The organism is Thiothrix sp. UBA5583, from assembly GCA_002425225.1.
Lineage (GTDB): Bacteria > Pseudomonadota > Gammaproteobacteria > Thiotrichales > Thiotrichaceae > Thiothrix > Thiothrix moscowensis.
Window position 1 is genome coordinate 1 of record DILV01000013.1, and the last position, 57,111, is coordinate 57,111.

General features: G+C 50.0%; 57 protein-coding genes (1 of these 57 only partly in view). 28 read left to right on the top strand and 29 right to left on the bottom strand.

The genetic code is table 11. The features are described 5' to 3' along the window. Positions 1-108: 108 nt before the first annotated feature. The 6 genes from B2U47_RS04125 (at position 109) to B2U47_RS04150 (ending at position 3,262) form a co-directional block, all read left to right on the top strand. Positions 109-342: a DUF433 domain-containing protein gene (locus B2U47_RS04125; protein ID WP_296674772.1), complete on the top strand. Its 234-nt coding sequence runs from the start codon at positions 109-111 to the stop codon at positions 340-342. Continuing rightward, positions 342-671, top strand: coding sequence for a DUF5615 family PIN-like protein (locus tag B2U47_RS04130; protein WP_296674773.1), 330 nt, complete (start codon positions 342-344; stop codon positions 669-671). Before B2U47_RS04125 ends, B2U47_RS04130 begins: the two co-directional genes overlap by 1 nt. Positions 672-850: 179 nt before the next feature. Next, complete coding sequence (locus B2U47_RS04135) at positions 851-1,006, top strand: BrnT family toxin (protein ID WP_296674776.1); 156 nt, start codon at positions 851-853, stop codon at positions 1,004-1,006. Continuing rightward, the gene (locus B2U47_RS04140; protein WP_296674779.1) at positions 999-1,274 is read left to right on the top strand and encodes a BrnA antitoxin family protein; all 276 of its coding nucleotides are present in this window, start codon (positions 999-1,001) and stop codon (positions 1,272-1,274) included. Before B2U47_RS04135 ends, B2U47_RS04140 begins: the two co-directional genes overlap by 8 nt. 129 nt (positions 1,275-1,403) lie before the next feature. After that, on the top strand, positions 1,404-2,618 hold the full coding sequence (gene ubiH, locus B2U47_RS04145) for a 2-octaprenyl-6-methoxyphenyl hydroxylase (protein WP_296674782.1): 1,215 nt from the start codon (positions 1,404-1,406) through the stop codon (positions 2,616-2,618). Next, entirely contained in the window at positions 2,615-3,262 is a 648-nt protein-coding gene (locus B2U47_RS04150; RefSeq protein WP_296674784.1) for a 2OG-Fe(II) oxygenase, read from the top strand. Before ubiH ends, B2U47_RS04150 begins: the two co-directional genes overlap by 4 nt. Here the strand turns inward: B2U47_RS04150 and B2U47_RS04155 are convergent. Next, positions 3,259-4,773: an FMN-binding glutamate synthase family protein gene (locus B2U47_RS04155; protein ID WP_296674786.1), complete on the bottom strand. Its 1,515-nt coding sequence runs from the start codon at positions 4,771-4,773 to the stop codon at positions 3,259-3,261. The two genes, B2U47_RS04150 and B2U47_RS04155, sit on opposite strands and share 4 nt — an antisense overlap. Beyond that, positions 4,773-5,417, bottom strand: a complete 645-nt coding sequence (locus tag B2U47_RS04160; protein WP_296674789.1) for a lytic transglycosylase domain-containing protein — start codon at positions 5,415-5,417, stop codon at positions 4,773-4,775. The genes B2U47_RS04155 and B2U47_RS04160 overlap by 1 nt, the downstream gene beginning before the upstream one ends. 94 nt (positions 5,418-5,511) lie before the next feature. Between B2U47_RS04160 and bioA the strand changes: the two genes are divergently transcribed. From bioA to B2U47_RS04215, 11 genes are all read left to right on the top strand, one after another. Next, positions 5,512-6,816, top strand: coding sequence for an adenosylmethionine--8-amino-7-oxononanoate transaminase (bioA, locus tag B2U47_RS04165; RefSeq protein WP_296674793.1), 1,305 nt, complete (start codon positions 5,512-5,514; stop codon positions 6,814-6,816). Between the two features lie 108 nt (positions 6,817-6,924). Then, the gene (locus B2U47_RS04170) at positions 6,925-7,395 is read left to right on the top strand and encodes a sulfur globule family protein (protein ID WP_296674795.1); all 471 of its coding nucleotides are present in this window, start codon (positions 6,925-6,927) and stop codon (positions 7,393-7,395) included. Positions 7,396-7,550: 155 nt separating this feature from the next. Next, complete coding sequence (trpB, locus tag B2U47_RS04175) at positions 7,551-8,735, top strand: tryptophan synthase subunit beta (protein WP_296674834.1); 1,185 nt, start codon at positions 7,551-7,553, stop codon at positions 8,733-8,735. Then, positions 8,732-9,538, top strand: a complete 807-nt coding sequence (gene trpA, locus B2U47_RS04180) for a tryptophan synthase subunit alpha (RefSeq protein ID WP_296674797.1) — start codon at positions 8,732-8,734, stop codon at positions 9,536-9,538. Before trpB ends, trpA begins: the two co-directional genes overlap by 4 nt. A 15-nt stretch (positions 9,539-9,553) precedes the next feature. After that, positions 9,554-10,447, top strand: a complete 894-nt coding sequence (accD, locus tag B2U47_RS04185) for an acetyl-CoA carboxylase, carboxyltransferase subunit beta (RefSeq protein ID WP_296674800.1) — start codon at positions 9,554-9,556, stop codon at positions 10,445-10,447. Further along, positions 10,444-11,664: a bifunctional tetrahydrofolate synthase/dihydrofolate synthase gene (folC, locus tag B2U47_RS04190; protein ID WP_296674803.1), complete on the top strand. Its 1,221-nt coding sequence runs from the start codon at positions 10,444-10,446 to the stop codon at positions 11,662-11,664. The genes accD and folC overlap by 4 nt, the downstream gene beginning before the upstream one ends. 79 nt (positions 11,665-11,743) lie before the next feature. Continuing rightward, on the top strand, positions 11,744-12,844 hold the full coding sequence (locus B2U47_RS04195) for an SPOR domain-containing protein (protein WP_296674806.1): 1,101 nt from the start codon (positions 11,744-11,746) through the stop codon (positions 12,842-12,844). Positions 12,845-12,847: 3 nt separating this feature from the next. Then, the gene (locus B2U47_RS04200) at positions 12,848-13,363 is read left to right on the top strand and encodes a CvpA family protein (RefSeq protein ID WP_296674808.1); all 516 of its coding nucleotides are present in this window, start codon (positions 12,848-12,850) and stop codon (positions 13,361-13,363) included. 113 nt (positions 13,364-13,476) lie between these two features. Next, positions 13,477-14,982: an amidophosphoribosyltransferase gene (purF, locus tag B2U47_RS04205; RefSeq protein WP_296674810.1), complete on the top strand. Its 1,506-nt coding sequence runs from the start codon at positions 13,477-13,479 to the stop codon at positions 14,980-14,982. Then, positions 14,918-15,625 (top strand): L,D-transpeptidase, encoded by a 708-nt coding sequence (locus B2U47_RS04210; RefSeq protein ID WP_296674814.1) that lies wholly within the window; start codon positions 14,918-14,920, stop codon positions 15,623-15,625. Before purF ends, B2U47_RS04210 begins: the two co-directional genes overlap by 65 nt. Before the next feature lie 6 nt (positions 15,626-15,631). Further along, positions 15,632-16,834 carry an O-succinylhomoserine sulfhydrylase gene (locus B2U47_RS04215; RefSeq protein WP_296674815.1) on the top strand — a complete coding sequence of 401 codons (1,203 nt, stop codon included), beginning with the start codon at positions 15,632-15,634 and terminating at the stop codon, positions 16,832-16,834. Here B2U47_RS04215 and B2U47_RS04220 read toward each other — a convergent pair. After that, entirely contained in the window at positions 16,805-16,984 is a 180-nt protein-coding gene (locus B2U47_RS04220; RefSeq protein ID WP_296674819.1) for a hypothetical protein, read from the bottom strand. The two genes, B2U47_RS04215 and B2U47_RS04220, sit on opposite strands and share 30 nt — an antisense overlap. Positions 16,985-17,149: 165 nt before the next feature. On the opposite strand from B2U47_RS04220, the gene B2U47_RS04225 reads away from it, so the two are divergent. From B2U47_RS04225 to B2U47_RS04235, 3 genes are all read left to right on the top strand, one after another. Next, complete coding sequence (locus B2U47_RS04225; RefSeq protein WP_296674822.1) at positions 17,150-18,268, top strand: glycerate kinase type-2 family protein; 1,119 nt, start codon at positions 17,150-17,152, stop codon at positions 18,266-18,268. After that, positions 18,268-19,107, top strand: coding sequence for a ferritin-like domain-containing protein (locus tag B2U47_RS04230; protein ID WP_296674825.1), 840 nt, complete (start codon positions 18,268-18,270; stop codon positions 19,105-19,107). Before B2U47_RS04225 ends, B2U47_RS04230 begins: the two co-directional genes overlap by 1 nt. 82 nt (positions 19,108-19,189) lie before the next feature. Then, positions 19,190-20,035, top strand: a complete 846-nt coding sequence (locus B2U47_RS04235; RefSeq protein WP_296674827.1) for a lytic transglycosylase domain-containing protein — start codon at positions 19,190-19,192, stop codon at positions 20,033-20,035. On the opposite strand, the gene ettA is transcribed toward B2U47_RS04235, so the two are convergent. From ettA to B2U47_RS04345, 22 genes are all read right to left on the bottom strand, one after another. Further along, complete coding sequence (gene ettA, locus B2U47_RS04240) at positions 20,036-21,700, bottom strand: energy-dependent translational throttle protein EttA (protein WP_296682901.1); 1,665 nt, start codon at positions 21,698-21,700, stop codon at positions 20,036-20,038. Between the two features lie 71 nt (positions 21,701-21,771). Continuing rightward, entirely contained in the window at positions 21,772-24,732 is a 2,961-nt protein-coding gene (locus B2U47_RS04245; RefSeq protein WP_296678900.1) for a polysaccharide biosynthesis protein, read from the bottom strand. Beyond that, the gene (locus B2U47_RS04250; RefSeq protein WP_296678897.1) at positions 24,725-25,648 is read right to left on the bottom strand and encodes a UDP-glucose 4-epimerase family protein; all 924 of its coding nucleotides are present in this window, start codon (positions 25,646-25,648) and stop codon (positions 24,725-24,727) included. Before B2U47_RS04250 ends, B2U47_RS04245 begins: the two co-directional genes overlap by 8 nt. Further along, positions 25,645-26,742: a glycosyltransferase gene (locus B2U47_RS04255; RefSeq protein WP_349675724.1), complete on the bottom strand. Its 1,098-nt coding sequence runs from the start codon at positions 26,740-26,742 to the stop codon at positions 25,645-25,647. Before B2U47_RS04255 ends, B2U47_RS04250 begins: the two co-directional genes overlap by 4 nt. Positions 26,743-26,785: 43 nt before the next feature. Beyond that, the gene (locus B2U47_RS04260; protein WP_296678893.1) at positions 26,786-27,670 is read right to left on the bottom strand and encodes a glycosyltransferase family 2 protein; all 885 of its coding nucleotides are present in this window, start codon (positions 27,668-27,670) and stop codon (positions 26,786-26,788) included. Positions 27,671-27,695: 25 nt separating this feature from the next. Beyond that, positions 27,696-28,373 (bottom strand): class I SAM-dependent methyltransferase, encoded by a 678-nt coding sequence (locus tag B2U47_RS04265; RefSeq protein WP_296678891.1) that lies wholly within the window; start codon positions 28,371-28,373, stop codon positions 27,696-27,698. Positions 28,374-28,403: 30 nt separating this feature from the next. Then, entirely contained in the window at positions 28,404-29,294 is an 891-nt protein-coding gene (locus B2U47_RS04270) for an alpha-1,2-fucosyltransferase (protein ID WP_296678889.1), read from the bottom strand. After that, positions 29,291-30,607, bottom strand: coding sequence for a glycosyltransferase family 4 protein (locus B2U47_RS04275; RefSeq protein WP_296678888.1), 1,317 nt, complete (start codon positions 30,605-30,607; stop codon positions 29,291-29,293). The genes B2U47_RS04270 and B2U47_RS04275 overlap by 4 nt, the downstream gene beginning before the upstream one ends. Beyond that, positions 30,604-31,539, bottom strand: a complete 936-nt coding sequence (locus B2U47_RS04280) for an NAD-dependent epimerase/dehydratase family protein (RefSeq protein WP_296678887.1) — start codon at positions 31,537-31,539, stop codon at positions 30,604-30,606. The genes B2U47_RS04275 and B2U47_RS04280 overlap by 4 nt, the downstream gene beginning before the upstream one ends. Before the next feature lie 6 nt (positions 31,540-31,545). After that, positions 31,546-32,514, bottom strand: coding sequence for a glycosyltransferase family 2 protein (locus tag B2U47_RS04285; protein WP_296678885.1), 969 nt, complete (start codon positions 32,512-32,514; stop codon positions 31,546-31,548). Beyond that, the gene (locus B2U47_RS04290) at positions 32,511-33,266 is read right to left on the bottom strand and encodes a DUF268 domain-containing protein (RefSeq protein WP_296678883.1); all 756 of its coding nucleotides are present in this window, start codon (positions 33,264-33,266) and stop codon (positions 32,511-32,513) included. The genes B2U47_RS04285 and B2U47_RS04290 overlap by 4 nt, the downstream gene beginning before the upstream one ends. A gap of 25 nt (positions 33,267-33,291) precedes the next feature. Then, on the bottom strand, positions 33,292-33,990 hold the full coding sequence (locus tag B2U47_RS04295; protein WP_296678881.1) for an FkbM family methyltransferase: 699 nt from the start codon (positions 33,988-33,990) through the stop codon (positions 33,292-33,294). Further along, the gene (locus B2U47_RS04300; RefSeq protein ID WP_296678879.1) at positions 33,987-34,862 is read right to left on the bottom strand and encodes a glycosyltransferase family 2 protein; all 876 of its coding nucleotides are present in this window, start codon (positions 34,860-34,862) and stop codon (positions 33,987-33,989) included. The genes B2U47_RS04295 and B2U47_RS04300 overlap by 4 nt, the downstream gene beginning before the upstream one ends. Further along, a complete protein-coding gene (locus B2U47_RS04305; RefSeq protein ID WP_296678876.1) occupies positions 34,862-35,689 on the bottom strand; it encodes a class I SAM-dependent methyltransferase in 828 nt (275 codons plus the stop codon). Before B2U47_RS04305 ends, B2U47_RS04300 begins: the two co-directional genes overlap by 1 nt. A 59-nt stretch (positions 35,690-35,748) precedes the next feature. Continuing rightward, the gene (locus tag B2U47_RS04310) at positions 35,749-36,567 is read right to left on the bottom strand and encodes a TylF/MycF family methyltransferase (protein ID WP_296678874.1); all 819 of its coding nucleotides are present in this window, start codon (positions 36,565-36,567) and stop codon (positions 35,749-35,751) included. Next, complete coding sequence (locus tag B2U47_RS04315) at positions 36,557-37,819, bottom strand: ABC transporter ATP-binding protein (RefSeq protein WP_296678872.1); 1,263 nt, start codon at positions 37,817-37,819, stop codon at positions 36,557-36,559. The genes B2U47_RS04310 and B2U47_RS04315 overlap by 11 nt, the downstream gene beginning before the upstream one ends. A 2-nt stretch (positions 37,820-37,821) precedes the next feature. Further along, positions 37,822-38,646, bottom strand: a complete 825-nt coding sequence (locus tag B2U47_RS04320; RefSeq protein ID WP_296678870.1) for an ABC transporter permease — start codon at positions 38,644-38,646, stop codon at positions 37,822-37,824. After that, positions 38,643-39,572 carry a GDP-L-fucose synthase family protein gene (locus B2U47_RS04325; protein WP_296678868.1) on the bottom strand — a complete coding sequence of 310 codons (930 nt, stop codon included), beginning with the start codon at positions 39,570-39,572 and terminating at the stop codon, positions 38,643-38,645. Before B2U47_RS04325 ends, B2U47_RS04320 begins: the two co-directional genes overlap by 4 nt. Beyond that, complete coding sequence (gene gmd / locus B2U47_RS04330; RefSeq protein WP_296678866.1) at positions 39,565-40,662, bottom strand: GDP-mannose 4,6-dehydratase; 1,098 nt, start codon at positions 40,660-40,662, stop codon at positions 39,565-39,567. Before gmd ends, B2U47_RS04325 begins: the two co-directional genes overlap by 8 nt. Positions 40,663-40,688: 26 nt before the next feature. After that, positions 40,689-42,116: a mannose-1-phosphate guanylyltransferase/mannose-6-phosphate isomerase gene (locus tag B2U47_RS04335; RefSeq protein ID WP_296678864.1), complete on the bottom strand. Its 1,428-nt coding sequence runs from the start codon at positions 42,114-42,116 to the stop codon at positions 40,689-40,691. Continuing rightward, complete coding sequence (locus tag B2U47_RS04340; protein WP_296678863.1) at positions 42,113-43,498, bottom strand: phosphomannomutase CpsG; 1,386 nt, start codon at positions 43,496-43,498, stop codon at positions 42,113-42,115. Before B2U47_RS04340 ends, B2U47_RS04335 begins: the two co-directional genes overlap by 4 nt. Next, the gene (locus tag B2U47_RS04345) at positions 43,498-44,664 is read right to left on the bottom strand and encodes a nucleotide sugar dehydrogenase (RefSeq protein WP_296678862.1); all 1,167 of its coding nucleotides are present in this window, start codon (positions 44,662-44,664) and stop codon (positions 43,498-43,500) included. The genes B2U47_RS04340 and B2U47_RS04345 overlap by 1 nt, the downstream gene beginning before the upstream one ends. A gap of 214 nt (positions 44,665-44,878) precedes the next feature. Between B2U47_RS04345 and recC the strand changes: the two genes are divergently transcribed. Continuing rightward, entirely contained in the window at positions 44,879-48,058 is a 3,180-nt protein-coding gene (recC, locus tag B2U47_RS04350) for an exodeoxyribonuclease V subunit gamma (protein WP_296678860.1), read from the top strand. Here recC and B2U47_RS04355 read toward each other — a convergent pair. Then, positions 48,015-48,668: an HAD family hydrolase gene (locus B2U47_RS04355; RefSeq protein WP_296678858.1), complete on the bottom strand. Its 654-nt coding sequence runs from the start codon at positions 48,666-48,668 to the stop codon at positions 48,015-48,017. The two genes, recC and B2U47_RS04355, sit on opposite strands and share 44 nt — an antisense overlap. 120 nt (positions 48,669-48,788) lie before the next feature. Between B2U47_RS04355 and B2U47_RS04360 the strand changes: the two genes are divergently transcribed. Further along, positions 48,789-49,277, top strand: a complete 489-nt coding sequence (locus B2U47_RS04360) for an RNA pyrophosphohydrolase (protein WP_296678855.1) — start codon at positions 48,789-48,791, stop codon at positions 49,275-49,277. On the opposite strand, the gene B2U47_RS04365 is transcribed toward B2U47_RS04360, so the two are convergent. Then, complete coding sequence (locus tag B2U47_RS04365) at positions 49,274-49,699, bottom strand: CopD family protein (RefSeq protein ID WP_296678853.1); 426 nt, start codon at positions 49,697-49,699, stop codon at positions 49,274-49,276. The genes B2U47_RS04360 and B2U47_RS04365 overlap by 4 nt on opposite strands. Before the next feature lie 4 nt (positions 49,700-49,703). Next, positions 49,704-50,207 (bottom strand): TlpA disulfide reductase family protein, encoded by a 504-nt coding sequence (locus tag B2U47_RS04370; RefSeq protein WP_296678851.1) that lies wholly within the window; start codon positions 50,205-50,207, stop codon positions 49,704-49,706. 74 nt (positions 50,208-50,281) lie between these two features. Here B2U47_RS04370 and argC point away from each other — a divergent pair, with 74 nt between their 5' ends. From argC to erpA, 4 genes are all read left to right on the top strand, one after another. Beyond that, a complete protein-coding gene (gene argC / locus B2U47_RS04375) occupies positions 50,282-51,313 on the top strand; it encodes an N-acetyl-gamma-glutamyl-phosphate reductase (protein WP_296678849.1) in 1,032 nt (343 codons plus the stop codon). Between the two features lie 34 nt (positions 51,314-51,347). Beyond that, complete coding sequence (locus B2U47_RS04380; protein WP_296678846.1) at positions 51,348-52,175, top strand: DUF6776 family protein; 828 nt, start codon at positions 51,348-51,350, stop codon at positions 52,173-52,175. A 6-nt stretch (positions 52,176-52,181) separates the two neighbouring features. Beyond that, on the top strand, positions 52,182-52,631 hold the full coding sequence (locus B2U47_RS04385) for a bactofilin family protein (RefSeq protein WP_296678844.1): 450 nt from the start codon (positions 52,182-52,184) through the stop codon (positions 52,629-52,631). A gap of 70 nt (positions 52,632-52,701) precedes the next feature. Continuing rightward, positions 52,702-53,052: an iron-sulfur cluster insertion protein ErpA gene (gene erpA / locus B2U47_RS04390; RefSeq protein WP_296678842.1), complete on the top strand. Its 351-nt coding sequence runs from the start codon at positions 52,702-52,704 to the stop codon at positions 53,050-53,052. 60 nt (positions 53,053-53,112) lie between these two features. Here erpA and ppc read toward each other — a convergent pair whose 3' ends face one another. Further along, positions 53,113-55,929 carry a phosphoenolpyruvate carboxylase gene (gene ppc / locus B2U47_RS04395; RefSeq protein WP_296678840.1) on the bottom strand — a complete coding sequence of 939 codons (2,817 nt, stop codon included), beginning with the start codon at positions 55,927-55,929 and terminating at the stop codon, positions 53,113-53,115. Positions 55,930-56,162: 233 nt separating this feature from the next. Between ppc and B2U47_RS04400 the strand changes: the two genes are divergently transcribed. Beyond that, the gene (locus B2U47_RS04400; RefSeq protein WP_296678838.1) at positions 56,163-56,666 is read left to right on the top strand and encodes a phasin family protein; all 504 of its coding nucleotides are present in this window, start codon (positions 56,163-56,165) and stop codon (positions 56,664-56,666) included. A 291-nt stretch (positions 56,667-56,957) separates the two neighbouring features. After that, a protein-coding gene (locus tag B2U47_RS04405; RefSeq protein ID WP_296678836.1) for a phasin family protein crosses the window boundary here: on the top strand, positions 56,958-57,111 show its beginning. It continues 350 nt past the right edge of the window; 154 of the gene's 504 nt are visible here — the first part of the coding sequence; its start codon is at positions 56,958-56,960; its stop codon lies beyond the right edge, outside the window.

Consider the following 57,111-nt stretch of genomic DNA (forward strand, 5'->3'; position numbering starts at 1 on the left):
CAGGTTAACTGACTGGCATTAGGGCGTATTCCGGCTTTTCCCTTTTCTTGTATACTACACCCAGGAAGCTGGGCAGTATTGCCTTCGATTAATCAAGCAGGTGGATACATGGCAGTGGAGAATTTGTTGAGCCGTATCACAGTAGACGCTGACAAGTGTGGCGGTCGTCCTTGTGTCAGAGGGATGCGTATCCGTGTGCAAGATATATTAGGGATGTTGGCGGAAGGGATGGAAACGACCGAAATCCTCGAAGACTACCCCTATCTGGAACGTGCCGACATCCGCGCCGTATTGATGTATGCTGCCCGTCAGTTTGACCACCCCGTGTTGTTGGCAGCCTAATGCGCTTCATTGTTGATGCCCAGTTGCCACCCGCGCTGGCGCGGTTTTTGGCAAGTTTGGGCGAAGACGCTATTCATGTGCTGGATGCTGGCTTGTTGGAAGCGGTTGATAGTGAGATTTGGTCTTTCGCACTCGAAAATGATTGGGTCATTATCACCAAAGATGACGACTTCCAGTTTCGCGCCTCTGTCAGTAAGCATTACCCCAAAATCGTCTGGGTACGTGTTGGTAATTGCTCCAAACAAAAACTGCTGGAAATTTTCAAGAAACACTGGACTGCCATCAAGCGCGAACTGGAAGCGGGAGCATTTTTAGTAGAGGTCGTTTGATCTTATCTTGCAGCGGTCGGATAACACATTTGAACACATTGGGGCATCGCGTGTAGTGAATGTAACAGGCGGTGAAGTGATTCACTTCCTGATGCATGATGTGCCGGGGGCGTATTCCGGCTTTTTCTTTGGTGTGCGAAGCTGTTCTAATGTCTGCATATTGTATGTATGATTAACCGATGAGAATCGAATACGACCCACGCAAAGCCGCTTCCAACCTGAAAAAGCACAAAGTCAGTTTTGAGGAAGCGGTTGAAAGCCTGCATGACCCGTTGGCGAGGGTAATTCCCGACCCTGATAAAGCCACCGCACGCGAGGCAGCACTTTATGCGTAACGAATACGACTTCAGCCAGTCCAAACCGGCAAGTGAAGTTCCCCACTTGGCAAAGTTACAGGCACAAGGCGGCAAAACCCGCATCACCATGTACGTGGATGATGATGTCTTGGCGGCTTTCCGCTCACAGGCAGAAGAGCAAGGCATTGGTTATCAGACCGCCATCAATCAGGTTTTGCGCCATTACTTACATCAAGGTGAATCGGCGTTGGAAAGCCTGCTACGCAAAGTCATCCGTGAAGAGATGCAAATACGGGACGGACTCTGAGCGGACAAGTGGTCGGCGCACTGTCGGGAAGCTGGTCGTGCCAGTCATAAAACTTATCGACAGAAGTTATCTGTCGATAGCCACCAAAATATGATAAATATATTCAACGCCCTAAGCAGGGGAAATCCCATGTTTGATGTCCTGATCGTCGGTGGCGGCATGGTAGGCGCAAGCCTCGCCGTAGCCCTCAAACCCTTGAAACTGAAAGTCGGCCTGATCGAAGCCTACAACTTCGGCGTGGCGGAACAGCCCAGTTACGATGACCGTTCCATTGCGTTGTCGTATGGTTCCAGCCGTATCTATCAAGGCATGGGCATCTGGGGCAAATTGCGTTCCGGGGTGGAAAGCATCCAGCATATCCACGTTTCCGACCGGGGGCATTTCGGTGCTGCCCGCATGGAGGCCACGGAAGAAAATGTGCCTGCACTGGGTTATGTGGTGGAAAGCCGGGTACTGGGCAAGCTGCTATACGATGAATTGGCTACCGGCGAGATTGCCTTGCTTGTTCCGGCAAAGGTGTACGGGGTGGAACAGTCTGCTGATAGTGTGCAGGTTCAAATCGAGCGCAATGGTGTGGTGGATACCCTGCAAACCCGCTTGCTGGTGGTATCCGACGGGCGCGATTCCAGTGTGCGTGAAGCGCTCGGCATTGACAGCATCCGCAGCGAATACCACCAGACTGCCCTGATTGCCAATGTCACCACCTCGGAACCGCACCGCAATACGGCTTACGAACGTTTCACTGCCAACGGCCCGTTGGCTTTGTTGCCACTGACTGAAGGGCGCTATTCACTGGTGTGGACACATCGGGATGACGAGGTAGCCAATACCTTGCAACTTGATGATGCCGACTTTCTGCGCAAATTGCAGTTGGAATTCGGTTATCGGCAAGGTGCTTTCACCAAAGTGGGGCAACGTGCTGCCTATCCGCTGGTGTTGCAGAAAGCCGTCAAGGAAGTGGCAGGGCGTGCGGTGGTGATTGGTAATGCTTCCCACGCATTGCATCCGGTGACAGGGCAGGGGTTGAACCTGGGGCTGCGGGATGTGGCGCAACTGGCTGATTTGTTAGCAGAAACGGTATTGGCGAACAGTGACCCCGGTGCGGCAGACTTGCTGGCACGTTATCAGCGTTTGCGCGAACCGGATCACCAGTCCGTAGTGCGCTACACCGATACGCTGGTGCGGGTATTTTCCAATGATTTTGCGCCGCTGGCACATGCGCGGGCGGCAGGTTTGATGGCAGTTGACCGGATTGCGCTCTTGCGTCACTGGAATGCACGGCAAGGTATGGGCGTGCGGCAACGGCAAACGCGACTGGCACGTGGACTGGGGCTAAAACAATGAACATGACAACAGGGGTGGAAACGTTACTGGATCGGGTTGATGTGGAGGCTGTTGCCGATGCATTGGCTGATCAGGGCTGGGTAGTGTTGCCAGCGTTGTTGCCGCTGGATCAGGTGCGTGAATTGCGGAAGCAGGCACAGGCACAATGGGATGCAGGTGAATTCCATGCTGCTGGTATCGGGCGTGGGCAGGAACTGAATGTCAACGAATCCATCCGCACGGATCAGGTGCAATGGCTGGAGCGGGCAGCATCCGGTGCATTGGCGGATTACCAGCATTTCATCGAAGACCTGCGCCAAAATCTCAACCGTTTGCTGTATCTGGGCTTATTTGAGTTTGAAGCGCATTTTGCGGTGTACCCGCCAGGTGCTTTCTACAAACGTCATTTGGACAATTTTCGGGGAACCAGCGCCCGCCTAGTCACAGCAGTGCTGTACCTGAATGAGGATTGGCGCGAAAGTGATTGCGGGCAATTGCGCTTTTACACCGATGGCTCAGATGGCGGCGAATACATCGACATTTTTCCTCATGCAGGCACGCTGGTGCTGTTCCGCAGTGCACGCTTTTGGCACGAAGTCATGCCTGCACGGCGTGAGCGCTTTAGCATGACTGGCTGGTTGCGTGAACGGGGCAACACGTTTTAGCCTGTTTCTTCCGCTGGTTTTTCGCTGCGTTTGGGGTAGGGGTAAAGCTGATCCAGCGGCAGTATTTTGCCGTCCGGCTGCACGATGCGGCAGTGCTGGCGGCGCAATTCACGAGGCTCGTGTACCCCACAAGAATGCGCAATGGTTTCCACTTCATGCACCAGATTCTGGTGGTAACTGGCAACGCGGGTGGCCTTGTCTTCTACCACCAAACCTTTTTGCAGGCGTGGATTATGGGTGGTAATGCCGGTTGGGCAGGTATTCTTGTTGCACTGCATGGCCTGAATGCAACCCAGCGCAAACATGAAACCACGCCCGCTGTTGACGAAATCAGCCCCGGCGCACAGTGCCCACGCCACTTGTGAGGGATTTAGCAATTTGCCAGCGGCAATAATGCGAATACGTTCACGCAGGCCAAACTTGTAGAGCATGTCGACCACGTTCGGCAGGGATTCCTGGATCGGCAACCCCACATAATCCAGCAGACTCATTGGGGCAGCACCTGTGCCACCATCGCCACTGTCGAGGGTGATGAAATCGGGGGCGCTTTCCATGCCGCGCCGGTTGATTTCATGGCACAGTTTTTCCAGCCAGCGGTAGCCGCCAACCACGGCCTTGAAGCCCACAGGCTTGCCTGTCACCTCGCGGATACGGTTCAGCATGTCCAGCAAATCTTGTTCGTCACTGATTTCCGGGTGACGGTTGGGGCTGATGGAGGCTTGATGTGCTGGAATGCCGCGAATCAGGGCGATTTCTTCCGTGACTTTTTCCGCAGGCAGGATGCCACCCTTGCCGGGTTTTGCACCCTGACTGAGTTTCAGCTCAAACATTTTCACTTGCGGAATGGCAGCCACTTCACGCAGTTTGGCATCGCTAAGGTTGCCTTCCAGATCGCGTACCCCGTATTTCGCTGTACCGATCTGGAAAACGACATCACAACCGCCCTCCAGATGGGCAGGGGCAAGACCGCCTTCGCCGGTATTCAACCAGCAGCCCGCCTGTTTGGCACCACGCGACAGGGCGCGGATGGCAGGATTGGATAGCGCACCGTAACTCATCGCAGAAATGTTGAAAAACGCGGGGGCATCATACGGTTCGCGGCAATAGGGGCCGACACGGCGCGGCTGGGTGGGGGCGGTATCGCTATCCAGCACCGGGTAAGCGCAGTTGACGAAAATGGTCGTCCCCGGTGCGTTGAGGTTGATGGTTGAGCCGAACGCAACCGTAGTATCAATGTTTTTCGCCGCTCGGTAGACCCACGAGCGTTGGGCACGGTTGAAGGGCATTTCCTCCCGATCCATCGCAAAGAAGTACTGGCGCAGAAACTCGCCCAGATGTTCCAGCCAGTAGCGAAAATGCCCAATGACCGGATAATTGCGCAAAATGGCACTTTTGGTCTGGCGGGTATCGTGCAGGTAAACGCCGATACCCAGTAGGATGGCGACCCCGATCACAACGATGAACAGAGCCGCAAGCAATTCAAGCAATGTGAAAAAGAGGCTGCCGCCCATCAATAATTATCCCACGGCCAATGCTCCGGGGTTTTGGTCGCGGAGGGAGCCTGGTTGCGGTAGGAGGCATGTATAACCCTGACCTGAGGCTGCGTCTTTGCTTTTGCTACCGCCTGTGGTTTTGCTGTGCGGGTGCGCCCGCTGCTGGCCAGCTTGCTGTAAGCATTCAGGACGCGGCGGCTATAGGTGGCGGTTTCCTCGAAGGGGACATGAACACCGTATTCGTCAACACGCCCTTCACCTGCGTTATAGGCGGCTACGGCATGGGGAATGCTGCCACCGTAACGGTTGAGCAACCAGCGCAGGTAGCGGGTTCCACCCTCAATATTTTCTGCCGGATCGAAACGGTCACTAACTCCGAAACGTTTGGCTGTTGCCGGGATCAGTTGCATCAGGCCACCAGCACCCTTGTGGGAACGGGCTTCATTCTGGAAACAGCTTTCGGCGGTGATGATGGCGGTGATCAGGGCGGGGTTGATGCGGTACTTGATAGCGGCATCGGTGATGACATCATTGTAGACACTGGCTTTCTGGCGTAACACGTTCACGTGTTGCTGATCGCAGGAACCTGCAAAGGCGTTGGCTGACATGCTCAACAAGGCGGCTAACACACCAAACCGCTGGATAAGTTTCTTTATTCTCATGGATAAACTACGTTCACTACTCGGTAAAACTGACACGGAGAGGATTCTAGACCATAATTTTCGGAACCAGCAAGATTTGTTACCGGAACAAGATGTGTCTGATACGTTAATTTTTGATCGCCGCCATGTCTGGCATCCTTTCACTCAGGAGCAAACAGCACCTGATCCCATCGAAATCGTCGCTGCTAGCGGTATGCGTTTGCAGGCAGCAGACGGGCGGGAATTCCTCGATCTGATTTCCTCCTGGTGGGTGAATATTCACGGTCATGCCCACCCAACCATTGCCGCCGCCATTGCCAGACAGGCGCAGACGCTGGAACAGGTCATTTTCGCCGGATTCACTCATCAGCCTGCCGTGCAGCTTGCTACTGAGCTGGTGCAGCGCCTGCCACAGGGGCTGACACGGATCTTTTTCAGCGATGATGGTTCCACCGCTGTAGAAGTGTCACTAAAAATTGCGCTGCAATACTGGCGTAATCAGGGTGAGAGCCAGCGTACCCGTTTTCTCGCATTTACCGGTGGCTACCACGGCGATACTGTTGGGGCAATGTCAGCAGGCAGGGGCAGTCACTTTTTCGATACCTACGGCAGTTTGTTGTTTGAGGTCGGTTTGTTGCCATTCCCGGAAACTTGGGAAGGCGATACCGGGGTAGAAGCCCGTGAGCAAGCTGCCCTGACGTGTTTGGAAACCTGTCTCGCTGATCATGGCAATAGCATTGCAGCGGTAATCATTGAGCCGTTGGTGCAAGGTTCTGCCGGAATGCGCATGTGTCGCCCGCAATTCCTGCAAGCACTGGCTAAACGGTTGCGTGCGGCGGGTATCCTGCTGATTTTCGATGAGGTGATGACGGGCTTCGGGCGTACTGGGGCACTGTTTGCCAGTCTCAAGGCACAAGTGACACCGGATATGATCTGCCTGTCCAAAGGGCTGACAGCGGGTTTTCTGCCTATGTCTGTCACCGTGGTGCGTGAAGAGGTTTATGCTGCGTTTCTGGGCGAAACTTTTGACCGGGCATTGGTGCACGGGCATTCCTTTACCGCCAACCCACTCGGTTGCGCGGCAGCACTGGCCTCCTTGCAAGTCTTCGAGGATGAGCAAACCCTGGCAAAACTGCCGCAGATCGAAACATGGCAAAGGCAGGGCATGGCAACCTTGGTAGATCATCCACTAGTGCAACGGGTACGGGTGATGGGCACCATTGCGGCTTTCGATGTGGTCGCCAGCGATGCGGGTTACAGCTCTGGCATAGGGGCAAAACTCAAGGCATTTTTCCATGAACGTGGGCTGTTACTGCGGCCATTGGGCAATGTGGTGTACCTGTTGCCTCCGTATTGTGTGGAAGAGGCAGAACTGGCTCATGCTTATCAGGTGATTGGGCAAGCGTTACAGACCCTGTAAAAAAAGTTCCTGACAGCCACAAAAAAATCTTTACATTAGAGAATTCTAATATTAATATTGTCTCATATTCAAACATACTTGAAACAACAAGCTTAGGAGACAAGATTTATGAAACTGCAAACTATCGCTTTCGCTGCCCTGATCGCTTTTTCTGGCGCTGCTTCTGCTGAATTCTTTGATGGCTTCGACAACGGTTCCGGTTACGGCAATGGTTACGGCAACGGCACAGGTACTACCGCTGCTAACGGCAACACCTATGGCAATGGCAACGGCGATGTAAACGGCTGGGGTCGTGGCAAAGGCACTGCTGACGGTGAAGTTGAATTCAGCATCAACTTCAAAGGCAAAGGCAAAACCGACATGAATACCGACATGGCTGCTAACGGCAAAGGCAACGGTGACTGGTACGGCGCTGGCAATGGCTATGGTTACGGCAATGGCAGCGGCAACGGTTATGGTTACAACAACTTTGCGAAAGAAGGTTACGGCGTTCCAATGATGGCTCCACAAATGCCGGTAGCCGTTCAGCCTCAGCAAGCGCCTGTAGCTGCTCCAGCAGCTCCTGCTGCTGCCCAATAAGCAGATTTTGTCATCGAAATCGTGCAAAGGCGTCCTGCGGGGCGCCTTTTTTGTTATATGGATAGCTGATTCGGCTTATGGTAACGTACCCGGTTTTTACGACCCACACGCAGGAGCGCGGTGAAGTGAAATTCAGCGAATTCAACTGGAACGCCATGCCGGACAAAGCCGGGCATTTTGGTGTTTACGGCGGGCGTTTCGTCGCGGAAACGCTGATGGAGCCGATCTACGAACTGGAACAAGCCTACGAACAACTCAAAAACGACCCGGTATTCCAGGCCGAGTTTGACAGTGACCTGCAATATTACGTCGGTCGCCCCAGCCCGCTGTATCTGGCGGAACGCTGGACACGCGAACTGGGTGGCGCAAAAATTTACCTCAAGCGCGAAGACCTCAACCACACCGGCGCACACAAGATCAACAACACCATTGGTCAGGCGTTGCTCGCCAAATACATGGGCAAGAAACGCATTATCGCTGAAACCGGCGCAGGCCAGCACGGGGTGGCTTCCGCCACCATCGCCGCCCGCCTCGGCCTCGAATGCGTGGTCTACATGGGGGCGGAAGATGTGCAACGCCAAGCCCCCAATGTTTTCCGCATGAAATTGCTGGGTGCTACTGTCGTCCCCGTCACGTCCGGTTCCAAAACCCTGAAAGATGCGCTCAACGAAGCCATGCGCGACTGGGTAACGAATGTTGATGACACGTTCTACATCATCGGCACGGTCGCGGGGCCTCATCCTTACCCCGCCATGGTGCGTGATTTTCAGAGCGTGATCGGGCGTGAAGCCCGCCAACAAATTCAGGAACTGGAAGGTCGTTTGCCGGATGCGCTGGTTGCTTGTGTGGGCGGCGGTTCCAACGCCATCGGCCTGTTCCACCCATTCCTGCAAGATGAGTCGGTGAAAATCTACGGCGTGGAAGCAGCAGGTGACGGCATCGAAACCGGCAAGCACGCCGCGCCCTTGTGTGCAGGCAAACCGGGCGTCTTGCACGGCAACCGCACCTACCTGATGGAAGACAGCAACGGGCAGATCATCGAAACCCATTCCATTTCCGCCGGTCTGGATTACCCCGGCGTTGGCCCGGAACATGCCTGGCTGAAAGACATCGGTCGTGCCAACTACGTGGCAGTGACTGACAAGGAAGCGATGCAGGGTTTCCATGCGCTGACCCGCAAGGAAGGCATTATCCCGGCACTGGAAAGCAGCCATGCGTTGGCCTACGCCATGAAACTGGCTCCCACCATGAGCAAGGATCAAATCATCATCGTCAACCTGTCCGGGCGTGGCGACAAGGACATCAACACCATCGCGCGTCTGGAGGGCATCACCTTATGAGCCGCATTGCCGCCTGTTTCGCCGCCCTGAAAGCGCAGGGCAAGACCGCGCTGATCCCCTACATCACGGCGGGCGACCCGCACCCCTCGATTACTGTGCCGCTGATGCACCGTATGGTGGAAGCCGGAGCCAACATCATTGAACTGGGTGTGCCATTTTCCGACCCGATGGCGGATGGCCCGACCATCCAGCAGGCGCACGAACGCGCCCTGGTGCATGGAACCAGCCTAGGCGACATCCTCGGTATGGTGAAGGAATTCCGCACCACCAATCAGACCACCCCGGTGGTGCTGATGGGCTATCTCAACCCGATTGAAATCATGGGTTACGAGGCATTCGCCAAAGCTGCCGAGGCAGCCGGGGTGGATGGCGCACTGACCGTTGATTTGCCGCCGGAAGAGGGTATGGGTGTCCTGCCGCTGTTCAAGCAACACGGCATTGCCCCGATTTTCCTGCTCTCACCCACCACACCAGCCATGCGCATGAAAAGCGTGGCGCAAGCCGGTGGTGGCTTCATCTATTACGTCTCACTGAAAGGCGTCACGGGCGCCAGCACGCTGGACGTGGGTGTGGTAGCCGAACGTATTGCACAAATCCGCACACACACTGACCTGCCGTTGGGTGTCGGTTTCGGCATCAAGGATGCGGAATCTGCCGCTGCCGTTGCCAAAGTGGCAGATGCAGTGGTGGTCGGTAGTGCCGTCATTAAGCAGATCGAAGCGACACCCGCTGACCATGCTGCTATCATGCACAATATCAGTGGCTTGCTGGCTTCCATGCGTCAGGCGATGGATGCCGCTTAAGGGGTAAAATGACCAATGAGCTGGTTTGAAAAACTGCTGCCGTCACGCATTCGTACCGAGACGGCGACTACCGAAAAGAAATCCATCCCGGAAGGTTTGTGGCATCAGTGCCCCGCTTGTCAGGCAGTCCTGTACCGGGCAGAGCTGGAACGCAACGGCGACGTTTGCCCGAAATGCGACTATCACATGCGCATCCATGCCCGCCGTCGCCTCGATGTATTCCTTGACCCGGCAGGGCGTGAAGAAATTGCCGCGAATGTTGCTCCCACCGACATCCTCAAGTTCAAGGATACCAAACGCTACAAGGATCGTCTGGCGGCTGCACAGAAAGAAACCGGTGAAAAAGATGCCCTGATTGTCATGAAAGGTACGGTACTGGGTGTACCAATGGTAGTGGCTGCGTTTGATTTCCGTTTCATGGGTGGCTCGATGGGGTCAGTGGTTGGTGAACGCTTTGTTCGTGGCGCGGAAGCTGCCATGACCCAGAAACTACCGTATATCTGCTTTGCTGCCAGTGGCGGTGCGCGGATGCAGGAAGCACTGTTCTCGTTGATGCAGATGTCCAAAACCAGTGCGGTATTGACCCGTCTGAGTGATAAGGGCATTCCGTTCATTTCCGTGCTGACAGACCCAACCATGGGTGGGGTTTCTGCCAGTTTTGCCATGTTGGGCGACATCCATATTGGTGAACCCAAGGCGCTGATTGGTTTCGCAGGGCCGCGTGTCATTGAGCAGACCGTGCGGGAAAAGCTGCCGGAAGGTTTCCAGCGCAGTGAATTCCTGCAAGAGAAAGGTGCGGTCGACATGATTGTACACCGTAACAAAATGCGTGAAACCATCGCTGACCTAGTTTCCATGCTGCAACACAAACCCCATCCTGTGCGGGGTGATGAGCCGGTAGCCGCTTGAATACCTTGGATGACTGGCTGCGCTGGCAGGAAAACCTGTTCCTGTCAGCCATCAAGCTGGGGTTGGAGCGTATCTCCATTGTGGCAGGACGCATGGGGTTGCTGACGTTGCCGGTTCCTGTCATTACGGTAGGGGGAACCAACGGCAAGGGTTCTAGCAGCACCATGCTGACCAGCATCCTGCAAGAACAAGGCTACAAGGTCGGCACTTACACTTCTCCCCATCTGCTGCGTTATAACGAGCGTATTGCCATCAATGGCGAACCGGTGACTGACGCAACCATCTGTGCTGCGTTTGCAGTGATTGACCAGGCTCGCGATGACATTGACCTGACTTACTTTGAGTTTGGTACTTTGGCAGCCGTCTGGTGCTTTTTGCAAGACAATGTCGATGTCATGGTGCTGGAAGTCGGTCTTGGCGGGCGGCTGGATGCCTGTAACCTGTGGGATGCGGATGTTGCCATCATCACCAGTATCGGTATCGACCATGTGGACTGGCTGGGGCATACCCGTGAAGCGATCGGTTATGAGAAAGCAGGCATCATGCGGGCAGGCAAGCCGGTGGTGTGTGGTGATCCTGAACCTCCGGCGGTCATTGCGGCTCAGGCTGAACGTCTGGGAGCCAGATTGTTGCAATATGGGCGGGATTTCACTACGGATGGCATTCCACAACCGGCGCTGGTGGGCGATGTGCAGCGGCGTAACGCTGCCTGTGTGGTGACAGCCTTGCAGCAGTTGCAGGATCGTTTGCCGGTATCGGCGGCGGCAATCCATGCAGGTCTGGCTTCTGTCCGCATTGCCGGAAGGATGCAGCAGGTGCATGTTGCTCCTGAGGTGATTCTGGATGTCGCGCATAACCCGGAAGCCGCGAAAGAATTGGCATTATGGCTGAAAAAAAATCCTGCGACTGGTAAAACCTGTGCAATCTTTTCTATACTTGCAGATAAGGATGTTACCGGGGTTGTAGAATCAGTAGCAATGCACATGGATGAGTGGCATTTAGTTCCGCTGCCGGGATACAGGGCAATTAGCGTTGATGCACTGATAGAAAAAATGCGGGAAACGGGGGTTCGTAAACCTGTCCATTTGCACGTCGATTTTCAGTCTGCTTGGAATTATATCAAGTTTAGTGCGGAAAAAGAGGATAGGGTAGTTGCCTTCGGCTCTTTTCTGGTAGTATCCGGTATGCTGGAAATCCTCAGTCCGCAACGGTGTTGATTATGCGTCGACCGCTGACGAGCGCGAATCACTAAAAATTTTTTGAGTGTCACACTTACATGAAGGAGCAGTAAATCAGATGGACAACAAGGCTACAACCAAACGGATGATTGGCGCAGTGGTACTGGTGCTGGTAGCAGCGCTGTTACTGGCGGCATTGCTGAGAAGCAAAAAGCAGGATGCGCCAGATATGGCGATGAATAACACTGCTGAAACCAAGCCTATTCTGGGTTTCCCTGGTGTGGCAGGCTCTGGTGAACAAAAGCCATCTCTGATTAACGAAGGAGTTAATCCTGCTCTTCAGGGTGGTGCTGCCCAGCAAAATATGGCTGCTCAGGGACAGGCAGGTACTGCCCAGCAAGGTGGAGGTTTGTTTCCTGATGTCAATTTACCCAATATGCAAACCAACACGACAGATTTGAGTGTCCGTCCTGCTCAAGGCGAGTCCCGCCAGATTGTGGATACTGACGGTAAGATCAAGGATGGCACTGGTAATATGGGTGGCAATACAGCAGTTCCGTCAGGTGGTGGTTCCCAGGCAGGTACTGGTCAGGCAACAGGCGGTCAGGGACAGGCAGCTTCCGGTGTGGCACTGGCGCCTTCTTCCAGCATGGGTGGCAGCAGTGCATCCACTCATGACAAACCGGCGACTACAGACAACCAGCCGCCAGCCAAGAAGCCAGCTAATCCGGTTCTGGTAAATGAGCATCGTGTACCGGCTCCAACCTCGGCAGAAAGCAAGGCAAAAGCTGAAGCCGATAAAGTCGCCAAAGAAAAGGCTGCCAAGGAAGCTGCTGCAAAAGCCGCAGCAGAAAAAGCTGCTGCTGACAAGTCACGTGAACTGGCAGCCGCTGCTGGTCGTCCAGGCAACTCCAGCACGGGTACAGGTGCTGGTGCAGGTGGCTCAAACAGTGCGCCGAGCGCTGGTGGTGCTGGTTCTTTCAATATCCAGTTCGCGGCTGTTTCCGATCAGGCTAAAGCCAATTCCATCGCTGCGTCTTTGTCTTCTGATGGCCAGAAAGTCGCAGTCACCAAGGCAACTGTCAGTGGGAAGACCATTTATCGTGTACATGCTACCGGGTTCAAGACCAAGGCAGATGCTAGCAATGCACAAGCCAGCCTGAAGCGTCGTTACACCCAAAACGAGTATGTCAAGAACAGCTTTGTGACCAGTAACTAATTCATGACAGCACAATACCTAGACATAGCTATTCTTGTCCTGATTGTGTTGTCGGCTGTCATTGGCTTGATACGTGGCTTTGTCAGGGAAGCACTTTCCCTGGCAACTTGGGTGGCTGCTTTTGGGTTTTCCATTTTGTATGTGAAGCCGTTGGCAGCCCGCTTGCCTTTTGCTGTGCAGAGTGAAGTGGTCAAGCTGGGTATTGCTTTTGCCATCATCTTTTTTGGGGTGTTGGTCATTGGAGCAATCGTCAATCATTTGCTCAGCACGGCTGTATCCTCCATTGGTTTGGGTGGTGTTGACCACGTACTAGGCGGGGCATTTGGTGTCTTACGGGGTGGCTTGATTATTACTTTGCTGGTATTGCTCATGGGGTTGACGGCTTATCCAAAGCAGGACTGGTGGAAAAGTTCGGTCATGATGCCTTGGTTTGAAGGCACTGCTGCCACGCTCAAAGAGATGATTCCGCAGGATTTTTCCAGTTATCTGGAACGACCTGCGGTGGTGCAGCCTCAATAGGTTCGGATGTTCCTGTAAAAATACCGTGATACAGCCATGCATACATCGTGCATGGCTGTTTTGTTTTTACAGGGTTAGAATATGACGTTTTCGTTTCTGGTGAAGGCATTGCTATGTGCGGAATTATCGGGATTATTGCTCATGAGCCGGTTAATCAGGCGTTGTACGATGGCTTGACTGTTTTGCAACACCGTGGGCAGGATGCCGCAGGCATCGTGACCAGTGATGGCAGGAAACTCTACCTGCGCCGTGAAAACGGTCTGGTCAAGGATGTGTTTCAGGAGCGTCACATGCGGATGCTTCAGGGCACGATGGGGGTTGGGCATGTACGTTACCCAACAGCAGGGTCATCTTCTTCGGCGGAAGCCCAGCCTTTCTATGTTAACAGCCCGTATGGCATTTCTCTGGCGCACAATGGCAACCTGACCAATGCCCATATCTTGCGCAAGGAGTTGTATCGGCAGGACAGGCGGCAGATTAATACCGAGTCGGATTCCGAGATCCTGTTGAACGTGTTTGCGCAAGAACTGCTGCGTCAGGATGCCTTGCATGTCACCCCGGATGACATTTTTTCTGCCGTTTCCGGTGTGCACAAGCGTTGCAAGGGGGCTTATGCCGTGGTTGCCATGCTGACCCGTGACGGGTTGGTAGGTTTCCGTGACCCAAATGGCATTCGCCCGCTGGTGTACGGGATGCGTGAGTCTGCCAAGGGCAAGGAATTCATGCTGGCTTCGGAAAGCGTGGCACTCGATGCGCTGGGATTCAATCTGGTGCGTGATATTGAGCCGGGTGAAGCCATTTTCATCGGTTCTGATGGGCAGGTTTTCACGCGCCAGTGTGCAGATAACCCGCGTTATAGCACTTGCATTTTTGAGTATGTCTATTTTGCCCGCCCCGATTCCATCATCGACAATGTGTTTGTGCACAAGGCGCGGATGCGTATGGGGCGCAAGATGGCAGAACGGGTCATGCGTGAATGGCCTGAGCATGACATTGATGTGGTGATCCCGATTCCTGATACCAGCCGCACCTCAGCGTTGGAGATGGCGTATACACTCGGGGTGCAATACCGGGAAGGCTTCATCAAAAACCGTTACATCGGGCGCACTTTCATCATGCCGGGACAAGCCAAGCGCAAGAAATCGGTACGGCAGAAACTGAACCCGCTAGGGCTGGAATTCAAGGGCAAGAACGTGATGCTGGTGGATGATTCCATTGTGCGTGGCACAACCTCTGGGGAAATTGTGCAAATGGCGCGGGATGCAGGGGCGAAAAAGGTTTATTTTGCTTCAGCGTCTCCGGCAATCAAGTATCCCAACATTTACGGGATTGATATGCCTGCCGCCAAGGAACTAATTGCGCATGACAGAACCGAACAACAGGTAGCCGAAGCTATTGGGGTTGACCGTTTGGTCTATCTGCCGCTGGATGATCTGATCGCCGCTGTCAGCAAGGGCAATCCACGCCTGAAAAATTTTGACTGTTCGGTGTTTACCGGTTGCTACGTTACCGGCGAGACTGCCGATTACTTTACTGAACTGGAGGCTTTACGCAATGATGAAGAAAAAACAAGGCGTGAAAATGACATGGCTGCCATTGATATTTGTGACAGCGCTTAATGGGGGAATGGTGATGGCGGATAATGGTGGGGTAATGCCGCTGGCTATTCCGACACAAACACCACAGGCGCAGGCGGCACAACCTGACACAACTGAACTAGCATCCATTGTGCAGGATTTGGCGCAACGTTTTCCGGGGCATGATACCAAGCAGGTGTTGCTGGTGGATGCTACCGCCCAGAAAATGCTGTTATTGGCAGAGGGGCAGGTTGCTGGGGAGTGGGTCATTTCCACCGCAAGCAATGGTCTTGGTAGCCAGAAAGGCAGTGATCAGACTCCGCTGGGGGTACATCGCATTGCGCAGAAAATTGGTGATGGTGCAGCGTTGGGCAGTATTTTCAAGGCACGCCAGAATACCGGGCGTATTGCCGACATCCTGACTGCGCCGGGAGCTGAGAGCAGCGAAGACAATGTGACCACCCGCATCCTGTGGCTGGATGGTATGGAACCGGGTGTCAACAAGGGTGGGGATGTGGATTCCTACACACGTTACATCTACATCCACGGTACGGATGAGGAAGGCAAGCTGGGAGCACCCGCTTCCCACGGCTGCATCCGTATGCGTAACCGTGATGTCATCGACCTGTTCGACCGGGTGCAGGAAAATACGCTGGTATTGATTACCCGCAAACGTGAGGGATAAGGTTTGATGGATAACGAGTGGGAGTTTGAAACGCTCGCTGTGCGTGCAGGGCATGTGCGTACTCTGGAAAATGAACATTCCGAAGCCATTTTTCCAACCTCCAGTTTTGTTTTCAGGAATGCTGCGGAAGCCGCTGCCCGTTTTGGTGGTACTGAGCCGGGTAATATCTATGCCCGGTTTACCAACCCTACTGTGCGTTATTTTCAGGATCGGCTGGCAGCACTGGAGGGTGGTGAAAGCTGTGTGGCAACTTCATCCGGCATGTCTGCTATCCTCGCTGTCATGCTGGGTTTGCTGAAGGCTGGCGATCATGTGCTGTGTTCGCGCTCGGTTTTCGGCACAACCACCTTGCTGCTGCAAAACTGTATTGGCAAGTTTGGGGTTGAGGTTGAGTTTGTGGACCTGCCTGATCTGGATGGTTGGGAAGCAGCTTTGCGCCCTAATACCCGTTTGCTGTTTGCTGAAACGCCTGCCAATCCCTTGACCGAACTGGTTGATATTCGTGCATTGGCAGAGATTGCCCACCGGCATGGTAGCCTGCTGGTTATTGATAATTGCTTTTGCTCTCCGGCGTTACAACGTCCGTTGGAATTGGGCGCAGATATTGTGGTGCATTCTGCCACCAAATATCTGGATGGGCAGGGCAGGGCGTTGGGCGGGGCTGTTGTTGGTGACAAGACGCTCGTTGGCAAAGATGTCTATACCATTTTGCGCAATGGTGGCGTGACCATGAGTCCGTTCAATGCCTGGGTTTTTCTGAAAGGACTGGAAACGTTGAGTTTACGGATGCGTGCCCACTGTGACAATGCCATGCAGCTTGCCCACTGGTTACAAGCTCACCCGGCAGTGGAACAGGTGTTTTATCCGGGGCTGATCTCCCACCCACAGCATGAGCTGGCAAGGCAGCAGCAAAGCGGTTTCGGCGGGATAGTGTCTTTCATCGTCAAGGGTGGGCAAGAAGCTGCCTGGCGTGTGATTGATGCAACCCGGATGCTGTCGATTACGGCAAATCTGGGGGATACCAAGTCAACCATTACCCATCCTGCCACCACGACGCATGGCAGGCTGACACCAGAACAGAAAATGCAGGCGGGCATTGCGGACGGGTTGGTGCGTATTTCCGTCGGGCTTGAGAATATCCGTGACATCCAGCGCGATCTGGCGCAGGGGCTGGGTGAATCAGGCGTCGGGCAGGCGGAACGGCAGTAACTCGAATTCCTGGCGGATTTCGTTCAGCTCGATGAAGGTTTGCATTTCTGACGGAATCAGACGAAAACGGTAGCCGCTATCGCCGGGGTAAGGGTCTACGTGGTCACATTTGCCATCCATGATGGCGGCAGGTATTTCCTCGAAAGCCATACATTCTCTGTCTGGATCGTTTTCCAGAAAGTGCTGGCAAAAAACACAGACGGGGGGTAATACACAGCTCATGCAGTTTTTCAGGGGTGATGGGGGATATTCGAGCCATTATAGACAAATATCCCTGTCTTGCGCTGGCAATTTCATGCAAACAAAAGGGTTCAAATGTCCGGTCATCGCAATAAGTTGATAGAGCTGTATGCATCTGCGCTTGCTGTCGTCAATGGTGAACAGGCGGTTTACCGGGCGCTGGTTGGCAGGGGCAGGCGTGAGCCATGCCATGTGGTTGCCATTGGCAAGGCGGCGGTCGCCATGTTGCAGGGGGCATCCCGTTACTTGCATGGAAATCTGTGCAGTGGCTTGCTGATTACCAAACATGACCATGCGGCAGGTAACAGCCGTTTGCCGAAACAGGTGCAGGTGATTGAAGCTGCCCATCCCGTGCCGGATGAGTCTTCCTTGCAAGCCGGGCAACAATTGCTGACATACCTGCAAGACTTGCCAGCAGGCGAGCCGGTGCTGTTCCTGATCTCCGGCGGCACATCCAGTCTGGTGGAGGTGTTGGAAGAGGGATGGACACTGGAGGGTTTGCAGGCAGCCACGCAGGAATTGTTGGCTAACGGTTCCTCTATCAGCGAAATCAATGCCATGCGCCGTGGCCTGTCACTGATCAAGGGTGGCAAGCTGTGGCAATATCTTGGGGAACGCCCTGTCACCTGCTTGCTGGTTTCTGATGTACCGGGTGATGACCCGCATGTGATTGGTTCTGGTCTGCTATTTCCTGCGCCCTTGGCAACTTTTGACTGGGAAATCATTACTAGCAACCGGCAAATGCTGGAAGCAATGACAACGTCCTGTTCCGTCATGCCCGATTTCCTCACAGGCGATGCTGAAGCTGTCGCACAAACCTGCATCGAATACCTGCGACAGGCTCCCGCAGGATTGTATGCGTGGGGTGCGGAAACTACGGTCAAGTTACCTGCCAACCCTGGGCGCGGGGGGCGCAACCAGCACTTGGCACTGGCGGCTGCCTTGCATATCCAGCCGGGTGAGAACCTATGGCTGCTGGCAGCGGGAACCGATGGTACGGATGGTGTGACGGCTGATGCCGGAGCCTTGGTGGATTGCGGAACCTTGCAGCGAGGAAGTTATGAAAACCTTGACCCACTGGCTTGTTTGCAGAATGCCGATGCTGGTACATTCCTCGAAGCCAGCGGCGACCTGCTTCATACAGGCCCGACGGGCACGAATGTAATGGATGTTATCATCGGCCTGAAACTGTAATGCAAAACCTGTACGCGGCAGCTTATGCCTGCCTAATGCAAACTGATCTTGAGCAAAAACTTGCTTGTGCCCAACAATTGTATGCGGATTGGCAAGAGGGTAAGTTGTGGCGGGAGAATACCGCTGAATGTCCGGTACAGCCTGTACCAATTCCCGGTCGGCCTGCCAAACCCGAGCTGGTGCACCCTCGTCAGGTCAAACAGCGCAAGCTGGCTTCACTGGAAGGCCGTCGTGCCTTGCTACATGCCGTTGCCCACATTGAATTCAATGCCATCAATCTGGGGCTGGATGCAGTTTACCGTTTCCGCGACATGCCGGATGCCTACTACGGCGACTGGCTGCAAGTAGCGGCGGAGGAGGCTTATCATTTCAGCCTGTTACAGGCGCGGATGCAGGATTTCGGCTGTCAGTATGGTGATCTGCCCGCCCATAACGGCTTGTGGGAACAAGCCTGCAAGACGGATCATGACGTGATGGTGCGGATGGCACTGGTTCCGCGTGTGCTGGAAGCACGTGGGCTGGACGTGACGCCGGGGATGATGGCGCGATTGCGGGAAGTGGGGGATGAGCAGACTGTCAGCATTCTGGAAATCATCCTGCGTGACGAAATCGGGCATGTGCGGATTGGTTCGCGCTGGTTCCGGCATTGCTGTGAACAACGCGGGCTGGAAACGGAAGCCACTTTCCGGCAGCTATTGCGTGAAGTCATGGGAGCGCCCTTGCGTGGTCCGTTTTATACCGAGGCACGCTTGCAGGCAGGTTTTAGCGCGGCAGAGCTGGAACAGTTGCTGGCAATGGAACAAACTTGGGTGACTGAAATTAATGACAATGATGGGTAATCTTATTTTATATATAAAAATATGATTCGTACTCCGTTGGTGAGTTGGCTATATAGCTGCTGTCACCAAGGAGTCTCGTGTTATGCAAATGATTATTTCACAACTATTTGTTGCTGTTTTTACAGTGGTTATGGTTGTTTTTCCTTTCAGTGCCAATGCTGAAACAGTTAAAACCTGCGACCAGTACAGCATTAAAGCCCTGAACAAAAAAGCAGAAAAATACCAGGGTGAAATCAAGAGGGCGGCAAAAAAACACAAAGTTGATCCAGAGCTGATCAAGGCAGTCATTACAGCAGAAAGTTGCTTCCGCCCGTCGGTTTATTCGTGCAAGGATGCCGGTGGTCTGATGCAACTGATTCCTTCCACCGCCGCCAGCTTTGGTGCATTTGACGTGTTTGACCCGGCGGAAAACATTGATGCCGGAGCACGCTACCTGCGCTACCTGCTCAAGCGTTATAACGGCAGTGTGATCCACGCCATTGCTGCCTACAATGCGGGTGAAGGCCGGGTAGACAAAGGTCAAGAGGAAATCACGGTGCCTTTCCGGGAAACACGACGTTATGTCGGGCAGGTACTGGCAGCTTATACCAAGTTCAGTACCGAAGCTGAAGAACCCCGGTTGTTACTGGCGAAATGGCAGGAGGCAGATGCTGCTTGGCAGGCAGGGGGGGAGCGAGTGGATACGACGCAACAGGCAAGGGGTAAGCAAGACGAGCAACCCCGCGTCATCCTGGCTGTCTACAGTGGGGAACAGTCACCTGTCGTGCAGCAGGCAAGTCTGAAACAGCAAGTGGTGGCTGAGGCTGAGGATGGGCAGGAAACCGCAGCGGAAAACCGGGATTCACCCGTGTTGGTGAAACCGAATATCCAGTGGACAGGGGCTGCCGCAGCCCGGATCAGGGCTGCGGAGCAAGCGGCAAGCAAATGATCAGGCTTTCAGGCGCTTGTACTTGATGCGCTGCGGGTGCAGCTCATTACCGTGGCGGCGTTTGTAATCTTCTTCGTAATCGCTGTAGTTGCCTTCAAACCATGTCACCTGTGAATCGCCTTCAAAGGCGAGGATGTGGGTGGCAATCCGGTCGAGGAACCAGCGATCATGCGAGATCACCACTGCACAGCCGGGGAAGTTGAGCAGTGCTTCTTCCAGCGCCCGCAAGGTTTCCACATCGAGGTCGTTGGTGGGTTCGTCAAGCAGCAGCAGGTTGCCGCCAGATTTGAGCAGTTTGGCTAGATGCACGCGGTTGCGCTCACCACCGGACAAGTCACCGATACGTTTCTGTTGCGCTTCGCCCTTGAAGTTGAAACGCCCACAGTATGCCCGCGCCTGAATCTGGTAGCCGTTTACCGTCATGATGTCATGCCCGTCAGCAATTTCCTGAAACACGGTCTTGTGCGGGTCAAGGTCGTCGCGGGACTGGTCGACATAGGCAATCTTGACGGTTTCACCCACGCGGAATGTGCCGGAATCCGGTTGTTCCTGCCCGGTAATCATGCGGAACAGGGTGGTTTTACCCGCCCCGTTGGGGCCGATGATACCGACAATGCCACCTTTGGGCAGGTTGAAACTGACATTTTCGTACAGCAAGCGGTCGCCAAACGATTTGCTGATGCCGTTAGCCTCAATCACCAGATCGCCGAGGCGCGGGCCGGGAGCGATGTAGATTTCGTTGGTTTCGGCACGTTTCTGGTAGTCGCTGGACGAGAGTTCTTCAAAACGCTGCATCCGCGCCTTGCTTTTGGCGTGGCGGCCTTTGGGGTTGGAACGTACCCATTCCAGCTCCAGTTTCATGGCTTTCTGGCGACCTTGTTCGGCTTTGCTTTCCTGAGCTAGGCGGTTTTGCTTTTGTTCCAGCCATGAGGAATAGTTGCCTTCCCACGGGATGCCTTGCCCACGGTCAAGTTCCAGAATCCAGCCCGCCACGTTGTCGAGGAAGTAGCGGTCATGGGTGACAGCGACCACGGTTCCTTGGAATTCCTGCAGGAAACGTTCCAGCCACGCGACTGATTCGGCATCCAGATGGTTGGTCGGTTCGTCGAGGATTAGCATGTCAGGGGAGGACAGCAGCAGGCGGCACAAGGCCACACGGCGGCGTTCACCCCCGGAGAGCTTGCTGACATCGGCATCCCACGGCGGCAGGCGCAGCGCGTCAGCAGCCACTTCCAGCGTGTGTTCAAGGTTGTGCGCGTCGGCGGCTTGCAGGATGTTTTCCAGTCGCCCCTGTTCGGCGGCAAGGGCGTCGAAATCGGCGTCGGGTTCGGCGTAGGCGGCGTAGACTTCATCGAGACGGGCTTGCGCATCCTTGATGACTTTCAAACCTTCTTCGACGTTGCCGCGCACGTCCTTGTCCGGGTTGAGTTGCGGTTCCTGTGACAGATAGCCGATGTTGATGCCGGGTTGCGGACGGGCTTCGCCCACGATGTCAGTGTCGACCCCGGCCATGATGCGCAACAGGGTGGATTTGCCCGCGCCGTTATAGCCGAGCACCCCGATTTTCGCACCGGGGAAAAAGTTGAGGTAAATGTCTTTGAGGACGAAACGGTTCGGCGGAACGACCTTGCCGACACCGTTCATGGTGTAGATATATTGCGCCATCCAAAGCTCCCTGTCGCTGCGGCTAAAGGGAGGGATTATGCAATATCGGGGCGGGAGGGGGTAGGGGGAATTTAGTGTGCGGTGGCGTGGAGAGGCAGGTGGGCAGGTGTTTGGTCGCTCGTGGGCGCGGGAGGGGGTGTTGCCAAGGCAATGTGTAGCAGCAGGCGCTTGGCAGCGCTGTTTTCATTGTGTTCAAGCAATTGCTGAAGTCTGGCAAGCAATTGCAGTAACTCCTGACTGCCCATGAAAGGCTCGCTGCCGCGCATAATTTTAGGGTGACGGGTCGGGGCGGCATTGGTGTCGGCGATGAGCAACTCTTCGTAAAGCTTTTCGCCGGGTCGCAAGCCGGAGTAAATCACTTCGATGTCACCGTCAGGGTTGCTTGCGTCTTTAACCGTGCGACCTGCCAGCCGGATCATCTCGTGCGCCAGCTCAGTAATATTGACCGGTTCCCCCATATCCAGCAGGAAAATGTCACCTCCCTGAGCCATACTGCCTGTCTGGATGACCAGTTCGACGGCTTCATGAATAGACATGAAGTAACGAATAATGTCTGGATGGGTGACTGTTACCGGGCCGCCGTGGGCAATCTGTTCCTTGAATAGTGGAATGACAGAGCCGGAAGACCCCAACACATTACCGAAACGCACTGCACAGAAATGTTGTCCGCTGCCATTGGCTTTTGCCTGTTCGGCAAAGTGTTGCATGATCAGTTCCGCCCAGCGCTTGGTTGCACCCATGACGTTGGTGGGGCGCACAGCCTTGTCGGTGGAAATCAGGACGAAGGTTTCGACCCGGTTGTTGAAGGCTGTTTCGGCTATATTCCAGGTGCCAAAGACATTGTTCAGCGTGCCTTCGCTGATATTGGCTTCTACCAGCGGTACGTGTTTGTGGGCGGCGGCGTGGTAAATGGTGTGTATGCTGTGTTCCTGGCAAAGCCTGTTGAGCATGGCCTTGTCCTTGACGGAACCGAGTGCGGGAATCAACAGGCAATCAGACTGTGGTAACAGGCTACGCTCAATCTGGTAGAGGGCATATTCATTCTGTTCCAGCAGAATCAGGCGTTCAGGCTGCAAGGCAATAATCTGTTTGCACAGTTCCGAACCGATAGAGCCACCTGCGCCTGTCACCATGACATTCTTGCCAGTAATGCATTGGCTCAGTAGCTGGGGGTCGGCTGTTACCGGATCGCGTCCCAACAAGTCGCCGATGTCGACTTCCCGCAACATGTTGACCAGATGCTTGCCGCTGGCAATGTCAGTCAGGGCTGGTAGAATACGCACGTTTACCGCACATTGTTCAAGCTGCTGGACAATTTCCCGGCGACGGTTTTGGGTGGTGGAAGGCAGTGTCACGATGACATCCGCTATACCCAGGCGTTCGATCAATTCGGGCAAAAATGACGGCGCGTAGACTCTTAAACCGTCTACATCACGGCCTTGCAGTTCTTTACTGTCATCCAGAAATCCAGCGGGGAACAGTTCCTGTGCCTGCCGCAGTGAAACAGCCAGTTGACGACCAGCAGCACCTGCCCCGTAAATCAGTACCTGCTTGCCGGTGGAGTATTGCTTGCGCATCGGTACCCACAACAACCAGCGGGCGGCAAAGCGTGTTCCGACCGTGCAGGCAATAGCTGTCAGCCAGAACAGGAGAGGGACGGAACGCGGCAGGCCCGTTTCCTTGCCTCCCAGCGACAGCAGGAAGCCGAGGGTTGCCCACAGAATGGTTGTGACCGTGACAGCCTTGATGATGCTCCACAATGCCTGTTCGCCGACGTAGCGGATGACGGAACGGTACAGCCCCATGCGGATGAATACCGGAATGGCAATCGCTGGGGCAATGACCATCAGGAACATTTGCACATGGTTGGGATGGAAGTTGCTGCCTATGCGCAGGTAGAAAGCCAGCCAAGCCGCACCCATCAGTGCTACCACATCACTGATTGCCATTAGCCATTGTTTGGCGGGGCGTTGCAGACCAGTCATGTAATTGGCAAAACTACCGCTATTGTCAGCTTCGCCAGCACCCAGTGCCCATACTCCCACAATGATAGGCAGGTAGGCCAGCACCAGCCAGAAATGGCTTTGCAGGGGATAGGCTATCGACAGCCATGCCAGTGGTAACAGCCACAACAGGTTGATACCCGTTACCAGCAGGGTAGCTTTGGCATGTGACTGCCAGTAACGTGACAGGCGTTGATAAGCGTGACTGCGATGGGCTTCGGAAAGTTTCTGCCCCGCCAGCATCCGTTTGAACAGGGTAACGCTGGCATCACTGATAAACACAGCGCCGAGGATGGCCCAACTGGCATAGTTCATCCATTTCAGGCTGATGGTTAGCAGTGCCAGAAACAGGATCATGAAAGCCAGGAACATGCTGCCGGTGTCGCCCATGAAAATTTTCGCAGGCGCCCAGTTATGCACGAGGAAACCGCCGGTTGCCGCTGCCAAACACACCATCCAGATCCAGACCGTGGTCTGGGCAACATCAGGGTGTTGCAGCGCAATCAGCCCCGCTGCTCCCCCCAGCATGAAAATGGCTTGCGCGGCTGCTATACCGTCAATGCCATCCATGAAATTGAACAGGTTGAGCCACCAAACCCCCGCAAATAGCACCAAACCAAAGGATAACCACAGGGGGATTCCGTCCAGTGGTTCCAACCCGTTGACGGGTAAGGTATACAGGGTCGCGAGTAAAGCGGCGCTGGCAGAAAACTGGATAACCAGCCGCAGCGAGGCAGAAAGGGTACGAATATCGTCAACCAGCCCTTTCACCGAAACAACCAGTGCCAGCCCGATGGCGGCCCAATAGGCGAGATAATCGACATCACGTTCCCACAGCAGCCATAGGGTAAACAAGGTGGTGCTGACCACGATGCCGATACCACCACCGTGGGGGGTAATTTTGGTATGTGATGAACGATTATTAGGCTGATGTACCAGCCCCATGAATGGCGCATACTGGATTGTGAGCCAGGTTACAAGCCATGCAACAGCCGCAGGAATAATCAGGTTGGGAAGGAATTCAAGCATGTTGGTTCCGGCGATAAGCGGCGACCGTATGCCCTAGCCCCGCATCGACAGTAAAAGGTGGTTGCCAGCCCAGCATCCGGCAGATTTTGCTGTTGTCGAGCAGCAGGGAGTCGGTCAGTCGATCCACTTCCTGTTTGCGCCCGATCAGGCTGAACAGGGTCTGTAGCAGCCGGGGCGGAATATTCAGCAAGCGTGGTGTTTGCCCGAACTGCTGAGCCAGTTTGTGGATCAGTTCAGCCGTAGAAAGCGGTTCGTTGTCACACACCAGAAATGTCTGGTTGGCGGCGGCAGGGTGTTCGATGCAAACACGGATAGCATCTGCCAGATTACCGAGGTAAAGCAGGCTGCGCTGGTTGTGGATACTGCCGAAGGGCAGGGGAATGCCTTTTTCCACCCATTGCAGCAGGCGCAGGAAGTTGGCTTTGACGCCTGCGCCGTAGATAAGCGGGGGGCGGAGAATAACGACTTCCATGCCGGTTTGGGCGGCAATTTCCAGCAGACCCTGTTCAGCTTCCCATTTGGAAATGGCGTAAGGGTCGGTGGGGTTGGGGGTATCCTGCTCGGTGTAGGGTGCATCCCGGCCTTCGCCGTTGACCTTGATGGAGCTGAGGAAGATGAAGCGGCGTACACCGGCAGCAGCGGCTTGACGGGCGAGGTTGATGGTGCTGGCAGTGTTGGCAGCGCGGTAGGCGGCGAGCGGGTCGGTTGCCGTGTCCTGCATCAGGTGGACGCGGGCGGCGAGGTGGATGATGGTGTCGATGCCGCTGGACAGGGGCGCTGACCAGTTGGTGGTGGGAGTTATTTCAGCGAAGGTGGTGCGGGTGATGGGGAGGAGGGAGTATTTGTTTTGACTTAATTCAGGGATTAGTGCCTTTCCGACGAAGCCTGATGCACCTGTGATTAATATGTTGCTCATTGCAGTTTTTTAGGCTGATTTAAAACTGCTGCATAATAATCTAGCCAGTCCTGTGTAATTCTTTCAGCCGAAAAGTCACGTTTGGCACGTTCTTGTGCGTAGTTGGACAAATTTTTACGGATAGTTTCATCTAGCATGGTTTGCATGGCTAGCTGAATTTCATCAATATTTCCCGGTGCAAAGAGTAAACCCGTTTTTCCTTCGACAATAGCATCTGTAATGCCATAGATACGTGAAGCAATACTGGGGACTCCCATTGCAGCCGCTTCGATTATGGAGGAGCCAAACCCTTCACGGTAGCTTGGAAGACATAGGACATCGGCTGCATCAATGTAGCGTTCGGGTTCAGGGGTCAAACCAATAATACTAACTGAGTCCATACAATTACGGCAGATTGTTTGGATGGCAGGTATCATGTTTTGTTCGTCACGCCCTACAAAAATCAGATGAATTTTTTGATGATGGCTGTGCAGACGGACAAAAGCTTCTGATAATTCTTTAATACCTTTATCATGATTCATCCGGCCTAAAAACAGGAATACGGTAGTATTTTTTGGTATATCTAGCTGCTGTCTAGTTTCCTGTCGGCGTGAAGGGTTTGCGGAAAAGCGGACAACATCCACACCACTAATGGAGCCAGCACCAAAAACATGGATAGGGGTATTGCCCGTAACTTTTTCTTGCTGGAGAAATTTCACTTGGGAATAGCTATCCGCATTAAGATGAGTTGCACAACGCGCCAGTATTTTGTCCATACTTTTAAGCAAGTAACGTGATACACCAGAACGTGTTGCCCACACCTGACCAGTGAAGGAATGAGTACGTACAGGAATTTGAGCAATCAATGCGGCGATCATTCCTAGAAGACCACCTTTAGGGGTCAAACTATGTACAGCATCAAAGCGCTCAGTTTGGAAAAATCGAATTAGACGAAATAAAACAGAGAGGTCATTATAGAGGTTTACTTGCCGGGTAATCGGTAAATTGATTAAGCTGACTCTGGGGTCGAGTCTTGACGAAACTGGTACTTCGTCGGCATTAATGCAAACAGTGACTCGGTAATTTTCGGCCAGCTTTTTGAGATGATTTAACAAGTAGTGATTCAGTACCAATGGACTGGTTAGAACAAAACATAGTTTAAGCATTTTCTTCAATTTCTATAATGGTTTTTATATGTTGCTGTGCTTCTCGCATGATTTTTTCAGGGATAATGGTTGTCTTTTGTTTCCTGATTAATGCGTTCAAGTAAGGAATGGGTGCAAGGTAGTCAAATGTGCTTTTTATAAAGAATGCTGAAGTTGCTTTTGCTAAATTTGACCATTGTTTATGATGAAGGAAAAAATTAATTTGAGAGTTAAGTAAATTTTTTCGGGTGGCAATGATTTTCCTTGGTTCTAAATGCCGTTGTCTATAAGCTAGTAAAACGTCATCCAAACAGTGAAATTGACTGTGAGCGGAGGTTCTTAACAAGAGTTCCTGATCTTCTACCCGTTTTACTTCCGGGATTTTGTAGAGGTTTTTTTTGAACCAACTCGCTTTTCCCATCCATGTCGGATGAGGCATGTAAATGGTGTTCCATAGATTTTTGGTGATTTCAGCATGAGACTGCTTGTAAGGTAATAATCCTGTGATACTGTAATCAGTATCTTTAAAGGCAATCGAACGAGTAGATAACAAGTCTATTTCTGAATGTTCTTCAAGGAATTTTATCTGCTTTTCAAATCTTAGCGGGAATGAAAAATCATCACCATCCATTCGAGCAATATATTTACCCCGAGCCAAAGCTACACCTTGATTAAGACGCATAGTCAATCCTTTGTTAACTTGGTCATGGATAATATGAATTCTATGGTCAGGAATAGATTTGACGATGCTCAGTGTTTGATCGGTTGACCCGTCTTCTAGTAATAAAATTTCAAAGTCCTGAAATGATTGATTAAATAATGAGTGAAGTGCAGAAAAAATGGTGTCTTGGCAATTATAAACTGGGAGTATTACTGTTAGTAATGGGGGAGCGCTCAAGATTATTCTTCCAAAAACTTCTTAATCATTGCAAAGGGCGACGAGCCAGCATATTGAGAGAGAAGAATTCTCCAAAGGGTTCATGTGATAAAGAGCCATCAACGGTTCCAGGGACAAAGTGTGGCTCATGCGGGTACTCTTCGCAGGCTTCATATCCTACAGATTCAAGTAAGTAAGAAAGCCATGTGGCATTAAAACCAGTTTTATGATGGTCATACTCGTTAACTTGCCCCCCGTAGATTAATCCAATCCACGGAGCGTTGCCTTTAGTGTGGAAGTGAGTAAGATTTTTCTGGTAAATACTTACAATGCGATCTATATCAGGGACGGAGATACGTAATATCCCCCCGGGTTGCAATATTTCAAACCAACGTTTCAGTATTGGTTGAATTTCATCGTGACTGAAATGTTCCAGTACATGACATGCATAGATTTCACTGGCACATCTGTCTGGAAAGTTACGAAGTTTGCGGATGTCATCAACAACATCGACAGCAACCGTGTGAAGTGCATCGACGTTACAAAATCCTTTGATTTTGATGTTGCCGCAACCTAAATGCAGACGATAGGGAGGCTGGTTTTGGTCCAGATAATTTGCTCTAGGGATCAGGGCAGCTTTGGTAGCGTTGACTTTGTTAATAAGTGAATAAACAGCTTGTCGTTGTTGGACTGTCGTAATCTTTCTCAAAATTTGACGTAACATGGGAAATTATCTCATAAATTTAAGCGGGTATTAAAGTCTGACCCATGAATCTGGAATCAAATCTTTTGTACTTATTTGGGTGTTTGTATACCATTGCTTAGGGGCAATGACGATCTTCTGGGGGAAGTTTCCCAACCAAGCCCCCCACCAACTGAAAGAGCTGTTAGCAATAACAAAGTGTTTGCAAGCAGCCATCAGCCAAAGGTCTTCGTGTGCATTTTTTGAATGGTTAATATCAACAATAGTTGTTGGGGTAGACCAACTAAAATTTTCCTTAACCCATTCAGGTTCATCAGAAAAAACAAAAATGTGAGTGTTTTTTTCTGCTTTTTCAATAAGAGATATGCCATTGTAATAGTATTGCAGATCGCAGCTTCCATGAAAGGCATTTGCTGTTGCGTTACTGATATAATCGCCTCGCCGTATATGAATGCAAATAGCATTATGTTGCTTGATAGTCTCCAGCATCGCTTGGGAGTCTAAAGATAAAGCACGGGGTGTTCCTATTTCTTGACGGATGATATGAGCTATTTCGGTAAAATATTTTTCTGATTGCCAATAGCCATTTATCCATGAAGGTGGCTTGAGATTAATTATGTGAGGGTCAAAGTCAGGTTTTTTTTCATGGTGTATGTTAATTCCATCTTTTTTGAATGGAAAGTACTTCGTGATTTTCCTTAGCATTTTTCCAGCTATTCCTGGTAAATACTTATACTTTGAATCACATTGTTGCACTTCGATATTAAGATTAAATGGCGTAAGTGCATACTCACGAGGTGTAGAGCCTTCTGGTGTATTTGTAAAATACGTTAAATCAAAGAACAGCATGGCATTATTTTTATAGGCTATAGTTCTTCCTGCGGCATATTGAAAAAGTTGATTTCCTAGACCACCTTGCAAACTAACAACTATTTTATTCATGATGTCTTATTTTTGACCTGATGTGCGATTAAACTTATAAACAGGTTTTCGTATTTTTTATAGAGGGTGTCCCAGTTAAAGCTTTCTTGCGATGCCTTTTTTCCAGCTTGAGAGAGGTCTAATAGCTTTTGTTCGTTTTTAAGTAAATCTATAATGTACGCAGCTAATACTTCGGGGTTTACTCTGGTGTACCCCTTTTCATCAGTAGGAGCAGGGCAGATCTCCCCTCCGCCTGTCCATACGGTTATTTCTTTAGCATTGCCGACAGGAACGCTGATAAACGGTAGTCCTGCTGCACATGCTTCGTATAATACTAGCGGGGAGTATTCAATATTGGAAGCAAAAACAAAAATATCAGCGTTTAAGTAGGCTTGTATTAATTCCTGTCGGGGTAAATTACAAATGATGACTTTATTGTCTGCTTGTTTGTTTGCATTTATACGCTCCAATGTCTTTTTGATTCTTAGTTGTAATCCAGTTTTTACTCCAAATCTAGCTAGCATTGTACTGATTATGACTTTACCGGTAATGTACCATCCGTTTGTTTTTGCATAACCAGCAATGTATTTCCATAATTCTGAAATGGTTTTGCCTGTATGTTGAACTGGCATGGTGTTTCCATTCAATATCAAACTTGTATTTTTAAGCTGCTTGCTTATGATTTCAAATGCGCTTAGGATTTCAAGATGTCCTTTTGTTCCTGTAAATGTTCCAACAGTCATGATAATTTTGGCATTTTCAGGAATATCCATTCGTTGTCGGAAGGTCTGGTCAGTTGCTACAGAAAATTCTGTAATATCAGCCCCGTTAGGAATAATGCTGAAATGATCTAGGTGATTCTGCTGCCCAAAAAAAAAGTCCCGATACTGCTCAGCATGGTAAATGATATGATCGAATTTTCTAAGAATATCCGGGAGTTGTTTAAAATAATCTTTATATGCAGGGTCTTGTAGGCCAGAATATCCACAGGGAACAATAATTTTCTTTGCTTTGATCTGATCTAGAATCGGCCATAATCCATCAAAAGTCCATTGCTGAGCCGCGTAAATGAAAATCAGATCGAATTTTGAGCTCAATACGAAATTTTGGTACTGGCTTAGTTCACCTTGTAATCCTCTGACATTATTGCCTGAAATAGAAAAAGAGAAAATATTAACCTGATTCCAGCTATTAAAATTTCTATTTTTTAGGGCGGTGGTGGCAATACTGATGTCATGCCCCTGATGAGCAAAACGTTCTGCTAATTGGCGAACAACTTCTTGTACACCGCCAATACTTGGATAATAGAATTCTGCACAAAGTAGTAATTTCATGGTGTACTTTCTTTTACCCATTTCCACGTGGCAGCAAGTCCTTCTTCAAAACTTGTTTGCGAACGCCAACCAGAAATGTAGGTTAGTTTGGCGGCACTAAGTACATTGGAACTTACATCAAATGGGCGAAGGGGAAGTACTTCAATATCCAAAGAAAACCCATCAAGTTTAATATGATGATTGATCTTTTCTAGAATGGTGCGATTATCCATGCCTATCCCCGTACCTATATTATATATTTCACCGGGAATCCCATTCTCAAGAGCTGCTAGGATGCCTTCAACCAAGTCTTTTATATATATATAATCACGGATTGTCCCGCGTTCGCCAAACATTTTTACAGTTTTTTGTTTTTTTCCTGCAAATAATGCAGTTGATACAAACCCTTGACCAATATTTCCCCGTTGCCCAGGGCCATAAGGGTTACTGGGGCGCACGATAAGTAACGGTAACGACTGAAAATGATGATACATTAGCCCATATTTTTCCGTGGCTAATTTTGTTATGCCGTATGGGGAGAGAGGATTGGTTGGGTGGGTTTCATCTATCGGTAATCTTAGTGGAGTTCCATATACCGTCCCGCCAGATGACACCAACATAAATCGACGTAAAGATTTCTGGCTAGCTAGTTTTAGTAAATTGACAGTAAATGGCAAGTTTGCGCTAATATCTAAAATTGGGTCATCAAAACTAGTTTTTGGCACAGTCGCATAGGCTAGATCAATGACTTCATCACATTGATCCATGACTTGAGATAATCCTTCAAGATTTGAGGGGTCAATACATACGTATTCAATATTTTTGTTTATAAGTGTTTTTGGCTTTTCATGTCGTCCTGCAACAATAAGTTTTTTGTTGTTCCTTTTTAGAATCAGTTCTACAAGGTGGGAACCAATAAATCCTCCACCTCCTACAATTAAGCACTTGCTCATCTATTCTTAATTCTGTTTTAATCGTCTGAGTAAATTGAGTATGGGGGCTGGAATCATTTTTCTTATCGCTTGTTTTTTGATGTGCGATAGTATGCGTTGGTAGTTACAGTTAAACTCGCTACTCCAAGCCGTGGGGGAGTCGCTGATTTTGTATGCTGCTTGCGCAAACATACTGATTGCGGTTTTCATCGATAATTGGGTAGAAGGGGTTGACACACCATGATAGAGTTTGCTCAAAAGCATAGATTGCTCTAATGTGTATTGCTCTGATAATAAATAATGAATGTTTTCAGCAGATATTCGAATGACCTTTTCCTGAAATGGATTATTACTCGTGCGAGACATGCTACCTGCTACTTCCCTATAAGCAGTTAAAACTGAATCCAAATTCGCAATATTATATTGTTTAGCAAGACGCGACCATAATTCATAGTCTTCTGGTGGCTGGCGTGCAGGATCAATGCAGTAACCACCAAGTTGTATCAGGGGGGCACGGCGTAATAGCATTGAAGAGTGCACAAAAGGGTTATCAAAAAGCAATATAAGTTGTAATGTTTTATTCTCAGTCGGGTGATGATGGTATCTTTTCGTAGGATTATTGTCTTGGCGTATTTCAGCCCAAGTTCCAACACCAGCATAGTCTGAGTGTTTATTAAGAAATGAAATTTGTTTGGCAAGTCTTTCTGGATGCATCCAGTCATCTTGATCTTGTCGGGCAATAAAAGAACCCTGTGACAAATTTATGCCTCGGTTAAGCGTGGCTGCAAGCCCGATGTTATTTTGATGGTAAGCTTTGATTCGGATATCTGTGAAAGAACAAATAGTATCCCATGATTTATCTGTTGAACCATCGTTTATAATGATAAGCTCAAAATCTTGGAATGTTTGATCTAAAACACATTGGATAGCATCTTTCAGCCAAACTTCGCCATTATAAACTGGTAAAATAACACTAATAAGAGGATGGAGATTCATTGTAAATATTTTTTGAACCAGTAACAACCACAACCATAATGTTGTGAATCAATCATACTTTCAGGCGGGTTGATGATCAAACCAGTAGGCGCATCACCATCAGGAATAAGAGACATTTCAACCAATTCCATACCTGTAAAATAATTTATAAACTGTTGATTGTTGTAAACCCGATGGGCGTTAAAACATATTCGTGCCTGTCCAACGGGAACTGCAACCAATAAATATCCTCCTGGTTTTACAACGCGTATCAGCTCATTGATAGCCTTGATGTCACCCTCAGGATCTAATGGATCACCGTAACGCCCTAGACCTATATGTTCAAGAACATGCATACAGGACAAAGATTCTATGGAGTTTGTAGGCCAGTCTAAAGAAAGTAAGTCTGCGGATAAGCTTTCTAAACCGCTAAGGACTACAGGTGCTGGACGATAATCATAAAACTTTGTTTTGATAAATGCAGAAACGATTGTGCAAAAATGCAAAGTGGAAGATATGTCTACATGCAGATTTGGGGATATGCTAGCAAGGATACGAGCTGCCCATGCTGGATGGTAAATATAATGACGGTCAAACGCCGTTGTAACTGTACTATCATTCAAGCAGGGATAACGGTCATTCCATATTGGGATGCGATTAATATTTTGTGTGTCACTAAGCTCAAGAAAATTTTCAAAATCTTGTTTAAATTTTTTGTGTGATTGTTGTGTTCTTATTATTTTTGATAATTTATTTTTGAGGTTTCTTAACATGGTTTTTTATTAATTGGATATTTATTTAATTGATTCTTTGTTCCCAAGAATCTTTATGTAAGAAAATAGTGTTGATATATGTATCAGCATAAGAAAAATAATTGTTTTCTTGCATTATTTCGAAAATTTCACTTATTTTTCTGCTGCTTTTGTTTTGGGAGTATGTGAGTGTTTCTATGCAGAGTATGGGGGGAGGACATATGTTAAAATCCCAAGCTTCAAGTATGGCTAAGTCCATCCCCTCTACATCTAATGACACAAATGATGGTGGTGTTATTGGGAAATGTTTTTCCAATAAGGTATTTATATGAAGGTTTGGAACAGTTTCTTTGGCAATAATTTGATGTTCTGAAATTTGTTCATATAATTCGGCAGTAGATGCTTGAGTTGTATTTAATGTATCAGATGACATTTCGTAAAAGGAAATACTTTCTTGATGAGAAGAGCTTATTGCTGCTCTCAAAAAAATATCATGAGGACGTTTTTTTTTGATAACATCCGCAATTTTTGTATCTGGCTCAACGAGAATACCGCTGAAACCGAGTTTATAGAAGTAATATGTGTTATTTAGGTTGATTGGGTGATTGGTTCCAATGTCTAAATAAGAAAAGTCGGTTAAGCCAAGCCACTGTCGTAAGAAATCAATAATTAAGTCTTCTCCACATTGTGAATAACTAACTTTTTTATGAACATTGTTCTTAAATATTCGATTGAGGATTTTCATAAAAGATTCTTTAATGTTTTTCTGAGTAAACCAATAGTTAATGGCAGTGCGATTGGCTTTTTTGAGGTTTTGAGAGCGTACAAAATACTGTTAATATTGTCTGATGTGGATAAATTACAGGCTATTTCTCTAAAATAGCTTGACAGATGTTTGCCGGCAACGTCATATACATAGTATTTGTTGAATAAGTCTATGTTTTCTTGTGCAGACAAAAGTTTATTTTTTTCACATAAACGAGAAAGCTGCTCTTTTGAGTTGGTTGTGATATTTACTGTCGGTTTATCAATGTATTTAAAGCTAATATTCTTGGTTAAAAGTATGTTTAAATAGTATTCGGTATCTGCTACCCATGTAAACTTGGGGTCGAATGGTTTATGGACTTCCTTTCTTACTGCAATTACACTTGGTGAGCCCACTAAGTTACCCCAGAGTAAAACCATTGGATTTTCTTCAACTATTTTAAGGTCTTTTTCGCTTATAGAATGATAAAACAAAAAGTTTTCTTTTTCCCCTACTGCGTTACACGCAGAAAAAGTAATGTCGCATTCTCTGTCAATAATTGATTTCGTTGTTTCTATAAGACTTAAATCTGTTGTAAACCAATCATCGTGATGTAAGATTTTAATGATGTTTCCTTCGGCAAAGGAAATGGATTCATTCCAGTTTTTTACTGCTCCAAGACGCCGCTTGTTTTTGATGTAACGAATTCTTTTGTCTTTTGTCTTTAGTAAGAGCGAGTTTTTTTGCTCGCTATCATCTGTAATAATTATTTCAAATAAGCACTCTTTCTGTATAAGTATTGATTCAATAGCTCGCTGAAGTAATTCAGGCTGTTGATAAGCAGGAATACAAACTGAAATGAGATTTGGCATTAAAATAATTTTCTAATCGATGACTTTAGATTTATTATAAGTTGTTTTGTTAGTCTGTATATTAATGCTTTTGAACCATGATCGCCTACTTGATGACTATTAATCTCAGATGTTATTGTGTTTTTTTGTGCGAAAATCAAGAATTGGTAAGCGGTTAGATATTGATCGTTTCTGTTTGTAATGGCTAATAATATGTTTTCCCATGCATAGCGGAAAGATATTTTGCTGGGAAAGGTGAATTGGTTAAGAATAAAAGCTTTTGTGATATTTAATTTGGCCGAGAATAGTATTTCATTTAAAGTTTTAAATGTAAAAAAACGTAAATGTGTACTCTCTAATATTCCGGATTTTGTATATTGAAAATAGCCTCGCATTAATGATAATCGTATGGAAAAGTGTGCAATGTTAGGTGTGCTGATTAAGAAGCGAGCATTTGGTTTGGCATGATCGCTGAGTAAATGTAATATCTCATCTGGATATGGAAGATGTTCAATTACATCAGCGAGAATAAACCAATCATACTGTGCTAAATCATTCTTTGCTATGAAATCTTCAATGTTGGTCTGATAAGTTTTTCTGTAATAGGCATGTGGAAAGTTACCTTCAGGCAATGAAGGGTCAAGTCCATCGATAACTATTCCACTTTTGTTTTGTAATAATTTCCCTAAGATACCACTGCCACATCCAATATCCAGGACAATACCATGATCAATAATTGAGTGTATTTGATTAAGTGGATTACAAGGATCAGATAAGATCCAAGATACTAAGCTTGGATCTTCTGTGTAAGTTTCTGACGATCTTTTTAGGATACTGCTATACTGCATTTTTAACAATAATTTCTGTGACTACTGAGTATTCATGGATAATTATGAATTTGGAACTGTTATTTTGTACGTTTCCAGTATACTCCAGTACCATCTATTTCTTTGATTTCATCAGTTATATGGTGTTCTTTTCTGAAGTCATGAACAGCTTGTGAGCAGTTTGGCAGACAGTAGTCATCAATAATGATATAGCCACCAACAGAAAGTAGTGGATATAAATTAGTCAATGCATCCATTGTTGACTCATACATGTCGCCATCCAAACGTAATATAGCTAGTTGTTTGATGCCGGAATTAGGGAGTGTGTCTTTGAACCATCCTTTCAGAAAAACAACCTGAGAATCTAATAAGTCGTATGCTTGAAAGTTTTTTTGAACACTCTCTAATGAGACTTTCAGAAAATCATAGGTGTAATGTGTATCACCAATATCTTGTGGATATTTTTCTGTGTTTGGTTTTGGCAGGCCTTCAAAAGAGTCTGCAACCCAGACTTGACGGTCGGTGATATTGAATGTTTTTAATACACCTCTCATGAAGATAACAGAGCCTCCACGCCAAACACCTGTTTCGATGAAATCTCCAGGTATCTCTTGTTCAAGGACGTCTAGGATACAGCTTTCTAGGTTATTGAGCCTCTTTATTCCAATCATGGTGTGCGCATCTTCAGGCCAATCTTGACCAAACTCACGTTTTTGATAATCACAAGGAGCTGGAATAATTACTCGTGAAGCTGGTGGTAAGAGTTTGGATAATAATTTGCCTTTGATTCCTGTTGGAGTCATGGTTTGCCACTCTTCATGCCCATGTACCCAGTTGGTTAAGGTCTTTTTTAGTAAATCCAAGTAAATTTTCTGGCTGTGATTACAGCTAATTTTCATTTGATTTTCCATGTAAAAGGGGTTGAGTATTATTAAATTCAAAGTTCAAATCCATATACCCCCAGTCGGGAAGTCTTTCTATATGAAATGAAGTCGTATTACTAAGAATGGAAAATGTTGCGCAATGCTTAACACTATCGAGCGTCTCACCTTGGAATATAATGCTTGCACTAATTAAGTATCTTCCTGGAGTTAATGCTGGATTGTTAATTGTGCAGTGTGCATTTATTTCCTCATTAATGACTTTTGGTTTGAAATCTACCCAAGATGATAATAATGTGGCAACTCTAGTGCCGTCTTCTGCGTCAATGCCAAATGCAATTTGCATATCTGTTCGATGTTGTAGTTTTTTTTCTATATGTATTTTTATTGTTATATTGATTTGATTGTTTTCTTGGATGATGGCTTCTATGTTCGTTATTTTGGCATCTCCACTTCCACCACGACCTGAGTTATTTTCTATGGAAAAGATTCTTTCTTTAGAAATATCAAGATATATATTTCTGGCATCATGTACGCTGCCATCAAAAAACATACGCCCTTTGTTTAAAACAATTCCTCTGTTACATAGAGAGGTCATAGCATTCATGTTGTGTGTGACAAACAATACTGTTCTGCCTGATTGATTTAAACTTTCCATTTTGCCAAGGCATTTATTTTGAAACTGGATATCTCCTACAGCAAGTACTTCATCAATAATGAGAATGTCGGAATTTAAATGTGCGGCTACAGAAAAAGCCAAACGCATATACATTCCGCTGGAGTATCTTTTTACGGGAGTGTCAAGGAATTTTTCTATTTCTGCAAAAGAAACAATTTCATCAAATTTTTGATTAATATCACGCTTGGACATGCCAAGAATTGCACCATTTAGGAAAATATTTTCTCTGCCTGTTAACTCTTGGTTAAACCCTGTGCCTACTTCCAGTAGGCTGGAAATTCGTCCATGAATTTGAATTTTTCCAGAGGTTGGTTCTGTTATGCGAGAAAGTATCTTTAATAATGTTGATTTTCCTGCGCCATTATGCCCGATGATTCCGACACGCTCTCCTGTTTTGATTTTAAACTCAATATCACTCAAAGCGAAAAATTCTTCATATGCTTGTTCTTCTGCAAACGTATTATTGAGGCGTTTTTTCCATTGAGCTATTTTTTGGGGTATTATGTCTCTGATAGTGCGATATTGTTCTATTTTTGCATGGCTAATGACGTATTTTTTTGATAGATTTTCAACTTTAATGGTGACGCACATAATTATATTACATCCGCGAATTTTTTCTCTGTCATGCGAAAGTATTTGATGCCAAAAATAAGTAGAATTGCAGTTATACCTATAGAAATGCTTATATTGATGGGATCTATTTTATGATCACCTCCAAGGATTGCCCATCTGAAACCATCGATAACGCCAACCATTGGATTAAGAGCATAGAGGTATTTCCACTGCTCAGGGATAATGCTGGAAGTAAAGCCGACAGGAGATAAAAATAAGCCTAACTGAATGATAAAAGGAATAATGTGCCTAAAATCTCGGTACGTGACATTTAAGGCGGCAAGAAAAATTGATAAACCGAGAGAAACGCTAATAGCAAGAAAAATGAAAAATGGTAAAAAAATGACCTGCCATGGGGGAGAGTGCTGATATGCAAACATCAATAAACACAGAATAATAAGAGACAGTAATAAATCAACTAGACAAACACCTATAGCGCTCACTGGAATAAGTAATCGAGGGAAGTAAACCTTGGATATAAGATTGGAGTTTGTTATCAGGCTATTACCAGCATCATTCAACGCTGTTGCAAAAAAAGTCCAAGGTAATAAAGCTGCAAAAACCATTATAGGATAGGGAGCCTCTCCTGATGGAAGATTTGCAATTTTGCCAAATATAATGCTAAAAACAATCATGGTGAGTACTGGGCGTATTACAGCCCAGGCAATACCGATAACAGTTTGTTTATAACGAACCAATATATCTCGCCACGCCAAGAAATAAAGCAATTCTCGATAGTTCCATATGTCTTGCCAGTAACGCTGTTCTGTTTTACCAGCTTCAATAACTAAATATGGTTTTGTCATGTTGTTTGCTTCAAGAAGTCACGGGCGGTAAGTTTTATCCCTATTACTAGTGAAGTGTTGTAACACCAACCACATTGTTTCAGTAAAGAAACATCCAACACCTTCCGCATAGTCCCATCCGGCTTACTCGCATCAAACACAAGTCGTCCTTCAAACCCAACTACATCCATGATGGTTTCCGCCAGCTCCCGAATCGTTACATCTTGCCCCGTGCCAACATTCAGCAATGACCCTGCATAACCCTTTTCCATCAAAAATACGCAGGCATCCGCCAGATCATCTACGTACAAAAATTCGCGCCGGGGTGTACCCGTTCCCCACACTACCAGTTCCTTGTCACCGCGCAGTTTTGCCTCATGTGCTTTGCGCAACAGGGCAGGTAGGACATGGCTGGTTTCCAGATCATAGTTGTCATTCGGGCCATAAAGATTGGTCGGCATGACACTCACATACTGTCGCCCGTACTGTGTGTTATATGCCTCACACAATTTGATTCCGGCAATCTTCGCAACCGCATACGGCTCATTGGTGCATTCCAGTGAGCCGGTCAGCAAGTATTCTTCCTTGATCGGTTGCGGGCAATCACGCGGATATATGCAACTGCTGCCAAGGAACATCAGGCGTTGCACCCCGGCGAGATGAGCACCATGAATCAGGTTCGCTTCAATCATCAGATTCTGATAGATGAAATCAGCGCGGTAGGTATTATTTGCGTTAATTCCACCGACTTTGGCAGCAGCGATAAAGATGTAATCCGGCTTTTCTTCCTGAAGGAATTGCTGAACAGCAGCTTGATTTAGTAAATCCAGTTCTGAGCGGGTACGGGTCAAAATGTTGGTGTAACCACCTGCTTGCAGGCGGCGCACCAAGGCACTACCAACCATACCCCGATGCCCGGTCACAAATATTTTCGCGTCTTTATTCATGGTAATTGAATGTTCCAAAGCCATGATTCTTTACCAGTTCATCACGTTGGGCGGCTTTAAAGTCTTCCTGTACCATTTCTTGTACCAGTTCGGCGAAGCTGATTTTAGGTGTCCAGCCCAGTTTGGATTTGGCATTGGAGGGGTCGCCCAATAATGTTTCAACTTCTGTCGGGCGGAAATAACGGGGATCAACCGCAACAATGCACTTGTCAGTGGCAGCGTCGTAGCCTTTTTCTTCCACGCCGTGGCCTTCCCAGCGTATGCTCATACCCAGTTCCTTGGCAGCAATTTCCACAAATTCACGCACACTGTATTGCACACCAGTTGCAATCACGAAATCTTCCGGCTGCTCCTGTTGCAGCATCAACCATTGCATTTCCACGTAATCGCGGGCGTGTCCCCAGTCGCGCTTGGCATTCATGTTGCCAAGGTAAAGGCAGTCTTGCAGACCCAGCTTGATGCGTGCCAAGGCGCGAGTGATTTTGCGGGTGACGAAAGTTTCCCCCCGGATCGGGCTTTCATGGTTGAACAGAATGCCGTTGCAGGCATACATGCCATAGGCTTCCCGGTAGTTTACTGTAATCCAGTAAGCATACAGTTTGGCGACAGCATAAGGGCTGCGCGGATAAAACGGGGTGGTTTCCCGCTGCGGAATTTCTTGTACCAAGCCAAATAGTTCCGAGGTAGATGCCTGATAAAAACGAGTTTTCTTCTCCAGACCTAGGATACGGATGGCTTCCAGGATGCGCAACGCGCCCAAAGCGTCCGAATTGGCGGTGTATTCAGGTTCTTCAAAGCTGACAGCAACGTGGCTTTGTGCTGCCAGATTATAGATTTCATCCGGTTGTACTTGTTGAATGATGCGGATCAGGCTGCTGGAGTCGGTCAAATCGCCGTGATGCAGGATAAACTTGCGTTCAGTTTCATGCGGATCCTGATAAAGGTGATCAATCCGATCGGTATTGAACAGGGAGGTGCGGCGCTTGATGCCATGAACAACATAGTCTTTGTTCAGAAGGAATTCGGCGAGGTAGGCTCCATCCTGTCCGGTGATGCCTGTTATCAGCGCAACCTTATTATTTGTTTCCATTGATTCTGATCCATCTTGTGATTGTATTAATGGGTGCGCCCGTAGGCATCTTCAAACCGGACAATATCATCTTCCCCTAAATAACTGCCTGATTGTACTTCAATGATTTCCAGGGGAACCTTGCCAGGATTACTCAGGGAATGCATTTCTCCCAGTGGAATGTAGGTCGACTGGTTTTCTGTCAGTAGCAGGGTTTTGTCACCACAACGCACTTCGGCAGTGCCGCTAACGACAATCCAGTGTTCGGCGCGGTGGTAGTGTTTTTGCAATGACAGCTTGGCGCCGGGTTTGACGACAATACGTTTGACCTGAAAACGTTGTCCCACATCAATGCAATCATACGTGCCCCATGGACGGTTGACTTCACGGTGCAGGTTGGCTTCCTGACGCTGCAGGTGATTAAGCTGCCCGACAATGTGTTTGACATCCTGTACCTGATCGCGGTGTGCCACCAGCGTGGCATCCTTGGTTTCCACTACTACCAGATTGTCGACCCCAACCAGTGTGACCAAGCGGTGTTCTGCGTAGACCAGATTGTTTTGTGCCTGATGGGTAAGGGTGTCGCCATGCAGTACATTGCCTTGGTCATCCTGCTGGCTGACTTCCCATACCGCTGACCACGCACCAACATCATTCCAGTGTGCATCCAGCGGGATGACGACGGCATCGGCAGTTTTCTCCATGACCGCATAGTCAATGGAAATGGAGGGACAGGCGGTAAAAGCTGCCTGATCCAGCCGGATAAAATCAATGTCATGGCTGGGATGTGCCAGTGCAGCCCGACAGTTGCTTACTATGTCTGGATGGTATTTCGTTAGTTCCGCCAGTAAGCGGTCGACCCGGAACAGGAACATGCCGCTATTCCACAGGTATTCACCACTGTCAACATAACGGTTGGCTGTTGCCGCATCGGGCTTTTCCACAAAGGCAGCAACCCGCTTGGCAGTGATGTCGTCCAATGTTGCGCCTTGGCGGATATAGCCATACCCGGTTTCCGCTCGCAGGGGAACAATGCCGAAAGTTGCCAGATAGCCCGCAGCGGCTGCCTGTGCCGCGTGCTGGATAGCCTGATGGAATACAGGTATATCCTGGATGACATGATCGGCAGGCAATAATAGCATCAAGGCATTAGTCTTGCCTTGTGCTTCCAGATACAGGGCTGCCAGGGCAATGGCGGGTGCAGTATTGCGCCCAACAGGCTCCAGCAGAATACCCTGATGGGGAATGTTCAGGCTATGTAACTGTTCTGCCACCATGAAACGGTGTTCTTCATTGCATACGATCACTGCGTGGTCGAGCTGTGGAATCCCCTGCAAGCGCAGGAGAGTGCTTTGGAATAGGGTTTGCTCACTGACCAGCGGGAGAAACTGTTTCGGGCGTAACTGACGGGACAAGGGCCACAAACGTGTACCAGAGCCTCCAGATAAAATGATGGGAATGATGGTAGCAGTCATTTTGGGGGGTACTCCGTTGTTATCAACTGCCCAATTTCCTGAGTTTTTTGTTGCATAAGAAGAATATCTGCACGGCTCTCCACGTTGAGGCGCAGTACGGGTTCGGTGTTGGAACCACGCAGGTTAAAACGCCATGTATCGAATTCCATGCTCAAACCATCCGTGTCATCAACGACACAAGGCAGCTTCCCGGAATAGTGTGTGCGGATGGCAGTGATGGATGCCTGTGTATCGTGGACGTGGAAATTGATCTCGCCACTACATGGATAACGCTGAATACGTGCATTGACCAGGGCTGAAAGCGGCTGGTTTTTCATGCTCATCAGTTCCGCCACTAGCAACCAAGGAATCATGCCGCTGTCGCAGTAGGCAAAATCACGGAAATAATGATGAGCGCTCATTTCCCCGCCATAAACGGCATTTTCCTGCCGCATCCTCTCTTTGATGAAAGCGTGTCCGGTTTTGGACTGGATGGGTTCACCGCCAGCCGACCTGACAATATCTTGTGTATTCCAGGTCAGACGTGGGTCGTGAATGATTTTTGCGCCTTTGTGCTGTTGCAGGAAGGCTTCTGCCAGCAAACCAACAATATAGTAGCCTTCAATGAACTCCCCGTTTTCGTCAAACAGGAAGCAGCGGTCGAAATCACCATCCCAGGCAATACCCATATCTGCTTGATGGGCAATGACTGCGTTGCGTGTATCCGCACGGTTTTCCGGCAACAAGGGATTGGGGATACCATGCGGGAATGTGCCATCAGGCTCATTGTGCAGCTTGATGAAAGTGATCGGCACGTTGGCTTGCTGGAATGCCTGTTCCAGTGCATCCACGACATGACCGGCTGCGCCATTGCCAGCATTGACCACCAGTTTTAACGGCTTGAGTCTGAATACATCAATGTAACCAAGCAAATGTTGGATGTAGGCAAGGAGACAGGACTGTTGGGTATAAGTGCCGCGACCTGTCACGACCGGGAAGTTGTTGTCTTCTGCCAGCCGTTGAATATCTTTCAGCCCACTGTCGCCACTGATGGGCTTGGCGTCTTCCCGCACCAGCTTCATGCCGTTGTAATCCATCGGGTTATGGCTGGCGGTGACTTCAATACCACCATCAACACCCAAATGGAAGGTGGCGAAATAGACTTCTTCGGTACCTGTCAGGCCAAGGTCAATCACATGGATGCCGGAATCCATCAAACCATTTGCCAGTGACTGTTTCAGGGCAGGGGAAGTTAACCGGACATCAGCGCCAACAACGACGGTTTTACCATTCCCCAGTATGAGACCGTAAGCCCGTCCAATACGATAAGCAATCGCTTCGGTCAGTTCCGTGTCCAGTTTGCCGCGAATGTCGTAGGCTTTAAAACAGGTCAGATTGTTCATCAATCACTACCAAACAAATCCCGCGTATAAACCTTCCCCGCCATATCCCGAATCTCATCCGTCATCCGGTTGGCAACGATCACATCGCTCATCTGCTTGAAGGCTTCGAGATTACGGATTACTGCTGAGCGGAAAAACGTTTCCTCCTCCAGCACCGGTTCATATACCACCACATCAATGCCTTTGGCTTTGATGCGTTTCATGATCCCCTGAATGGAGGATGCCCGGAAATTGTCCGAGCCGGATTTCATGATAAGCCGGTAAATCCCCACCACACGTGGGTTCCGCTTGATAATGCTGTCAGCAACGAAATCCTTGCGGGTGCTATTGGCATCCACAATCGCCCGGATCAGGTTTTGTGGTACTTCGCTGTAGTTTGCCAGCAACTGCTTGGTATCTTTCGGCAAGCAGTAACCACCATAGCCAAACGACGGGTTGTTGTAATGGTTGCCGATACGCGGATCAAGGCAGACACCTTCGATAATCTGGCGTGAATCCAGTTCGTGGGTGGCGGCATAAGTATCCAGTTCATTGAAATACGCTACCCGCATGGCAAGAAAGGTATTGGCAAACAGCTTGATGGCTTCTGCTTCGGTCGCGTCGCTAAACAGGGTTGGAATACCCTGTTTCAATGCGCCTTCTTGTAGTAAGCGGGCAAAGGTTTGTGCGCGTTCGGAGCGTTCACCAATCACGATGCGTGACGGATACAGGTTATCGTACAGGGCTTTGCCTTCGCGCAGGAATTCCGGCGAAAAAATGATATTTTGGGTGTTGAACTGCTGACACACTCGTTGCGTGTAACCGACAGGAACGGTCGATTTGATCACCATGACGGTCTGCGGATTGATGGTCAATACATCCCGGATAACCGCTTCCACTGATGCAGTATTGAAATAATGTGTTTCGGCGTCGTAATCGGTCGGGGTGGCAATGACGACAAAATCCGCGCCCTGATAGGCATCCTGCTTGTCCAGCGTTGCCCGAAAATTCAGGTCATCACGTTGCAGAAAGGCTTCAATCTCGGTGTCAACGATAGGCGATTGCCTGGCGTTAAGCAGGGCAACCTTTTCCGGGATGATGTCGAGTGCCACCACTTCATGATGTTGCGCTAATAACATGGCGTTGGAAAGGCCGACGTAGCCCGTTCCGGCAACTGCAATTTTCATGTTTTTATGAATCCTTGTTCTTTTGTCGTTCTGGTGTCTGGCACGCTACCGCCCTACCGCGTAGCAGTATAAAAATATGCCGAATATCGGCGAAATGACACGGATTGTCCCCTAATCATGCGGGAATGACAAGGGCGCTGCTGATAGCTTGTGCAACGCACAGTACGCTGGTGTTCATGTTATAGTACGGCAATATCAATCACCTGCTGAAACTATGCTGCACCTGCATCATTCTAACCATCTAGAGCAACTCGCCCGCCATTTCGCCGCACTTCAGCGGGTTGCGCCACTTGCACCGTTAGCGCAGGAACATGTTGTCGTGCAAAACAGTGGCATGGGGCGCTGGCTTTCCCTACAAACGGCAATGATCAACGGTATTGCTGCCAACACCCGCTACCTGTTTCCGGCGGAAATGACTTGGGAGTTGTTGCGTGCAGTGCTGGAGGATGTGCCAGAGAAAGATCCCTGCGCTCCCCCGATCTTGCGCTGGCGTCTGTTTGAGATTTTCTTGCAGGAACCGGAACAATGGCCGGAACTTGCCCATTACCTGCATACGGGTGAAGAAGGTATCTGGCAGCTTGCAGGGCAGATTGCCAAGGTGTTTGACCAATACCTGTTCTTCCGCCCGGAATGGATCAGGGAATGGGAGTCTGGTAAAGGGCAGGGGAGTGACTGGCAAGCCCGTTTGTGGTGGCGGGTGGCGGGAGAGCCACATTTGCCACATTGGGTACGTTTGCAGGAGCGCTTTGCCCATGCCTTGAGTATCCGCGAGGCTCCTCTCAAGCCAGCAAGGATCACTTTCTTTTCTGTGCCCGTGCTTTCGCCCGGTTACGTGCAGTTGCTGGCGCAGGTCTCTTGGCATATAGATGTGCATGTCTATCTGATGAACCCCAGCCCGCAATACTGGGGTGACATCGAGTCGGAAAAGCGTAAACGCAAACAGCCCAGCAGAGTGCAGGAACTGGTGGCGGTGGGCAATCCGCTGCTGGCTTCCTGGGGCAGGCAGGGGCGTGATTTTCTGGATTTGCTGATTGAGGCGGAAGCGGATCTTGATGGCGATGAACTGTTTGTAGAACAGGAAGAGTTTAACCTGTTACAGCGTATCCAAGTGGATATTTTGCATCTGCAAATGCCTGAAGAAAAATCTCCCCTCTTTGCGAAAGGGGGGGAGGGGGGGATTTCCCTGCATTCCTGTCATTCCCCCATGCGCGAAGCCGAAGTTCTGTACGATCAGTTATTGGCTCTGTTTGCGGACAATCCCGACCTGACTCCGGCTGATGTGGTAGTCATGATGCCGGACATCGACACCTACGCACCGTATCTGGATGCTGTGTTTACAGCGGCAGAACACCCCTTGCCGTTCAGCATCGCCGACCGCAGCCCCGGTCATGCACAAGGCATCCTCAACTTGTGCCAGCAGTTGCTGGAATTGCCGCAGGGGCGCTGTGATGCCGAAAGCGTGCTGGCCTTGCTGGAGTTTGAGGAGGTACGTTCTCATCTGGGTATGGATGAAGCACAGGTCATGCAGTGCCGCGAATGGATCCGTGCAGTGAATATCCGTTGGGGAACCGATGCACACATGCGCCCGCAACGCGGTGGTGCCGGTACGCCGGAACACACCTGGCGTTACGGGCTTGATCGCTTGCTATTGGGCTATGCCTTGCCGGGTGATGCTCTGTTTGCCGAGGTATTGCCTTTCAACGAGATTGAAGGCAGTCAGGCGGAAATGCTGGGGCGCTTGCAGCAGATGCTGGATGCAGTCTTCGCACTGGTGCAGTGGAGTGAGCAGCGTGAAATCTTGCAGGAATGGGATTACCGTTTTCGGCAACTGTTGAAAGCTGTGGTGGGTGAACAAACCCCGTTGCAGGCGGTATGGCAGGCACTGGATACACTCCGTAAAAACCAGCAGTTGGCGGGCTTTGCACAGGCGATGACCTGGCCAGTGTTCCGCAGTGCCTTGGCAGAACAGCTTGACAAGCGCAGTGAATCGGAAGGTTTCCTGGGGCGGGGGATCACCTTTTGTGCCCTGATGCCGATGCGTACTGTGCCGTTCCGCTTTGTTGGGCTGCTTGGCATGAACGATGGCGTATTTCCGCGCCGTGATACCCGCGCCAGTTTCGACCGGATGGGGCAATCGGTAAGGCGTGGCGACCGCCTCAAGCGTGACGAAGACCGTTACCTGTTTCTGGAAAGCATCCTGTCGGCACGTGACTGGCTGTATATCAGCTATGTAGGGCAAAGTTCGCAGGACAACAGCGAGCTGCCTCCCTCAGTACTGGTCAGCGAATTGCTGGATTATCTGGAGCGTTGTGAATCAGGCAGCAGCAAACGCCTGTTGACCCGACATCCGCTCCAGGCATTCAGCCGCAAGTACCTGACGGGGCAGGATGGCTTGTTTACCTACAGTTCACGTTTTGGCAGAAACCCGGCCTTGTCAGAGGAAAGTAGCACCCGTTTGGGCTACCGTTTTACCCCCTCCCTGACAAAGGGCGGCTGGACAGGGTGTCTGCCTGTTCCCGATGCCAGCTACCGGAACGTCAACCTGTCAGATCTGATCCGCTTCTTCCAGCATCCTGCCCGCTTTTTCCTGCGTGAGCGCTTTGGTTTGCGCCTTGGAGAGCGGGATTATGAAATTCCAGTGCGTGAGCCGTTTGCGCTGGAAGGTTTCACCGATACTGACATTCGTGCCGTTATTTTTCAGCAATTGCAGCAGGGTGCGGAAGCTGGCAATGCCTTGCCGCTGCTGCGTGCGCAAGGCTTGCTGCCGCACGGCAAACCGGGTGACTTGCTGTTTGCCCGCGAAGTTACCGTGGTGGAACGTTTCTTTAATAGTTTGGAACTGCCCACCGAATGGGAACGGCAGGCGTTTAGTGTAACACTGGGGGATTTTCAGCTCAGCGGGGTGGTTGGGCAGTTAACGCCGCACGGGCGCAAGATCCATGCGCTGGGCAAACTCAGTTACTGGCAATGGTTGGACATCTGGTTGCAACATCTGGCACTGAATCTGCTGGAGGCAAAGACATGCCCGCCCCAGACTGAGGTCTATTCCCCGGAACAGCATTTTCTGTTGTTACCACAGCCGGATGCAGCAGAACAGTTGGCGCAACTGCTGAGCTGGTATTGGCAGGGTTTGCAGGAACCGCTGCCATTTTTCCCCAAGACCGGTTTCAACCTGATGGATCAGGCAGAGCCGGATGTGCTCAAGGTCATGAGTACCTGGGAGGGTAGTGGCAATTTTGCCGGGGAGAGGGAAAAGCCCGAATACCGTTTGTTGTACCGCGATGAAAATCCGCTGGAAACGCAGGCTGAAACGTTTTTGCATATTGCTGGTGGGGTATTCGGGCGGCTATTCAGCGCAAGGACAAAACGGGCCAGCCGCGTTCCTGCGCTGTAGCCCGCAATACCGGGTCAGGGTTGACGGCAACCGGATTTTCCACCATTTCCAGCAAGGGCAGGTCGTTGCGTGAATCGCTGTAAAAATAGCTGCCTGCCAGGGTTTCGGCGCGGTCTTGCAACCATTCCTGCAAGCGGCTGACTTTGCCATGCTGGAAGCAGGGTGTGCCTGCCACTTCACGGGTGTAACGTCCATCCACGATCCGGGGTTCGGTAGCCAGCAAGTTGCCAATGCCGAAGGCTGCTGCAATCGGGCGGGTGACGAAACTGTTGGTGGCAGTAATGACCACCAGTGTATGCCCTGCTTCCCGATGTTTGTTGACCAGTTCATGGGCGGCGGCTGACATGATGGGCAGAATGGTTTCCTGCATGAAATCATGGTGCAGAGCCGCCAGCTCCTCCATGTTGCGTTCGCTCAGGGGCTTGAAGGCAAAGGCGGAATATTCGTGGATGTTGAGTGTTCCCTGCTGATATTGCCCGAAAAAACGCTGGTTTTCAGCTTCGTAGGTTTGCGGGTCAACCAGCCCTTTCCTAACCAGAAATTGTCCCCATTCATAGTCACTGTCACCGCTTAACAGGGTGTTGTCCAGATCAAAAAGTGCCAGGGTCATGGCTTGCAGAACTCCCGTAGAGAAAAATGGGCGATTGTACCCTGTTTCTGTCGTGATGAAATTGCCGAACCATGACGGTTTGTGAAAAAATCAGGGCATATTCAGCTTTGGAGAAATCTCGTGATTGATGAGGAAGGATTCAGGGCCAATGTTGGCATCATCCTCTGCAATTGCGATGGCAAAGTGTTTTGGGGAAAACGGCTGGGGCAGGACTCCTGGCAGTTTCCACAGGGAGGCATTGATCGAGGAGAGACACCGACAGAGGCGATGTTCCGTGAACTCTATGAGGAGCTGGGGTTGCGGCAGGAACATGTTGAAGTCGTCGGACAAACCCGTGGTTGGTTGCGTTATCGCATTCCCCATTACATGATTCGCCGTCGTGCGAAGCCGTTGTGCATTGGGCAGAAACAGCGCTGGTTCTTGCTGCGCTTGTTGTGCCACGATCATGCGGTTAATTTGCAGGCAAGTGAAAAACCCGAATTTGACCATTGGGAATGGGTGGATTACTGGAAACCCGCCAACCAGGTCGTGTTTTTCAAGCGCCGGGTATACCGGCGGGCGCTGGGCGAACTGGAAGCCCTGATGGCCTGTGGCATGGGTGAAGCCTAAAACGGTTTCACCACCGCCAGCGCGATAATGACAATCAGCAGGATGCTGGGTGCTTCATTAAACCAGCGATACCACTTGTGGTCACGGGTATTGGCGTCGTTGCGGAACGTCAGCATTAGCCGGTAACAGGCATAGTGGTAGGCAAACAGGGCAGCAACCAGCAGCAGCTTGGCATGGAACCAGTGGCTGGCAACCAGCAAATATTGCCAGTTGAGTGCTAGCATGGTGAAGCCAAACACCGCAGTAATTGCTGCGCCAATGGTCATGATGGCAAACAGCCTGCGTTCCATTATCTTGAACAGTTCAAAACTGCCCCTATTTTCCGGCATGGCGTGATAAACATACAGGCGTGGCAGGTAAAACAGCCCTGCAAACCACGTCACCATGAAAATGACGTGGATAGCCTTGACCCAGATATACATGCTTTTATCCTTTCAGCAATTCGCGGGCGGTTTGTTCCAGCTCGGCGGGAGTCCATTCGCCCAGCTTGCGGGTTTTGATCTTGCCATCAGCCGTGATCATCAGTGAAGTCGGCGTAACCCGTACATCAAAGGTTTTTCCCAGCTCGCCGTTCTGGTCATGGGCGATGGTGTAAGTCATGCCTTTTTGTGCCTGCATGGTGCTGATTTCGGCCGGGGTATCATACGACATGGCAACCGCAATGATGCGGAAGCCGGTTCCCTGCATTTTCTTGTCCAGTTCCACCAGATGCGGAATTTCCTCGACGCAGCCAGGGCAGGAGGTCGACCAGAAGGTCAGCAGATAGGGTTTGCCTTGCAGGGAATCCAGATTGAGCGTTTTTCCATCCAGGGTTTGGATGCTAGTGGCAGGCGGAACGCTTTGCACCCCTTTGCCAGTTGTCATTAAAAAGAATGCAAGAATGCCTGCGATGAATGCCAGTATGGCAATGCCTTTTATATCCAGTTTCATAGTGCAGTGGTTGTTAATCGTTAAGGAAGGCGTATCATACAGGAATTTTTCGTGTCAGTAGAAAAAGGGTAGTTGTGAAAAGGAAGATTGGTATTGTCGGCGCGACCGGTTATACAGGTGTGGAATTATTACGTTTGCTGGTCAACCATCCGGGTGTTGATATTACTTACGTGACTTCGCGTGAACATGCTGGCAGCCGGGTGGATGCCATGTTCCCCAACCTGCGCGGCTTCCTTGATCTGACATTTTCAGCTCCTTCCAACCAGCAACTGGCGGAATGTGATCTGGTATTCTTTGCCACCCCCAATGGCATTGCCATGAAAAGCGCCCAGGTATTGCTGGATGCAGGGGTGAAAGTAATTGACCTTGCTGCCGATTTCCGTATCAAGGATGTTGCCTTGTGGGAAAAGTGGTACGGGATGCAGCACGCCAGCCCGCAACTGGTGGAAGAAGCTGTGTATGGTTTGCCGGAACTCAAGCGCGAACAGGTACGTGGAGCAAGGCTGGTTGCCAACCCTGGTTGCTATCCGACTGCTGTCACGCTGGGTTTGTTGCCGCTGGTGGAAAACAAGCTGATTGATCTGGAACAGGTTATTGCCGATACCAAGTCTGGCGTAAGCGGGGCAGGGCGCAAGGCCGAAGTGCATACCTTGCTGGCAGAAGCCGGGGACAATTTCAAAGCCTACGCGGTGGCAGGTCATCGGCATCAGCCAGAAATTGCCCAAACGTTATCCTTGCTGGCGGGTTGTCCGGTCAAACCGACGTTTGTTCCGCATTTGTTGCCCATGATAAGGGGTATCCACGCTACACTTTATGCGACGTTGACTTCCGCCACAGATTTACAGCCATTGTATGAAGCCCGCTTTGCCAATGAGCCGTTTGTGGATGTGCTGCCTGCTGGTTCCCATCCCGAAACCCGTTCGGTGCGTGGAGCCAACGTTTGTCGGATTGCAGTACATCGTCCCGGAAATGAATCACGGGTTGTGGTACTCTCCGTTATTGATAATCTGGTTAAAGGTGCAGCAGGTCAGGCCGTACAAAACATGAACCTGATGCTGGGCTTTGCCGAAAATACTGCATTGGGGAATCCTGGTTTGTTGCCCTGATGTATCTGACAGTCAAGGATGCAAGTAAACTGGCATGAGCCTGGAATATAAATTTGAGAATCGCGGTACGGTGCAGGTGCGTCCTACCGGCAGCGACAAACGTTCCCCTTGTTGGTACATGTTGGGCGCTGTTTTGTTGTTGCTGCTGCTGTTAGCTGCATGGATGTTTGTCAGCGGTTATCTGACGCCTGCCAGTTCAACGGGTATTCATGCCATGACCTTGCGCGGCAAGATGAACGAGCAAGAAAAGCTGATCAGCAAACAGACAGATAGCATTCGTGATCTGGAAGAGCAACTGGCTTCCGCCCGGCGCGAGCATCAAGTGCAGGTTGTTGCCAATGAAGAGTTGGGCAAGAAGTTTGCTGTCGTAGAAGCTGATCTGTCCACCGAGCGTGAAAAACTGATGTTGTATGAAGGTATCCTTTCGCCCACCGGACTGGATCAGGGATTGCACATCCAGCATTTTGGCATCAGGCAACGCCTAGTTGATGCGCAAGGTAAAAAGGTTGAGCAGGGATTTTATCAGTACCATCTGGTATTGGCGCAGATTCGTGGGGGAGATACCGTACTGGATGGCAACTACACCATTACAGTGAGTGGCAAGCAGGATGGCAAGAGTGTCACTGTGACCCAAACCGATGTCACTCCTTCCGGGGAAAAGGCACAGACAGCTTTTTCTGTTAAGCATTACCAGAGTCTGGAAGGCAATCTGTTATTTCCCAAAGATTTCACACCAGAATCTGTCAAGTTGAAAGTAATACTGGCGGCAGGTGATTCCCCGGAACGTCTGACCAAAAGTTATGATTGGGCTACATTTAGCAAGTCAAGAAATGATCTGACCGAATCCACCCAGAAGGAGTAATACAGCATGTTCGGAAAAACTGCCAAGGGTTCCAGCGGCCCAGTCAGCGGCGGTGGTCACAACGACCAGAAAATTCGCAGCGCCAGGGTTGATACCCTGATTGGCAAGGGGACAACGATTGATGGCGACCTGCGTTTCTCAGGTGGTTTGCACGTGGAAGGTGTGATCAAGGGTAATCTGGTGGCAGATGGTGACGATGCAACCCTGATTCTGAGCGAGCATGGGCATATCCAGGGTGAAGTGCGGGTTCCCAGTATGGTGCTGAATGGCATGATCGACGGTGATGTTTTTGCCAGTGGCAAGGTGGAACTGTTTGAGAAAGCCCGCATCTGTGGCGACGTTTACTACAACTTGCTGGAAATGGCGGTGGGTGCGGAAGTCAACGGCAAACTGGTGCGCCAGAAACCGGATTCTTCGGCCTATAACGCCCCACGTGCAGCATCCGACAGCGAATAAGGATTCTTTGCTGCGTTACCCTGACGGTGGTAACGTAAGGCAATCGTGTTTTTGAGCAGGAGATTTTGTAATGACAGTTGAAACAGCTATTCCGGCTCCGCTGGTTTTTACCGATGCGGCGGCGACCAAGGTCAAGGCTTTGATTGAAGACGAAGGCAATTCCGCACTGAAGCTGCGTGTGTTTGTGCAGGGTGGTGGTTGTTCCGGCTTCCAGTATGGTTTCACGTTTGATGAAAACATGAATGATGATGACACTGCTGTGGAAAACTGTGGTGTCACTTTGCTGATCGACCCGATGAGCTTCCAGTACATGGTTGGTGCAGAGATCGACTACAGCGAAGGTCTGGAAGGAGCACAGTTTGTGATCCGTAATCCTAATGCAACGACGACTTGCGGCTGCGGGTCTTCCTTTAGCCCCTGAGTTGCACATCACTCCCTGAAAAAAGGCCGCATTTGCGGCCTTTTTTGTTTTTGCGGCTGGTCAACCCGTATTGCGCATTCCCGCTGCAATCGCATTGATGGTACGCAGCAAGGTCGGCAACCATGAGGAATTGGTATCGCCGGTCTGCTGGACATACTCACGATGCCGCCGGATCAGCACGATCTGGATGTGGTTGAGTGGGTCGAGGTAAGGGTTGCGGCGTTGTAAGGAATATTGCAGCAGTGGTGCTTCATCCATCAGAACCTGCAAGCGGGCAACCCGCAATACCTCATCGCGGGTCAATTCATATTCGGCGCGGATGTCGGCATAAATGGTCTGGGCATTAGCCTGATCGCGGGCAAGTGCCGCGTATTCGTGGGCAATATCCATTTCCCCCTTGTACATCGCCATCTGTACGTTGCCGAGCAGGGAGCGGAAGGCAGGCCATTCGTCGTACATGCGTTCCAGCAAGCCGCCATTGTCCGGGTGGGCTGCGCGGAACGCTGCCAAAGCCGTGCCGATACCGTACCAGGCAGGCAGGGTGTGGCGGGATTGTGCCCAGCCGAATACCCAGGGAATGGCACGGATCGAACTCTTGTCGCGCACGGTTTTCTTGCGGTGTGAAGGGCGGGAACCAATGTTGAGCAGGGCAATTTCCTGTACCGGCGTGGCTTCGTAGAAATAGTCCATCAGCCCCGGTGTGAGGTCGGTCAACAGGCGGTATTTTTGTTCACCACTGGCGGCAATGTCACTCATGGCAGCATGGAAGTCTTCCGGGTAGGAACCGCGCTTTTTCAGTAAGCCCACACTGGCTTTGAGCAAACCGGTTGTGCCTACCCCCAGCTCATACACGGCTGTTTCCACGTTACTGTATTTGGCTGCCAGTACTTCACCCTGTTCGGTGAACTTGATTTGCCCGTGTACCGTATCGGGTGGCTGGGCAATGATGGCTTCGTGGGTAGGACCACCGCCGCGCCCGACCGTACCGCCACGCCCGTGGAACAAGCGGCATTTGACGCCGAAGCTGTCGGTCAGGGCAATCACTTCCTTCTGCGCGTTGTACAGGTTCCAGTTGGAGGCGAGGATGCCGCCATCCTTGCATGAGTCGGAGTAACCCAGCATGACCTCCTGCATATTGCCGGAAGCGCTCAGGCAGGCGCGGTAGGCTTCATTTTCCAGCAAGTGGCTAAGTACATGGGTAATGCGCTTGAGGTCGTCGATGGTTTCAAACAAGGGTGAAATCTGGATGTGACAGAACAACTGGCGGTCTTGGTCGTAGCCAACCAGCCCGGCCATGTGTGCCAGCAGCAGCACTTCCATGATGTGACTGGCATGGTGGGTCATGGAAATGACGTAAGTACCAAAAATACCTGCGCCTGCTTCATTGCGCATTTCCAGCAGGGTATCAAAGATTTCCAGCGTTTCTGCGGTGCGGTCAGTCAGTTTGGGGCGGTGTGGCATCGGCAGGCGGGGGCGCAGGATCAGTTCCGCCAGCAGTTCCATGCGCTCGTTTTCTGGCAGTTCCAGATAGTTGTGGCATAGGCCGGAGAGCTGGAGGACTTCCGCCACGGTTTCGCTGTGGATGGTGGATTCTTGGCGGATGTCGAGTTTGTACAAACCAAAGCCGCACGTTTCGGCAAGGCGGATCAGGTCTTTCAGTTCGCGCCCGGCAATCACATGGTCGCCGTGACTGCGCAAGGAATCGCGGATCAGGTACAGCTCATGGATGAATTCACTCACGTCGCTGTAAGCATGATTGGCAAGGTTGGCATGTTCGTTTTGCAGGCGTTCATTCACCGTGCGGAGGGTGGCTTGCAGCTTGTGCAGCATGATGCTGAGCAGGCGGCGGTAAGGCTCCTGACGGAAACTTTCGCTGGCATAGTGGAAAACCACTTCACCCAGGCCAGTACGCTGGTTGGCCTCCTGCAAATAAGCGGCAAACTCGGGGGTGGGGGTAATGAATTCCAGCGAGTGTGACAGGATGGTACGCAGTTCCTTGGTGCGGCGGATGTATTCCTCCAGTGCCAGTTGCATCTGCATCCGAATCGCCTTGCGGGTCAGGGCAGGGGTGACGAACGGGTTGCCGTCGCGGTCGCCACCAATCCAGGAGCCGAAACGCAGGAAGCTGGGTACGTTGACCGCACCTGAACCGTAAGCAATACGGGCAGCACGCTCGAAGTAGCGGTATACCGTGGGGATGGCATCAAACAGCGATTCGCGGAAATAGTACAGGCCATAGCGGATCTCGTCTTCGACCGTGGGTTTGCGGGTACGTACTTCGTCAGTACGCCACATGAGCTGGATTTGTGCTTTCAGGTGGCGGATCAGGGATTCGCGTTCGCCGGGGTCTTGGGTGGTATCCAGTTGGTCGATGACCAGAAATATGCGTCGCTGGATTTCCATCATGGTGCGGCGGCGGGCTTCGGTCGGGTGGGCGGTGAACACCGGGGTGTAGCGCATGTTGTCGAGCAGGAATTGCAGATCATCTGCACTCATGTCTTCCTGTTGCAGTTCCATAATGGTGCGGCGTACCGAGCCTTTCCACAACTGGCTGTCAGGTTTGAGGATTTCGCGGCGGCGTTCACGGTGCTGGAAGTCTTCCTCGACGATATTGTTGAGGATGTAAAAAGTATTGAAAGCGCGGATGACCTTTTCCAGCATTTCCACATCCAGCCCGTCGATCAGGGTCATCAGTTCGCTGCGGGTTTCTTCGTCATTACCCTTGCGCAAACGGATGTAGCCGCGTCGCAGCTTTTCAACAGTAGCGTAGACGGTTTCACCCTCCTGCTCCTTGATGATTTCACCCAGTAGTTCGCCGAATTGGCGGATGTTTTCCTGTAACTTAACAACGTCGAAAGGTTTGTCTGATGTCGTCATGGCTTTGGCATCCCTGAGTGATTGCGGGTTTGGATTTGTCTACAAAAGTACTGGGATATTATGCCGTAACTGCCGCCAGCCTCAAAGTCAGATGACGGCATGATGAAATTTTGCTGAATTTGTGCGGTGCAGCAAAAAAGTGGTTGACATGCTTTCGAGAACCCGATATTGTGCACTGCATCAAATGCTGCAAAGCAGCAAAAACTGAACCGCTAACTTTAAGGAGATTTACCATGCAAAACGAAATGATGAACATCGTGAAGCAATTCAGTGACAGCGCTATGGCTTCTGCCAAGAAAATTGGCGAACTGAACATGAAAACCTTTGAAACCCTGGCTACCAAGCAAGCTGACCTGGTTAAGTCTTGCGTTGAAATGGGTACCAAGAACGCTGAAGCAGCAACCAAAGTTAAAGATATGGGCGAACTGAGCGCTCTGCAACAAGATGTTACTCGCACTTGTGGCGAAAAATGGGTTGCTAACATGCGCGAAGCCACTGAAATGCTGACTGCGGTTCGTGACGAACTGACAGCCATCATGGAAGAAGCTGCTAAATACACTCAAGCTGGTGCTGAGCAAGCAGTAGAAGCTGGCAAGAAAGCTGCAACTGAAGCTGTCGAAAAAACCACTGAAGCGGTTGAAAAAGCCACTGCTGAAGTCGTTGCAATGACCAAAGAAGCGGCTGAAAAAACTGTTGATGCAACCAAGCAAGCTGCTGCCAAAGCCAAAGCTGCGTAATTCTTGAGTTGATACCGATTTTAATCGGTGTGTGGGTCAGGGTGTAATTCCTCCTCTCCTCTCTGGCTATCTGACCCACCAATCCTTCATTGCCCGCTGTGACCCAGCGGGCAATTTTTTTTGTCTGGTAACACTCCGTTTCAACGTCAGATGACGGAAAGATGAAGTTTTATTATTTTTGTGCATCGCAACAAAAAAGTGGTTGACACGCTTTCGAGAACTCGATATTGTGCACCGCATCAAATGCTGCAAAGCAATAAAAATTGAACCGCTAATTTAAGGAGATTTACCATGCAAAACGAAATGATGAACATCGTGAAACAATTCAGTGACAGCGCTATGGCTTCTGCCAAGAAAATTGGCGAACTGAACATGAAAACCTTTGAAACTCTGGCTACCAAGCAAGCTGACCTGGTTAAGTCTTGCGTTGAAATGGGTGCCAAGA

What these genes read in the sequence shown, in the direction of transcription:
- B2U47_RS04125 (WP_296674772.1), top strand. Translation starts at nt 109, where the DNA reads ATGGCAGTGGAGAATTTGTTGAGCCGTATCACAGTAGACGCTGACAAG.
- B2U47_RS04130 (WP_296674773.1), top strand. Translation starts at nt 342, where the DNA reads ATGCGCTTCATTGTTGATGCCCAGTTGCCACCCGCGCTGGCGCGGTTT.
- B2U47_RS04135 (WP_296674776.1), top strand. Translation starts at nt 851, where the DNA reads ATGAGAATCGAATACGACCCACGCAAAGCCGCTTCCAACCTGAAAAAG.
- B2U47_RS04140 (WP_296674779.1), top strand. Translation starts at nt 999, where the DNA reads ATGCGTAACGAATACGACTTCAGCCAGTCCAAACCGGCAAGTGAAGTT.
- ubiH (WP_296674782.1), top strand. Translation starts at nt 1,404, where the DNA reads ATGTTTGATGTCCTGATCGTCGGTGGCGGCATGGTAGGCGCAAGCCTC.
- B2U47_RS04150 (WP_296674784.1), top strand. Translation starts at nt 2,615, where the DNA reads ATGAACATGACAACAGGGGTGGAAACGTTACTGGATCGGGTTGATGTG.
- B2U47_RS04155 (WP_296674786.1), bottom strand. Translation starts at nt 4,773, where the DNA reads ATGGGCGGCAGCCTCTTTTTCACATTGCTTGAATTGCTTGCGGCTCTG.
- B2U47_RS04160 (WP_296674789.1), bottom strand. Translation starts at nt 5,417, where the DNA reads ATGAGAATAAAGAAACTTATCCAGCGGTTTGGTGTGTTAGCCGCCTTG.
- B2U47_RS04170 (WP_296674795.1), top strand. Translation starts at nt 6,925, where the DNA reads ATGAAACTGCAAACTATCGCTTTCGCTGCCCTGATCGCTTTTTCTGGC.
- trpB (WP_296674834.1), top strand. Translation starts at nt 7,551, where the DNA reads ATGCCGGACAAAGCCGGGCATTTTGGTGTTTACGGCGGGCGTTTCGTC.
- trpA (WP_296674797.1), top strand. Translation starts at nt 8,732, where the DNA reads ATGAGCCGCATTGCCGCCTGTTTCGCCGCCCTGAAAGCGCAGGGCAAG.
- accD (WP_296674800.1), top strand. Translation starts at nt 9,554, where the DNA reads ATGAGCTGGTTTGAAAAACTGCTGCCGTCACGCATTCGTACCGAGACG.
- B2U47_RS04195 (WP_296674806.1), top strand. Translation starts at nt 11,744, where the DNA reads ATGGACAACAAGGCTACAACCAAACGGATGATTGGCGCAGTGGTACTG.
- B2U47_RS04200 (WP_296674808.1), top strand. Translation starts at nt 12,848, where the DNA reads ATGACAGCACAATACCTAGACATAGCTATTCTTGTCCTGATTGTGTTG.
- purF (WP_296674810.1), top strand. Translation starts at nt 13,477, where the DNA reads ATGTGCGGAATTATCGGGATTATTGCTCATGAGCCGGTTAATCAGGCG.
- B2U47_RS04210 (WP_296674814.1), top strand. Translation starts at nt 14,918, where the DNA reads ATGATGAAGAAAAAACAAGGCGTGAAAATGACATGGCTGCCATTGATA.
- B2U47_RS04215 (WP_296674815.1), top strand. Translation starts at nt 15,632, where the DNA reads ATGGATAACGAGTGGGAGTTTGAAACGCTCGCTGTGCGTGCAGGGCAT.
- B2U47_RS04220 (WP_296674819.1), bottom strand. Translation starts at nt 16,984, where the DNA reads ATGGCTTTCGAGGAAATACCTGCCGCCATCATGGATGGCAAATGTGAC.
- B2U47_RS04225 (WP_296674822.1), top strand. Translation starts at nt 17,150, where the DNA reads ATGTCCGGTCATCGCAATAAGTTGATAGAGCTGTATGCATCTGCGCTT.
- B2U47_RS04230 (WP_296674825.1), top strand. Translation starts at nt 18,268, where the DNA reads ATGCAAAACCTGTACGCGGCAGCTTATGCCTGCCTAATGCAAACTGAT.
- B2U47_RS04235 (WP_296674827.1), top strand. Translation starts at nt 19,190, where the DNA reads ATGCAAATGATTATTTCACAACTATTTGTTGCTGTTTTTACAGTGGTT.
- ettA (WP_296682901.1), bottom strand. Translation starts at nt 21,700, where the DNA reads ATGGCGCAATATATCTACACCATGAACGGTGTCGGCAAGGTCGTTCCG.
- B2U47_RS04245 (WP_296678900.1), bottom strand. Translation starts at nt 24,732, where the DNA reads ATGCTTGAATTCCTTCCCAACCTGATTATTCCTGCGGCTGTTGCATGG.
- B2U47_RS04250 (WP_296678897.1), bottom strand. Translation starts at nt 25,648, where the DNA reads ATGAGCAACATATTAATCACAGGTGCATCAGGCTTCGTCGGAAAGGCA.
- B2U47_RS04265 (WP_296678891.1), bottom strand. Translation starts at nt 28,373, where the DNA reads ATGTTACGTCAAATTTTGAGAAAGATTACGACAGTCCAACAACGACAA.
- B2U47_RS04270 (WP_296678889.1), bottom strand. Translation starts at nt 29,294, where the DNA reads ATGAATAAAATAGTTGTTAGTTTGCAAGGTGGTCTAGGAAATCAACTT.
- B2U47_RS04275 (WP_296678888.1), bottom strand. Translation starts at nt 30,607, where the DNA reads ATGAAATTACTACTTTGTGCAGAATTCTATTATCCAAGTATTGGCGGT.
- B2U47_RS04280 (WP_296678887.1), bottom strand. Translation starts at nt 31,539, where the DNA reads ATGAGCAAGTGCTTAATTGTAGGAGGTGGAGGATTTATTGGTTCCCAC.
- B2U47_RS04285 (WP_296678885.1), bottom strand. Translation starts at nt 32,514, where the DNA reads ATGAATCTCCATCCTCTTATTAGTGTTATTTTACCAGTTTATAATGGC.
- B2U47_RS04290 (WP_296678883.1), bottom strand. Translation starts at nt 33,266, where the DNA reads ATGTTAAGAAACCTCAAAAATAAATTATCAAAAATAATAAGAACACAA.
- B2U47_RS04295 (WP_296678881.1), bottom strand. Translation starts at nt 33,990, where the DNA reads ATGAAAATCCTCAATCGAATATTTAAGAACAATGTTCATAAAAAAGTT.
- B2U47_RS04300 (WP_296678879.1), bottom strand. Translation starts at nt 34,862, where the DNA reads ATGCCAAATCTCATTTCAGTTTGTATTCCTGCTTATCAACAGCCTGAA.
- B2U47_RS04305 (WP_296678876.1), bottom strand. Translation starts at nt 35,689, where the DNA reads ATGCAGTATAGCAGTATCCTAAAAAGATCGTCAGAAACTTACACAGAA.
- B2U47_RS04310 (WP_296678874.1), bottom strand. Translation starts at nt 36,567, where the DNA reads ATGAAAATTAGCTGTAATCACAGCCAGAAAATTTACTTGGATTTACTA.
- B2U47_RS04315 (WP_296678872.1), bottom strand. Translation starts at nt 37,819, where the DNA reads ATGTGCGTCACCATTAAAGTTGAAAATCTATCAAAAAAATACGTCATT.
- B2U47_RS04320 (WP_296678870.1), bottom strand. Translation starts at nt 38,646, where the DNA reads ATGACAAAACCATATTTAGTTATTGAAGCTGGTAAAACAGAACAGCGT.
- B2U47_RS04325 (WP_296678868.1), bottom strand. Translation starts at nt 39,572, where the DNA reads ATGAATAAAGACGCGAAAATATTTGTGACCGGGCATCGGGGTATGGTT.
- gmd (WP_296678866.1), bottom strand. Translation starts at nt 40,662, where the DNA reads ATGGAAACAAATAATAAGGTTGCGCTGATAACAGGCATCACCGGACAG.
- B2U47_RS04335 (WP_296678864.1), bottom strand. Translation starts at nt 42,116, where the DNA reads ATGACTGCTACCATCATTCCCATCATTTTATCTGGAGGCTCTGGTACA.
- B2U47_RS04340 (WP_296678863.1), bottom strand. Translation starts at nt 43,498, where the DNA reads ATGAACAATCTGACCTGTTTTAAAGCCTACGACATTCGCGGCAAACTG.
- B2U47_RS04345 (WP_296678862.1), bottom strand. Translation starts at nt 44,664, where the DNA reads ATGAAAATTGCAGTTGCCGGAACGGGCTACGTCGGCCTTTCCAACGCC.
- recC (WP_296678860.1), top strand. Translation starts at nt 44,879, where the DNA reads ATGCTGCACCTGCATCATTCTAACCATCTAGAGCAACTCGCCCGCCAT.
- B2U47_RS04355 (WP_296678858.1), bottom strand. Translation starts at nt 48,668, where the DNA reads ATGACCCTGGCACTTTTTGATCTGGACAACACCCTGTTAAGCGGTGAC.
- B2U47_RS04365 (WP_296678853.1), bottom strand. Translation starts at nt 49,699, where the DNA reads ATGTATATCTGGGTCAAGGCTATCCACGTCATTTTCATGGTGACGTGG.
- B2U47_RS04370 (WP_296678851.1), bottom strand. Translation starts at nt 50,207, where the DNA reads ATGAAACTGGATATAAAAGGCATTGCCATACTGGCATTCATCGCAGGC.
- B2U47_RS04380 (WP_296678846.1), top strand. Translation starts at nt 51,348, where the DNA reads ATGAGCCTGGAATATAAATTTGAGAATCGCGGTACGGTGCAGGTGCGT.
- B2U47_RS04385 (WP_296678844.1), top strand. Translation starts at nt 52,182, where the DNA reads ATGTTCGGAAAAACTGCCAAGGGTTCCAGCGGCCCAGTCAGCGGCGGT.
- erpA (WP_296678842.1), top strand. Translation starts at nt 52,702, where the DNA reads ATGACAGTTGAAACAGCTATTCCGGCTCCGCTGGTTTTTACCGATGCG.
- ppc (WP_296678840.1), bottom strand. Translation starts at nt 55,929, where the DNA reads ATGACGACATCAGACAAACCTTTCGACGTTGTTAAGTTACAGGAAAAC.
- B2U47_RS04400 (WP_296678838.1), top strand. Translation starts at nt 56,163, where the DNA reads ATGCAAAACGAAATGATGAACATCGTGAAGCAATTCAGTGACAGCGCT.